The sequence below is a fragment of the Alteromonas sp. ISO5 genome (assembly GCF_058105165.1).
Window position 1 is genome coordinate 5,125,946 of the sequence record NZ_CM176572.1, and the last position, 57,671, is coordinate 5,183,616.

The 57,671-nt window shown below is 47.7% G+C and carries 48 protein-coding genes, 2 tRNA genes and 3 rRNA genes (2 of these 53 running past the window's edge); 18 read left to right on the forward strand and 35 right to left on the reverse strand.

Going from position 1 to position 57,671, the window contains the following annotated elements:
- From AC2T0J_RS23240 to AC2T0J_RS23275, 8 genes are all read right to left on the reverse strand, one after another.
- Positions 1-52, reverse strand: the 5' portion of a protein-coding gene (locus AC2T0J_RS23240; RefSeq protein WP_279318504.1) for a YbaB/EbfC family nucleoid-associated protein. The gene continues 275 nt to the left of window position 1, outside the view; the window shows 52 of its 327 coding nt (coding positions 1-52); the start codon lies at positions 50-52; its stop codon lies beyond the left edge, outside the window.
- Positions 53-100: 48 nt separating this feature from the next.
- On the reverse strand, positions 101-2,509 hold the full coding sequence (gene dnaX / locus AC2T0J_RS23245; protein ID WP_489808080.1) for a DNA polymerase III subunit gamma/tau: 2,409 nt from the start codon (positions 2,507-2,509) through the stop codon (positions 101-103).
- Between the two features lie 12 nt (positions 2,510-2,521).
- Positions 2,522-3,058: an adenine phosphoribosyltransferase gene (gene apt, locus AC2T0J_RS23250; protein ID WP_489808081.1), complete on the reverse strand. Its 537-nt coding sequence runs from the start codon at positions 3,056-3,058 to the stop codon at positions 2,522-2,524.
- Positions 3,059-3,091: 33 nt separating this feature from the next.
- Positions 3,092-3,217 carry a hypothetical protein gene (locus AC2T0J_RS23255; RefSeq protein ID WP_276309509.1) on the reverse strand — a complete coding sequence of 42 codons (126 nt, stop codon included), beginning with the start codon at positions 3,215-3,217 and terminating at the stop codon, positions 3,092-3,094.
- 112 nt (positions 3,218-3,329) lie between these two features.
- The gene (locus tag AC2T0J_RS23260) at positions 3,330-4,079 is read right to left on the reverse strand and encodes an HvfC family RiPP maturation protein (protein WP_489808082.1); all 750 of its coding nucleotides are present in this window, start codon (positions 4,077-4,079) and stop codon (positions 3,330-3,332) included.
- Positions 4,079-4,918 carry an HvfB family MNIO-type RiPP peptide maturase gene (locus AC2T0J_RS23265; protein ID WP_489808083.1) on the reverse strand — a complete coding sequence of 280 codons (840 nt, stop codon included), beginning with the start codon at positions 4,916-4,918 and terminating at the stop codon, positions 4,079-4,081. The genes AC2T0J_RS23260 and AC2T0J_RS23265 overlap by 1 nt, the downstream gene beginning before the upstream one ends.
- A gap of 23 nt (positions 4,919-4,941) precedes the next feature.
- Positions 4,942-5,481: an HvfA family oxazolone/thioamide-modified RiPP metallophore gene (locus tag AC2T0J_RS23270; protein ID WP_489808084.1), complete on the reverse strand. Its 540-nt coding sequence runs from the start codon at positions 5,479-5,481 to the stop codon at positions 4,942-4,944.
- Between the two features lie 135 nt (positions 5,482-5,616).
- Complete coding sequence (locus tag AC2T0J_RS23275) at positions 5,617-7,032, reverse strand: methyl-accepting chemotaxis protein (RefSeq protein ID WP_489808085.1); 1,416 nt, start codon at positions 7,030-7,032, stop codon at positions 5,617-5,619.
- 385 nt (positions 7,033-7,417) lie between these two features.
- Here AC2T0J_RS23275 and AC2T0J_RS23280 point away from each other — a divergent pair, with 385 nt between their 5' ends.
- The 7 genes from AC2T0J_RS23280 to AC2T0J_RS23310 all read left to right on the forward strand — a co-directional run bounded on the left by AC2T0J_RS23280 (position 7,418) and on the right by AC2T0J_RS23310 (position 15,685).
- Positions 7,418-7,981, forward strand: a complete 564-nt coding sequence (locus AC2T0J_RS23280) for an RNA polymerase sigma factor (protein ID WP_489808086.1) — start codon at positions 7,418-7,420, stop codon at positions 7,979-7,981.
- The gene (locus tag AC2T0J_RS23285) at positions 7,974-9,017 is read left to right on the forward strand and encodes a FecR family protein (RefSeq protein WP_489808087.1); all 1,044 of its coding nucleotides are present in this window, start codon (positions 7,974-7,976) and stop codon (positions 9,015-9,017) included. The genes AC2T0J_RS23280 and AC2T0J_RS23285 overlap by 8 nt, the downstream gene beginning before the upstream one ends.
- An 83-nt stretch (positions 9,018-9,100) precedes the next feature.
- Complete coding sequence (locus tag AC2T0J_RS23290) at positions 9,101-12,235, forward strand: TonB-dependent receptor (RefSeq protein WP_489808088.1); 3,135 nt, start codon at positions 9,101-9,103, stop codon at positions 12,233-12,235.
- An 84-nt stretch (positions 12,236-12,319) separates the two neighbouring features.
- Complete coding sequence (locus AC2T0J_RS23295) at positions 12,320-13,480, forward strand: M14 family metallopeptidase (protein WP_489808089.1); 1,161 nt, start codon at positions 12,320-12,322, stop codon at positions 13,478-13,480.
- A 2-nt stretch (positions 13,481-13,482) separates the two neighbouring features.
- The gene (locus AC2T0J_RS23300; protein WP_489808090.1) at positions 13,483-14,913 is read left to right on the forward strand and encodes an amidohydrolase; all 1,431 of its coding nucleotides are present in this window, start codon (positions 13,483-13,485) and stop codon (positions 14,911-14,913) included.
- A gap of 209 nt (positions 14,914-15,122) precedes the next feature.
- Positions 15,123-15,281, forward strand: a complete 159-nt coding sequence (locus AC2T0J_RS23305) for a winged helix-turn-helix domain-containing protein (protein ID WP_489810399.1) — start codon at positions 15,123-15,125, stop codon at positions 15,279-15,281.
- A 143-nt stretch (positions 15,282-15,424) separates the two neighbouring features.
- Complete coding sequence (locus AC2T0J_RS23310; RefSeq protein WP_489810400.1) at positions 15,425-15,685, forward strand: transposase; 261 nt, start codon at positions 15,425-15,427, stop codon at positions 15,683-15,685.
- Positions 15,686-16,232: 547 nt separating this feature from the next.
- On the opposite strand, the gene rrf is transcribed toward AC2T0J_RS23310, so the two are convergent.
- From rrf to pssA, 6 genes are all read right to left on the reverse strand, one after another.
- Positions 16,233-16,348 (reverse strand): 5S ribosomal RNA (rrf, locus tag AC2T0J_RS23315).
- Between the two features lie 129 nt (positions 16,349-16,477).
- Positions 16,478-19,346 (reverse strand): 23S ribosomal RNA (locus AC2T0J_RS23320).
- Between the two features lie 593 nt (positions 19,347-19,939).
- Positions 19,940-20,016 (reverse strand) — tRNA-Ile (locus AC2T0J_RS23325).
- A 150-nt stretch (positions 20,017-20,166) separates the two neighbouring features.
- Positions 20,167-20,242 (reverse strand) — tRNA-Ala (locus AC2T0J_RS23330).
- A gap of 96 nt (positions 20,243-20,338) precedes the next feature.
- Positions 20,339-21,872: ribosomal RNA gene (locus AC2T0J_RS23335) — 16S ribosomal RNA — on the reverse strand.
- Together the 16S, 23S and 5S rRNA genes with 2 tRNA genes alongside form the textbook arrangement of a ribosomal RNA operon.
- A 380-nt stretch (positions 21,873-22,252) precedes the next feature.
- Positions 22,253-23,104 (reverse strand): CDP-diacylglycerol--serine O-phosphatidyltransferase, encoded by an 852-nt coding sequence (gene pssA / locus AC2T0J_RS23340; RefSeq protein WP_489808091.1) that lies wholly within the window; start codon positions 23,102-23,104, stop codon positions 22,253-22,255.
- Between the two features lie 359 nt (positions 23,105-23,463).
- On the opposite strand from pssA, the gene xdp1 reads away from it, so the two are divergent.
- Both xdp1 and prsT read left to right on the forward strand, forming a co-directional pair.
- On the forward strand, positions 23,464-24,360 hold the full coding sequence (gene xdp1 / locus AC2T0J_RS23345) for an exosortase-dependent surface protein XDP1 (protein WP_489808092.1): 897 nt from the start codon (positions 23,464-23,466) through the stop codon (positions 24,358-24,360).
- Positions 24,361-27,234, forward strand: a complete 2,874-nt coding sequence (prsT, locus tag AC2T0J_RS23350; protein WP_489808093.1) for an XrtA/PEP-CTERM system TPR-repeat protein PrsT — start codon at positions 24,361-24,363, stop codon at positions 27,232-27,234. It abuts the gene before it with no gap.
- 51 nt (positions 27,235-27,285) lie between these two features.
- Here the strand turns inward: prsT and clpB are convergent, their stop codons facing one another.
- The 4 genes from clpB to rluD form a co-directional block, all read right to left on the reverse strand.
- The gene (clpB, locus tag AC2T0J_RS23355) at positions 27,286-29,856 is read right to left on the reverse strand and encodes an ATP-dependent chaperone ClpB (protein WP_489808094.1); all 2,571 of its coding nucleotides are present in this window, start codon (positions 29,854-29,856) and stop codon (positions 27,286-27,288) included.
- A 215-nt stretch (positions 29,857-30,071) separates the two neighbouring features.
- Positions 30,072-31,682, reverse strand: a complete 1,611-nt coding sequence (locus tag AC2T0J_RS23360) for a M28 family metallopeptidase (protein ID WP_489808095.1) — start codon at positions 31,680-31,682, stop codon at positions 30,072-30,074.
- An 89-nt stretch (positions 31,683-31,771) separates the two neighbouring features.
- The gene (gene pgeF, locus AC2T0J_RS23365; RefSeq protein WP_489808096.1) at positions 31,772-32,503 is read right to left on the reverse strand and encodes a peptidoglycan editing factor PgeF; all 732 of its coding nucleotides are present in this window, start codon (positions 32,501-32,503) and stop codon (positions 31,772-31,774) included.
- Positions 32,493-33,476: a 23S rRNA pseudouridine(1911/1915/1917) synthase RluD gene (gene rluD, locus AC2T0J_RS23370; RefSeq protein ID WP_489808097.1), complete on the reverse strand. Its 984-nt coding sequence runs from the start codon at positions 33,474-33,476 to the stop codon at positions 32,493-32,495. The genes pgeF and rluD overlap by 11 nt, the downstream gene beginning before the upstream one ends.
- Positions 33,477-33,646: 170 nt before the next feature.
- Between rluD and AC2T0J_RS23375 the strand changes: the two genes are divergently transcribed.
- The gene (locus AC2T0J_RS23375) at positions 33,647-34,411 is read left to right on the forward strand and encodes an outer membrane protein assembly factor BamD (protein ID WP_489808098.1); all 765 of its coding nucleotides are present in this window, start codon (positions 33,647-33,649) and stop codon (positions 34,409-34,411) included.
- An 84-nt stretch (positions 34,412-34,495) separates the two neighbouring features.
- On the opposite strand, the gene AC2T0J_RS23380 is transcribed toward AC2T0J_RS23375, so the two are convergent.
- The 4 genes from AC2T0J_RS23380 to AC2T0J_RS23395 form a co-directional block, all read right to left on the reverse strand.
- Positions 34,496-36,916, reverse strand: coding sequence for a putative bifunctional diguanylate cyclase/phosphodiesterase (locus AC2T0J_RS23380; protein WP_489808099.1), 2,421 nt, complete (start codon positions 36,914-36,916; stop codon positions 34,496-34,498).
- 173 nt (positions 36,917-37,089) lie between these two features.
- Positions 37,090-37,785 carry a ChrR family anti-sigma-E factor gene (locus AC2T0J_RS23385; protein WP_489808100.1) on the reverse strand — a complete coding sequence of 232 codons (696 nt, stop codon included), beginning with the start codon at positions 37,783-37,785 and terminating at the stop codon, positions 37,090-37,092.
- The gene (locus AC2T0J_RS23390) at positions 37,778-38,389 is read right to left on the reverse strand and encodes a sigma-70 family RNA polymerase sigma factor (RefSeq protein ID WP_489810401.1); all 612 of its coding nucleotides are present in this window, start codon (positions 38,387-38,389) and stop codon (positions 37,778-37,780) included. The genes AC2T0J_RS23385 and AC2T0J_RS23390 overlap by 8 nt, the downstream gene beginning before the upstream one ends.
- Before the next feature lie 70 nt (positions 38,390-38,459).
- On the reverse strand, positions 38,460-39,035 hold the full coding sequence (locus AC2T0J_RS23395) for an LON peptidase substrate-binding domain-containing protein (RefSeq protein ID WP_489808101.1): 576 nt from the start codon (positions 39,033-39,035) through the stop codon (positions 38,460-38,462).
- A gap of 184 nt (positions 39,036-39,219) precedes the next feature.
- Here AC2T0J_RS23395 and AC2T0J_RS23400 point away from each other — a divergent pair, with 184 nt between their 5' ends.
- From AC2T0J_RS23400 to AC2T0J_RS23420, 5 genes are read left to right on the forward strand one after another with little or no spacing between them, the layout of a single operon-like run.
- On the forward strand, positions 39,220-39,654 hold the full coding sequence (locus tag AC2T0J_RS23400) for a nuclear transport factor 2 family protein (protein WP_489808102.1): 435 nt from the start codon (positions 39,220-39,222) through the stop codon (positions 39,652-39,654).
- Complete coding sequence (locus AC2T0J_RS23405; RefSeq protein ID WP_489808103.1) at positions 39,651-40,361, forward strand: SDR family NAD(P)-dependent oxidoreductase; 711 nt, start codon at positions 39,651-39,653, stop codon at positions 40,359-40,361. The genes AC2T0J_RS23400 and AC2T0J_RS23405 overlap by 4 nt, the downstream gene beginning before the upstream one ends.
- Before the next feature lie 20 nt (positions 40,362-40,381).
- Complete coding sequence (locus AC2T0J_RS23410) at positions 40,382-41,644, forward strand: NAD(P)/FAD-dependent oxidoreductase (RefSeq protein WP_489808104.1); 1,263 nt, start codon at positions 40,382-40,384, stop codon at positions 41,642-41,644.
- The gene (locus tag AC2T0J_RS23415; RefSeq protein WP_489808105.1) at positions 41,644-42,381 is read left to right on the forward strand and encodes a DUF1365 domain-containing protein; all 738 of its coding nucleotides are present in this window, start codon (positions 41,644-41,646) and stop codon (positions 42,379-42,381) included. The genes AC2T0J_RS23410 and AC2T0J_RS23415 overlap by 1 nt, the downstream gene beginning before the upstream one ends.
- 3 nt (positions 42,382-42,384) lie before the next feature.
- Positions 42,385-43,638, forward strand: a complete 1,254-nt coding sequence (locus AC2T0J_RS23420) for a class I SAM-dependent methyltransferase (RefSeq protein WP_489808106.1) — start codon at positions 42,385-42,387, stop codon at positions 43,636-43,638.
- A gap of 27 nt (positions 43,639-43,665) precedes the next feature.
- Here AC2T0J_RS23420 and AC2T0J_RS23425 read toward each other — a convergent pair whose 3' ends face one another.
- Together AC2T0J_RS23425 and pomA are read right to left on the reverse strand one after the other, a co-directional pair.
- Positions 43,666-44,604: a flagellar motor protein MotB gene (locus AC2T0J_RS23425; RefSeq protein WP_489808107.1), complete on the reverse strand. Its 939-nt coding sequence runs from the start codon at positions 44,602-44,604 to the stop codon at positions 43,666-43,668.
- 5 nt (positions 44,605-44,609) lie between these two features.
- Positions 44,610-45,371 carry a flagellar motor protein PomA gene (pomA, locus tag AC2T0J_RS23430; protein WP_489808108.1) on the reverse strand — a complete coding sequence of 254 codons (762 nt, stop codon included), beginning with the start codon at positions 45,369-45,371 and terminating at the stop codon, positions 44,610-44,612.
- Positions 45,372-45,748: 377 nt separating this feature from the next.
- Here pomA and xseB point away from each other — a divergent pair, with 377 nt between their 5' ends.
- Genes xseB through dxs form a run of 3 tightly spaced genes read left to right on the forward strand, consistent with a single transcriptional unit; the run spans position 45,749 to position 48,792 of the window.
- Positions 45,749-45,997, forward strand: a complete 249-nt coding sequence (gene xseB / locus AC2T0J_RS23435; protein ID WP_489808109.1) for an exodeoxyribonuclease VII small subunit — start codon at positions 45,749-45,751, stop codon at positions 45,995-45,997.
- A 1-nt stretch (position 45,998) separates the two neighbouring features.
- Positions 45,999-46,889 carry a (2E,6E)-farnesyl diphosphate synthase gene (gene ispA, locus AC2T0J_RS23440; RefSeq protein WP_489808110.1) on the forward strand — a complete coding sequence of 297 codons (891 nt, stop codon included), beginning with the start codon at positions 45,999-46,001 and terminating at the stop codon, positions 46,887-46,889.
- Between the two features lie 40 nt (positions 46,890-46,929).
- Entirely contained in the window at positions 46,930-48,792 is a 1,863-nt protein-coding gene (dxs, locus tag AC2T0J_RS23445; RefSeq protein WP_489808111.1) for a 1-deoxy-D-xylulose-5-phosphate synthase, read from the forward strand.
- A 69-nt stretch (positions 48,793-48,861) separates the two neighbouring features.
- On the opposite strand, the gene AC2T0J_RS23450 is transcribed toward dxs, so the two are convergent.
- The 11 genes from AC2T0J_RS23450 to glyA all read right to left on the reverse strand — a co-directional run.
- Positions 48,862-50,100, reverse strand: coding sequence for an RNA polymerase sigma factor (locus AC2T0J_RS23450; RefSeq protein ID WP_489808112.1), 1,239 nt, complete (start codon positions 50,098-50,100; stop codon positions 48,862-48,864).
- 8 nt (positions 50,101-50,108) lie between these two features.
- On the reverse strand, positions 50,109-50,450 hold the full coding sequence (locus AC2T0J_RS23455; protein ID WP_489808113.1) for a YciI family protein: 342 nt from the start codon (positions 50,448-50,450) through the stop codon (positions 50,109-50,111).
- 191 nt (positions 50,451-50,641) lie between these two features.
- The gene (locus tag AC2T0J_RS23460) at positions 50,642-51,130 is read right to left on the reverse strand and encodes a phosphatidylglycerophosphatase A family protein (protein ID WP_489808114.1); all 489 of its coding nucleotides are present in this window, start codon (positions 51,128-51,130) and stop codon (positions 50,642-50,644) included.
- Positions 51,130-52,095: a thiamine-phosphate kinase gene (gene thiL, locus AC2T0J_RS23465; RefSeq protein ID WP_489808115.1), complete on the reverse strand. Its 966-nt coding sequence runs from the start codon at positions 52,093-52,095 to the stop codon at positions 51,130-51,132. Before thiL ends, AC2T0J_RS23460 begins: the two co-directional genes overlap by 1 nt.
- A 63-nt stretch (positions 52,096-52,158) precedes the next feature.
- Positions 52,159-52,581 (reverse strand): transcription antitermination factor NusB, encoded by a 423-nt coding sequence (gene nusB / locus AC2T0J_RS23470; protein WP_489808116.1) that lies wholly within the window; start codon positions 52,579-52,581, stop codon positions 52,159-52,161.
- A 10-nt stretch (positions 52,582-52,591) separates the two neighbouring features.
- Positions 52,592-53,068 carry a 6,7-dimethyl-8-ribityllumazine synthase gene (gene ribH / locus AC2T0J_RS23475; RefSeq protein ID WP_489808117.1) on the reverse strand — a complete coding sequence of 159 codons (477 nt, stop codon included), beginning with the start codon at positions 53,066-53,068 and terminating at the stop codon, positions 52,592-52,594.
- Between the two features lie 72 nt (positions 53,069-53,140).
- Complete coding sequence (ribBA, locus tag AC2T0J_RS23480) at positions 53,141-54,241, reverse strand: bifunctional 3,4-dihydroxy-2-butanone-4-phosphate synthase/GTP cyclohydrolase II (RefSeq protein ID WP_489808118.1); 1,101 nt, start codon at positions 54,239-54,241, stop codon at positions 53,141-53,143.
- A 20-nt stretch (positions 54,242-54,261) separates the two neighbouring features.
- Positions 54,262-54,921: a riboflavin synthase gene (locus tag AC2T0J_RS23485; RefSeq protein WP_489808119.1), complete on the reverse strand. Its 660-nt coding sequence runs from the start codon at positions 54,919-54,921 to the stop codon at positions 54,262-54,264.
- A gap of 21 nt (positions 54,922-54,942) precedes the next feature.
- Entirely contained in the window at positions 54,943-56,073 is a 1,131-nt protein-coding gene (gene ribD / locus AC2T0J_RS23490) for a bifunctional diaminohydroxyphosphoribosylaminopyrimidine deaminase/5-amino-6-(5-phosphoribosylamino)uracil reductase RibD (RefSeq protein WP_489808120.1), read from the reverse strand.
- 5 nt (positions 56,074-56,078) lie between these two features.
- On the reverse strand, positions 56,079-56,528 hold the full coding sequence (gene nrdR, locus AC2T0J_RS23495) for a transcriptional regulator NrdR (protein WP_489808121.1): 450 nt from the start codon (positions 56,526-56,528) through the stop codon (positions 56,079-56,081).
- A 58-nt stretch (positions 56,529-56,586) separates the two neighbouring features.
- Positions 56,587-57,671, reverse strand: partial view of a serine hydroxymethyltransferase gene (glyA, locus tag AC2T0J_RS23500; protein WP_489808122.1) — the 3' portion only. 172 nt of this gene lie beyond the right edge of the window; 1,085 of the gene's 1,257 nt are visible here — the last part of the coding sequence; the start codon falls outside the window, past its right edge — the gene reads right to left on this strand; the stop codon is at positions 56,587-56,589.

The window sequence follows — 57,671 nt, forward strand, 5'->3', positions numbered from 1 at the left end:
CCTGCATTTGCTGCGCCTGCTTCATAATGTTGCCCATTCCGCCTTTGAACATAATAGTATCTCTCTAATAGAAAAAATTGATAAGTTGCGACACCGCTACTCAGCGAGGCTGAATACTGTCTTCCAGTACTTCAGCATTGAACGCCCCCACCACAGAGCGGATGACATCATCAGACTGAATAACTTGTCGAGCATGTCGTTGTCGCATTGCATTAATTTGCTGTTGAATCTGAAAAGGTGTATCACTGACCTCTGCAAACTCTAACTGCACAGTTACCGGCGATTGTAGCACTTCTGACATGGCAGTCGACAACTGTGAAGCGGTAGTTTCGTTAACCAGGTGCTCCTGCGCCGGATCGAGTCTTAGCACTACCTTATCTTCAGTGCGCTCAAACAATGAGTGCAAAGCAACCTGTTTGAGTAATCCCGCAATAGGCATTGCCTCAATCAGAGCGCTCCACTTGTCGATTTGACTGGCAGCGAGCAGTTTGTCGCCGTTTTCAAGATAAGCAGGTAAATTACTGTACGTGTCAAACGACACGTTGGCAGCCTGATTTGGATCGAAGGTTGCCGGCGCTTCTGCCGCAGGTTGCAACGGGATATTATTGCTATCGGTTCGCTCAAATCGGGTATCAACGTTGGTATTGCTAATCTGAGCTTCATTTACCGGCTCAGCATTGTGACCTGGCTCATCAACCATACCCTGACTATTTTCTAACACCCAGGGCGGAGGCGAGTCTGCCTCCTCTTCCTGATGGCGATAAGGCTCATCCTCAGGCGCTACATTGGCGTTATTCGACGATGGTTGAGCTGCTTCAGTTGCCTCATTCTGAGGTTGTGATTCATCGCTCAGTGCGGCCTTAGCTGCCAGCGAGGGTCTAAACTCCCGGCTAGTCGTTGCTGGCTTTTTTGCAGCGTCAGCTTTGTCCTCCGCCGCCTGCTGTTTGAGTCGTTGACGCAACGCCAGCATGGCAGCGGTATTCGACACCGGAGCCTGTTCGTCCTGTGCGGCCGCTGCTGGCTGAGGATCCGCCGGTCCATCAAAGGCTGGTGGGTAGTCTGCTGGCGGCGGCATATCTTCATTCGGTAGATTATTGTCGTACTGCTGGTAAGCGCCGTAATCCTGCGGCGGCTCATCGTAATCCGGTGGTTGTGACGACTGTGTTAAAGTGTCACTTTGCTGACGAAAATCGTCAGCTTCATCCATCAACTGCTCTGCCTCACTGGCCAGCTGGTGTAATTCATCGGGGGCCTCATCCTGTACCGACGCTTCAGCGCTGAGTTCTTCTGTCTGAGGTACGGGATTAGACTGTTGTTCTGTTTCCGTAACGGGCGCAGAGGGAGCAGTGGCAGCCTGATTACCGGCATCCGGCACAGAAGGTGCCGGCGCTTGCTGAATAACGGTTTCCCGCTCGCCAACCGGCTCTGCCGGCGCAAAGGTCATCATGCGCAGTAAAGTCATTTCAAAAGCACTGCGCGCATCGTTGGCAAAGGGTAAATCTTTACGGCCCTGCAAAGCAATCTGGTACAGCAACTGGACTTGCTCCGGAGCAAAATGCCGGGCCAGCTGATAAATCGCTTTGGCGGTGTTGGTTTCGAGCTTACACGCTTCTGGTACCCACTGAGTAAGTGCTATCTGATGCAGCAAACTGGCCAGCTCAGCCAGTACAATACTGTAATCAGGGGCGAGCACGTCAATTTCTGCGGCCTGATGAAGAACTTCGGCGGCATCCTGTTGACCAATCGCAAACAGGATTTTCAGCAGTTGTTGACGATCCATCAGCCCCAGCATATCGGTGACTACCGCACTTGAAACCTGATTATTACCCTGTGCAATAGCTTGATCCGTAAGGCTCAGTGCATCACGCATACTGCCCTGGGCGGCTTTAGCCAATAATCCCAGCGCCGATTCTTCAAAGGCGAGCTGTTCCTGTTGCAAAATATGCTTTAATTGCTGACCAATCTGATCCCGGGACAATGCCTTGAGATTAAACTGCAGACAACGGGACAAAATCGTGATGGGTAATTTTTGCGGATCCGTGGTGGCCAGCAAAAACTTAACGTGAGGCGGTGGCTCTTCCAGGGTTTTCAGCAAGGCATTAAAACTGTGCTTGGACAGCATATGCACTTCGTCTATCAGATAAACCTTGTAGCGCCCGCGGGTTGGCCTGTACTGGACGTTGTCCAGCAGCTCGCGGGTGTCTTCAACCTTGGTGCGGGAAGCCGCATCGATTTCAAGCAAATCAACATAATTGCCCTGCTCGATTTCGACACAGGTACTACACTGCCCGCAAGGATTGGCACTTTGTCCCTGCTCGCAGTTAAGACTTTTCGAGAAAATACGCGCGATTGTAGTTTTACCTACCCCTCGCGTTCCCGTGAATAAGTAAGCATGATGCAAGCGATCGTTATCCAGCGCATTGGTGATCGCCGCAACTACGTGCTCCTGTCCAACCAGTTCAGCAAATCTGCCCGGCCGCCATTTTCTTGCCAGTACCTGATATGCCACCGTTAGTTGTCCCTATTCGCCATCAAATTCACAAATACAATAAGGTTCGAGTTCAAGCGCTTTAAGCTTCTCATAGCCGTGTAGTGCGGGCAAACCAATCACGAAACCAGCATGCTCTACCACACCACCGAGGTTGCGAATAAGCTTAGCCGTAGCTGAAATAGTGCCGCCAGTAGCTAACAGATCATCGATTAAAAGCACCTTATCGCCAGGATTAATGGCATCCCGGTGGATTTCCAGGGTGTCTTTGCCGTATTCGAGTTCATAGCTTTCGCTCAGTACGTCGCGGGGCAGTTTGTTAGGTTTGCGTACGGGAATAAAACCTACTCCCAGCTCCAGCGCCAAAGGAGCGCCAAATAAAAAGCCGCGGGCTTCGGTGCCAGCCACTTTATTAAATCCATAAGGTCGGTATTTGTCCAGCAACATAGAGATACACTGGCTAAATGCCTCATAATCTTCTAATACGCTTGTAACATCACGAAACTCAATGCCGGGCTTAGGGTAGTCCGGCACTGTTTTTACAACTGATTTTATATAATCTGCACTCATGCCTGTCCTTTATAATTATTTTTGAGCATGAATTTATTTGATCAGGTAGGTAAATATACCTGCTAGCGTAGGGAGCAATGGAAACGCTACTAACGCCACCACAATTGCCAGAAAATACCACCAGTTAAACACTTCTTTAAAATCTTCGTTACCAGCCATGAAAATTCTCAAATTTAATTAAGCTAAAAAAGGGGGGTAAATGGTAATCGAAAGCGGTCTGAATTGACAGTGCAAATATGACGCCCAATGAAAAACCGGACATTCATTTTATCTATATACCGTTAGGATCCGCCGGGATAACAGCGCCACAGGATAACCACTGGGTCAGCAACGGTTTCAGCCCCTGATGCAGTGTCTCAACAGAAAACTGTAGGGCCTGTTGGTGGATGGCTGCCACCAACGAGTCAAAACTATGGGCCTCATTACTGAGTAATTGTATTGCCAGTGCAGACAGTGCCGTAATATGCTGAAATTGCACCTGATGCTGCTCGTCACGATAGAGCAGGTAGTAATACAACGAATCGGCAGATTCGGGCCTGAAATCGGCGCAAATCTGATGAACCGGATAGTGATAAGCAGCCAGCTCAGTCAATGGTGAGAGGGTTAGCTGCGAAGGCAAGCCATTCTGGCGCCATAACGATATAGGTTGTTCAGTTTCCCTGACAGACAGTGCCAGCTCAAGCCATTCATAATGCGCGAGCTCCGCCATAAAGGGCGGATCGCTTTTAAGCGGCTGGTATTCATTACTCAGGTATTCAACGAACTCTTTACTGATATGGATAAAATAAGGAGACGAACACTGATGTTCGATAAAAAAGCGTCGAATTAACGCCTGCCAGTGCTCTTCACTATACAAGCTGTGTAGCACCGGAAATCCGTTTTGGATGAAGCCAGCTACATTGTTGAAAAACAAAGAGCGATAAATATCCATTCTGCGCTGAGTATCAGCCGACTCGCAGGTCGAATTATGTGGCGCCCGAATGCTATTAGCAAAAGATTGTAATTGCACCAGTAGTGTCATCAGGCTACACCCTGCTGCTCTGCGGTAACCGCTTGCTGGATCTGTTTGATGCGTTGTACCTCATCAAGCAATACTTCTAGCGCCGGGATGTTAAAATCACGTTCCAGTAAGGTAGGAAACACATGGTGCTTTCGGTAACTGTAAGCCAGTAAATCCCAGACTGGTTCAATTACATCACTACCGTGGGTATCGACCCGGAGATCTTCCGCTTCTTCATAATGTCCGGCAATGTGCCCATAAATTATTCGCTCCGACGGCAGGCCATCAATAAACGTATAGGGATCATACCGGTGATTTATCGAATTCACATACACGTTATTGACGTCGAGTAACATTTTACAGTTAGCTTCAGACAGCACCGCATTAATAAACTCTAGCTCAGAAAGTTGCAGGTTCGGCGCGATATAATAAGACACGTTCTCCAGTACCAAGGGGCGTTCAAGAATGTCCTGGACGACTTTCACCCGCTCAGCGATATAGCTTACCGCTTCTTCAGTAAACGGAACTGGCATCAGATCATATAAATGCCCGTCGGCGGAGCAATAACTTAAATGCTCGCTATACAGCTCAATATTATAGCGATCGAGAAAGTGTTTAAGTTCATGCAAAAACCGATGATCCAGTGGATCCGGACCACCAATAGATAAGGATAATCCATGAGTAGTAAACACAGCCTGCTCTAGGCAATGATTGAAATCCTCGCGGAACTTGCCCCCCAGAGGGATCCAGTTTTCAGGTGCAACCTCCCAGAAATCAACGTTTCCGGGAAGGTCAGGCATAACATCATCCAACATTTCCCTGCGTAAGCCGAGGCCGGCCCCCTGTAACTTAAAGGGCATGAACTGCTCCTGTGATTACTGGCTTAAGCTGCACCACCGCACTTGCCTTCACCACATTTACCTTCTTTTTTGGCTTTTTTGTCGGCACCGCACTTGCCTTCACCACATTTACCTTCTTTGTTGGCTTTTTTGTCGACACCGCACTTGCCTTCACCACATTTACCTTCTTTGTTGGCTTTTTTGTCGGCACCGCACTTGCCTTCGCCACACTTACCTTCTTTGTTGGCTTTTTTGTCGGCACCGCACTTGCCTTCGCCACATTTACCTTCTTTATTGGCTTTTTTATCGGCACCGCACTTGCCTTCGCCACATTTACCTTCTTTATTGGTTTTTTTATCGGCACCGCACTTGCCTTCGCCACACTTACCTTCTTTGTTGGCTTTTTTGCTTTCGCCGCATTTGCCTTCACCACACTTGCCTTCAGGCGCAAACTGCATGTAGCCAGACTCCAACTGTTGTGCGCCAAACGGATTAGCCGTATCAGCCATCGCCATAGTGGACATGGAGGTTAAAACCACTGCCCCCAAGGCGCTTGCAATACCATTTTTGTTTACTTGTTTCATTGTCTTGTTCCTATCGGGTCAAATAATTGTTTTCGCTTTCACTATAGACCGGGGGTTATAAAATTTTATTTCGTTTATCTAAAAAAAAACCACTTATACATCGTTAGTGGTCTTCATTACTCACACAATTACCTATCAGTCTGCTTTATAGCCAATCCTAAATCCCCCCCAGTGCCTATTGTTGACAAAAATGGGGGCGGACAGATCATGCATAACCTCGCCGGTATCCCGCTTATAAGTTTGCAATAGGAAACTCTCCGTATTACTGCCACAACGTGAACCGGTGTAATCATTAAAGATACGTTTGGTGCGACTCTTAGCAAGGTCTGTTTCATAATTGCCTGTCATTTTATGACTAAACTTTTTATTGTGGGTCGGAAAGTACCCATTCACATCCACGGCTCCAGCATAAATTATAAAGTCATTTTGTTCTAATATAGGCTCTTGCAGTAACGGGAGTTCCGCATCGGTGAATTTATCAAACCCGGTAGTAAACTTCTGCGGATTGGTGTTGGGCACCGGCTGGTAGTTGAAATCAAATAGCGCTTGCTGTGACAGCCGGCCCTGCTCGATGGCCTGTTCAAACAGTTTGCCGATTCGCTGGGCAGTTTCCTGGGCAATACGCTGCACCCTGGCATTACGGTTATGTAAATCGAACATTTGCAACTGGCGAAAAATATCTTCGGTCTGGTGGCTCAACGCCAGTACCTTCTCCGAAACTTCGCCCAATTCTGCTTCCAGGTGACGGGTATTTTCATGTAATTGCATTGCGTTGGCACTGATACCGCGATTTGCCTCACCATGTTCATCAATAGTACTTTTCATCTCCGTCATCGAGTTTGCAGCTGCGCTTGATGCTTCACTAGCGGCTTTAATTAAATCAGATGACTCTGTGATCATCTGGCTCATTTCGTCACCTGCATTAGCCACCTTTTCGATGGCCATGACAGAATTCTGGCTACACTGATTGATTTCACTCAACACTTCATCAATACCCTGAGTCGCATCAGTCGTTTTCTTAGCCAAATCCCTAACTTCATCTGCCACAACTGCAAAGCCACGTCCCTGCTCCCCTGCACGAGCGGCTTCTATAGCGGCGTTAAGCGCAAGCATATTGGTCTGGTCGGCGAGCTGATTAATGGTAGTGGTAATGCTTCCTATGGATTCTGCACTACTCCGAAGAGTCTGTAACATGGCCTTAGAGTCATTAATCTGACTAATCAAGGTAGCTTGCTGCTCAAGAAGATTATTAAGCAACTGGCGACTGCGCTGGGTCATTTCGTCTGAAGTCTGTATCTTATTTTCCGCCATCACGGCATGTTCTACGAGCTGCTGGTTGCCGGACTCTATATTTTCGATGCGCAGAGCAATCTCCTTAATGCTGTCGACCTGCTGATTAAACATTGAGGTTAACTTGTCTAAAAAATGCGAAACACTTGCCCCGCCGATAGCAATACGGCTTGCCGATTGGCTTATTTTTTCACCTTTTTGGTAGTAATGCTCTGAGCTGGAACTAACCTGCTCAGCAGGCTTTATTTGATTTCTTGCCATGTATGTAAACACGCAAGAGACTATCCCAATGGTAAATGATATTCCGCCCCAGGATAATTGAAAAATACCGAGCACCACACTAGCAATACAGATAATAACCAGCTGACTTATAATTAATTTCACGGTAAGCAACTTCTTTATTAATGTGATTACAAACCTTTAACAACTATAGCTTATGTTTTTGTAAGTTACCGTAAATATAGACAAAAGTATTAGATAAATGACCTAAAGTATCAACAGCTCGCGTAAAATCTCTAACATCCTGTTATATTGTGACTTTACAAAAGCTTCATACACAGCAGTGTATTTTATTTTCAAATAACGGTGAGGATATTTATTTGCCATGCGTATAGTAGGGTGAAGAATCCACCTCGAGTGAAAAGAATTGAAAGTTATTTACCTCAAAAAGAATGCCAGACCAGAAAACGAGAATGGAGCCCTGGTTGAAAGCTTGCTGGATGAGCATGGCAGCGCACTACGGCGTTTTATTCGCGTGCGCTCAAATCTGCCCCATGAAGACTGTGAAGATGTCATGCAGTTGGTTAGTGAACGGCTGTTAAAGGTTGACGATCTAGACAAGGTATTGGAAGGCAAACTCGATACCGTACGAAATTACCTTTTTCAGATTGCAGTTAACCTGTTGATTGATAAAAAACGCCGGGATGATGTACGTCAACGCCAGCAACACATAGGAGAGCAGGACGTCACGATCTTAACGAGTTTGTATTCGCCTGAACGAGAACTTGAAGGTAAGTATCGATTACGTCGGATTCAGGAAATATTGAACGAATTGAAGCTCCCCTACAAACAAGCATTTCTGCTAAGTCGGGTAGATGGTAAAAGTTACCGTGAGATCAGTGATATTTTAGGTGTTTCCGTTAGTACCGTAGAAAAATATATTGCCAAAGCATTGTTAGCCGTCAGGAAAGGAGTAGGCGAGCATGGATAAAAATAACGTGCAAGAACAAGTTCAGCAACAGGCGGCTAAATATGTAGCTCGTCTGTATTCCGGTGATTTAAGCGCGAAAGAAGAAAATCAAATACTGGCCTGGTGTGCCGAAGCCCCGGAGCATCAACGTGAGTTCGACAACATGATTGCAATCTGGGACAGCAGTCGAGAGTTATACGCAACGACGGATGATAGCCAACAGGTACGCGGATATAAAGTTGCATTAGGTATTGCCGCCACAGTGATTATTGCACTAATGGTTGGCTTGTTAACCATGCTACCAGAACCGGTAATAATGGAACAGCACCAGGCTACTCATGAGGTTGCGGCAAATAAAGCATCACATATCCCCAAACCAGTTAATGCAAGCGTGAACAGTTATGTCACCGAAGTTGGCGAAGTGAGAGATATTACCCTGCCCGATGGCTCTAAAGTAACACTAAATACTGATACGGAGATTGCTTTTGATTTTAGCGGTACCGTGCGCAAAGTCGCTCTGGTGCGAGGAGAAGCTTTTTTTGCCGTTGCAAAAGATCCATCTAAGGTATTTATCATCGACACCGGCGAACGTAGCATTCGTGTTATCGGTACACAATTTAATGTGCGTAAAAACGCACAGTCGCTACAAATAGCTGTAAAAGAAGGTTTGGTCGCCGTACATAAGTCAAAGAGCCAACATCATGGGTTTGAACATAAACCTGATGATACCCTTTTATCAGCCGGAACTATCGGCGCGTTTTCAGGTGCTGGTCAGATTGTTTCAACCGACCAAAAAGAAAAGATCGACCGCCTGCAAAGCTGGCGTTTTGGTCTTTTCCGTTTTGACAACGAGCCATTAGAAGCGGTGGTTTCAGAGTTAAACCGTTATCAATCCAAGCACATCATCCTTTTAGACGACGACGTTAAACGGCTACGTATTAGTGGCGTCTATTCACTGGATAACCACACCAGGATATTTGAAGCCATGGAACATGTTTTACCTATCCGGGTAAGCCATGAATCACAGCGAGTCGTCATTGAACTGAAAAAAAGCTGAACTTTTTAGGAGGGATTTAAAATCGTCTGCGTATACCTCTATGGGAAATACATCCAGATAATAAAATAGAAAGGTAAAAATATATGATGCGCAAAAGACGATTCACACTCAGTCTTCTAACACTCAGCTTGTCGCTGGCTATGGGCGGGCAGGTTGCCCTGGCTCAGGAAACAGAAGTGACATCCATTGATGTGCCGGCCCAACCCCTGCAGCAGGCATTGCTTGAATTAGCGGAAGAAAATAAGGTTCAAATTCTGTTTGCGCCACAAGATTTACCAAATACAACCAGTGTTGCGCTAAAGCAAACATCTACCGTAGAGGATGCAATAGAAGCACTGATTAGTGGCACAGGACTCAGCCTGATCAAGCAGGACGAGAAGACCTTTATTGTAAAGCCATCTGTAAAAAAGCCAGGGGCCGCTAATACTGGCGCGGCGGATAGCTCTAAAGCGGTAACAGACAAAGAAGCGTCTATCGAAAAAATTCAGGTAGTAGGTTCAAACATTCGGGGTCAACAGGATCGCGGCACTCTGCCGGTTACAGTCATGTCTGCGGAAGATTTTGAGGATATCGGTATTACCAGCGGCGCAGAACTTCTGGCAGAGCTGCCCCAACAAGGTGCGGTAAGCTTTAACAGTGAACGGGTTGTTGGTGGTGTAAATGATGCCCGTGGTGACGTTTCATCTATTAACTTACGTGGCCTAGGTACTGGTTATTCCCTCACTTTATTAAATGGCCGCCGCTTGGTACTCCACCCAGGAACTCAGGCAGAAGACTTAGTGCCGGTGACCACTGTAAACTCAAATACGCTGCCGGTTAGCGGGTTGAAACGCGTTGAGGTTTTACGCGATGGTGCCGCAGCTATTTACGGCACCGATGCTATTGCCGGCGTAATCAATTACGTCTTGAAAGATGAAAACGATGGCGGCGTAATTAACGCCCAATATGGCGTGACTGACGGCACTGACCGCGACATTATTAACATTTCTGGTTCTGGCGGTTGGTTTCTGAATGACGATAAAACCCATGTTACCCTAAGCGCTTCAATTTATGATCGCGATATGCTGATGACATCAGAGCGTGATTATGCGGCAAGCTCCGATAATCGTAATTTCCACGCAGTGCCCGAAGGTTTTATCGGTGACACCCAACTGGATGGCCGTACAACGTCCACTCCCTGGGGTGAGTTTAGTTCTGGCTCGCTTGGCACCTTTCACCTGCAACCAGGCACCGACAGTGGTTGTGTAATTGACTTAGAAGGTGACATCTGTGCAGATGCGGGAAGTAACTCCCGGGATTTACGCTTTGACTCTAATTCCCAACGTTCATTAAGCTCAGCAGTTAGCCGTTATAACTTTTATACGCTGGTAACACATGCCTTATCACCTGAGCTGGAATTATACGGGGAAGCACTCTATTACCAGGCCGAAGCTGACCGTGTTCGCGAACAAAGCGGCAATTTAACCGCTCAACGCTTTAATATTGCAGCCGATGCGTTTTATAACCCCTTCAATGAAGATTTAACGATGCGTCGCTATCGCCCCATTGACTCTGGTTTACGCAAAATTAACGTAAAGGATTATTCTTACCGTCTGCTCGGTGGCCTGCGCGGCTATTTTGGTGACTGGGATTGGGACAGTGCCCTGCTCTACTCTAAAGCAAACACCCTGGATAAAGCTAACCGGGTTGATACCACATTGTTCCAGCAAGCGGTGAATAGTACCGATCAGGCCACGGCTTATAATATTTTTAGCGGTGGCAATCTGAGCACACCATCAATCGGTGATGATACGGTTAACAGTCAGTCGGTTATCGACAGCTTTATGGTGAACATTGAACGTGAATCAGAAACCGAGCTGGCCCTGTGGGATTTTAAACTGTCTAACGCTGCATTATTCTCGCTGCCAGCTGGCGATGTCGGCTTTGCAACGGGTGTAGAGTATCGCTACGAGAGTTTTTTCGACAAGCGTAGTGATTTGCTCAACGGTACCGATAACTTTGTTGATTACGTTACAGGTGAAGAAAACGAGCTGGCGAGCCGGGTATTAGGCAGTAGCCCCACCCCAGATTCGATGGGGAGTCGTAATGTCTTCTCAGCCTATGCGGAATTTGCCGTACCACTACTGGCTGATCTACCGATGGTTGAGCGACTCGATATGCAACTGGCTGCCCGTTACGAAAAATTTTCGGATGTTGGGGATGTTCTAAAGCCTAAAGTAGCGCTTTCATGGCAGGTCAATCCGCTAGTTAAAGTGCGCGCTGCCTATTCAAAAGGCTTTAAGGCGCCTGGCCTGCCTCAGATTAATGCTGTTGACGTAGCGCGCTCTAATACACGCTCCGATCCTGTTTTTGGTGTTAGACAAGGTACCCTGGAATTACGTAATGGCAGTGAAAGCTTAAAACCAGAAAAAAGTACGAATAAATCTATTGGCTTAGTCCTCACACCTCTAGATAGTTTGGTACTGACTGTCGATTACTGGCGAATTGATCAAACTGATATTGTTGGTATTCAGAGTAGCCAAACACAAATTTTGTATGATGCCTTATTACGTGCTGAAGGTTCTTACAATGAAAATGTCGTTCGCGATGACAGCGGTGAAATTCTCTACGTAGCGAATGACTACACTAACCTGTTACCGCGGCAGATAGCCGGTATTGACTACAGTGCTACTTATAACCTGGACACCAGTATTGGTAAGTTTACCTTTGATGTTGATGCCTCTAACTTACGTAAGTTTGATCAAGGGGTAGACTGGATGTCACAACTGGTTACCGAAGCTCAGGATAATGGCAATGAAGCGCTATTATACAACGGCGAACAAGTTGAGCTGTGGGGTAGTGACGGCAGCCTGATTCGCCAGGGAGGTCACCCTGAGTGGCGTGGGACTGCTGGTATAAAATGGCAGCTTGCGTCCTGGGGTGCCGGAGTGAAGTATAAATATATCAGCTCAGTCGTTGATACTGGTTTGTACTACACCGGAGATGACGGTGATACTGTTTATTACACCATCGACAGTTGGTCAACCATAGACGCATTTGTTAATTATCGCTTTGATAGCAGCGCCCAAGGACTGTTAAATAAAACAAAAATTACCGCAGGGGTACGTAACCTGGAAGATAAAGATCCACCTTTCAGCAGCGGTACCTTTGGTTATGAAAGTTCGCTTCACTTGTCCGGTGGCCGCTATTTGTACGTAACTCTCTCCAAACGTTTCTAAATCAGTACATTTCAACTTTAATAGCAACAATACCTTACGCCCCCTAATTGGGGGGTAAGGTATTATTTGGGATCCCCACATTTTATGTTTCGAATATATATATTAGCAGCCAGCCTGTTACTCACTCTCAATGCCAACGCCTGTAACTTCGCACAGTTGAGTTTTTCAGATGAATTGCCGACCGGCCGGATGGGAAGTTGCGAGTTAAAAGATGATGGCCGTATTCTCATAACCCTGAGTCCAGAAAATACGCCAATTAATCCAAGCCCCTGGTATCACTTTAGTGTTACGGCAAAATTCACCGGCAAGGTTGCTTTAGCACTAACCGCAAAAGAATTCAATCCACGGTATATGCCCAAATTCAGTACCGATGACAAACATTGGCAACCGCTAGCTTTTGATACCGATAATAATCAGGTGTTGTTTGAAGTGCCAGTCGCAGCGGGAAAGCCAACTTACATCGCAGCACAGCCCCCAATCTCTAACCAGGACTATAAAGAATGGCTGAGCGATTTAGCTACGCGTCATCCGACGCTAGCAGTGTCGGTGTTAGGTCAAACTAAACAAGGCCGCGATATCCTAGCCGTAACGAAAGAAAATCCTGATAACAATGAATGGCTGGTAATCATGGGTCGTCAGCACCCACCGGAAATCACCGGCGCACTGGCATTGATTGACTTCACAGAACAAATGTTGGGCACCGGTCAGTTATCGGCGCGCTTTTTTGAACGGTTTAATGTACTGTGGCTGCCCAATGTTAACCCCGATGGCGTCGCTGCAGGCAACTGGCGTCATACCACGGAAAATCAGGATTTAAACCGTGATTGGGTAAAGTTCAGCCAACCAGAAAGTCGTCTTGTTCGCGACAAGCTCAACGCTATTACGGCAGCTGGTGGCAAAATTGCATTTTCAGTGGATTTTCATTCAACCCATTATGATGTTTTCTACACCATGCCCGAAGACTATCCGTTAGCTCCTAAGAACTTTACTAAAGACTGGTTAAGCAATATGCAAGATTACACCAAGGGCTTTTTTAAAGTGACCGTAAAACCCGGCTCTAATCCAAACAATGGTGTGTACAAACAGTTTATCGCCGATACCTATAAAGTGCCTGCCGTTACTTACGAAATGGGCGACAATACACCGCGCGAAAAAATCCGTTATATAGCAAAAGCCGCGGCGAAAACGTTGATGGAAGAGATGCTTAAGCATTCACCAGAGGATTACGTGCTTCACGAGGAGTAAAGATGAAACGACTTTTTTTAATCTTCATTACTTGCTTATTGTTTACCTTGTCAGGCTTAGCTAACGAGCTAACATCGCAAGCGAAATTACAAGTATCAAGCCTTAATCCCGTAGCTAAGGACATTGCGCATAAACTATGGCAGTGGGCAGAGCTGGGTTATCTAGAGCAACAAAGTAGCCAGCTAATGCAAAGCCATCTGCATGAACATGGCTTTACCATTAAAACCAATGTAGGCGGATTACCGACAGCGTTTATTGCTTCTTATGGTAAATCTGGTCCAGTCATTGGTTTGTTGGCAGAAATGGATGCCCTACCAGGCATGGCACAGTCGCCGTCAGCAGTAAAAGAGAGCGGCTCTGGTGCCGGTCACGCTTGCGGTCATAACTTATTTGCAGGGGGTGCCGTTGCTGCCGCCATAGCCATTAAAAATTGGCTGGCTGAAACCGGTACGCCGGGACAAATTCGATTATATGGTACGCCTGCAGAAGAGGGAGGGTCTGGCAAAGTGTACATGACGCGTGCCGGATTGTTCGAAGACCTTGACGTTGTTTTACACTGGCACCCGGGTGATAGCAACAATGCAGCGCCCTACACCACTTTAGCAAACAAAAGTGCTAAATTTCGTTTTTATGGGGTCGCATCACACGCCGCGATTGCCCCAGAGGCTGGTCGCTCCGCTTTAGATGCCGTCGAAGCGATGAATTATATGATCAATATGATGCGAGAACATATGCCTGATACAGCTCGGATACACTATGTTATAACCGATGGTGGTAAAGCACCTAACGTAGTGCCTGATTTTGCCGAAGTTTATTATTATGTACGCGCTCCAGAAGCCGATACCGTTATGGATTTGTGGCAACGTATAACACAAGCCGCCGAAGGTGCAGCTATGGGAACGGGCACTAAAGTAGATTGGGAAGTGGTTGGCGGTGTTTGGAATATCCTGCCGAATGTGACCCTGGCAAAAATTATGGATGGCGCAATGCAGCAAATGGGCGGTATTAGCTACAGTGCAAAGGAGAAAGAGTTTGGTACTAACATCGAAGCGACATTAACTAAAGCTAACCCCAATTTCGCTATTCAAGCCAGGCAAATTCAACCATTTACAGAAACTATCGGAAAGTCATCGGCGTCAACCGATGTTGGTGATGTGAGTTGGGCAGTACCGACCGCAGGTATCACTACTGCAACCTGGTATAGCGGCGTATGGCCGCACACCTGGCAGGCCTCAGCAATTAGTGGCACCAGTACCGGATATAAAGGCATGAATAAGGCAGCAGAGGTAATTACCTTGACCGCACTAGAGCTTTACAGCAACCCTGAATTATTCGAGCAGGTAAAAAGTGAATTTGAACAGCGAAAAGCCGAAACAGAGTATAAAGCGTTAATTGGCGATCGTCTCCCTCCCCTGGACTACCGCAAAAAATAGATAGTCACCATTCTGTCTTCTGTAATTATAATCCCGGATAAGTTCTATATACTATCCGGGGTTTTATTACCTCTCATTTTCAGGAGCATTAAGAAAGAGCCGCCTTCGTAAGCGGATTTTAGCCAAATGGGAGCTCTTTAGTCTTAATTCTGCTTCCCTCTGGACATCCTAAAGGTGGACGACTTACCGGGGCGGATATACATGCCTATATCCAACGTGAGTTCAATCAGCACTATCATCCTGATCCAATCTATCACCTTCTCAATCACATGAGTTTCTCCTGGAGAACCGCTCGCTCCATACACCCGAAACAATCTCAACAAATCCAAGACGATTTTAAAAAAACTGGAAATAGAAACGATCAGTAGGCTCCCTGGCCATTTATCGCTAAAGAACGTCGGTATCAGGTTTCAGGGCGAAGCCCGTTTGGTCAGCAAAATACCACTACGCGGTGTAAGCAGAGCACGGCACCCGCCCACGGGCAATCAAACAACAGTTCGAATACGCTTATCTGTACGGCTCTGTATGCCCTAATAGAAGTATAGCAGGTACAGGACAAGCACTGGTTGTACCCTTTGTCAGTAAGGACATCGTGAAAAAGCACTTAGCGCAGATTTCAGCCGTTACCGAACCAGGCCAACATGCCATCATCATTATGAATGGGGCCAGTTGGCATACGGATGACATCGCAGATGAATTGTGCAACATCAGTATCATTAAATTGCCGCCTTACTCACCAGAGCTAAATCCGATAGAGCAAGTGTGGAGCTGATTGAGACAGCACTATTTGGCTAATCAGAGTTCTATCGACTATGACAACATTGTCGATAAAGTTTGCCTGGCATGGAGCAAGTTTCTCGAATGTTCAAACAGGGTCGTAGAATGAGCAACAGAACATGGGCCAATCTGACCAGTTAATTTTCCAGAATGGTATTATGAATTGAATGTGGGGATTACCGGACGGATACGTTTCTTTTATCCAATGTCGCAGGTGTAGAAACAAAAAAGCCACTCTACTAAGTAGGCTTTCTTCTTAATTAGGAGCCCCGTAGCCGGCGCGGGCGGTGTTCTACTTGACATGGGGCTGGGCCGGTCACCGGCGGAGGTTGACCGAATATCCTGTGGACATTCGCAGCGACCGGAGCGACGCGCATGAATGCGCGCATGGATGCCCGCTACAGGGATGTATCATTAGCGGACGACGCTGTTCGGGTGGATATGACCTTCGATGGTTGGGTCTTCATGGCGTGGTAGGTGAGTACCAGTCCTAAACGCAAAAAACCCAGCTTTCGCTGGGTTCTTTGTTTTTTAAATTGGGAGCCTGGCGGTGTTCTACTCTCACATGGGGAGACCCCACACTACCATCGACGCTAACGTGTTTCACTTCTGAGTTCGGAATGGAGTCAGGTGGGACCACGTCGCTATTGCCGCCAGGCAAAACTTGTATTAACAATTTAGGAAAATCTGATACGTATTCAATCTGTTGAGTAACGTCACTACTCTCTTTGACTTAATTAGTCAGCCATTCCATCAACTTCTAAATGTAAAGCCATTTAGGCGTTGTATGGTTAAGCCTCTCGGGCAATTAGTACAGGTTAGCTTAACGCCTTGCAACGCTTCCACACCCTGCCTATCAACGTCATAGTCTATAACAACCCTTCCAGCACTTACGTGCAGGGATGACTCATCTTGGGGCTCGCTTCCCGCTTAGATGCTTTCAGCGGTTATCGATTCCGAACTTGGCTACCGGGCAATGCCTTTGGCAAAACAACCCGAACACCAGCGGTTCGTCCACTCCGGTCCTCTCGTACTAGGAGCAGCTCCCCTCAATCATCCAACGCCCACACCAGATAGGGACCGAACTGTCTCACGACGTTCTAAACCCAGCTCGCGTACCACTTTAAATGGCGAACAGCCATACCCTTGGGACCGACTTCAGCCCCAGGATGTGATGAGCCGACATCGAGGTGCCAAACACCGCCGTCGATATGAACTCTTGGGCGGTATCAGCCTGTTATCCCCGGAGTACCTTTTATCCGTTGAGCGATGGCCCTTCCATACAGAACCACCGGATCACTATGACCTACTTTCGTACCTGCTCGACGTGTCTGTCTCGCAGTTAAGCTAGCTTATGCCATTGCACTAACCTCACGATGTCCGACCGTGATTAGCTAACCTTCGTGCTCCTCCGTTACTATTTGGGAGGAGACCGCCCCAGTCAAACTACCCACCAGACACTGTCCTCAATCCCGATAAGGGACCTAAGTTAGAACATCAAACATACCAGGGTGGTATTTCAAGGACGGCTCCACAGAAACTAGCGTCTCTGCTTCGAAGCCTCCCACCTATCCTACACAAGTAGGTTCAATGTTCAGTGCCAAGCTGTAGTAAAGGTTCACGGGGTCTTTCCGTCTAGGTGCGGGTACACAGCATCTTCACTGCGATTTCAATTTCACTGAGTCTCGGGTAGAGACAGCGTGGCCATGGTTACACCATTCGTGCAGGTCGGAACTTACCCGACAAGGAATTTCGCTACCTTAGGACCGTTATAGTTACGGCCGCCGTTTACCGGGGCTTCGATCAAGAGCTTCGCCTAAGCTAACCCCATCAATTAACCTTCCGGCACCGGGCAGGTGTCACACCCTATACGTCCTCTTTCGAGTTTGCAGAGTGCTGTGTTTTTAATAAACAGTCCCAGCCACCTGGTCACTGCGGCCCCCGACCGCTTAAGGAGCAAGTCCTATCACAATCAGGGGCGTACCTTCTCCCGAAGTTACGGTACAATTTTGCCGAGTTCCTTTACCCGAGTTCTCTCAAGCGCCTTAGTATTCTCTACCTGACCACCTGTGTCGGTTTGGGGTACGGTTTACATAATCATACGTTTAGAAGCTTTTCCTGGAAGCAGGGCATCAACAACTTCACCACCTTGGTGGCTCGTCTCGCGTCTCAGCCTTAGAATTCCGGATTTACCTAAAATTCCAGCCTACTCGCTTTCACTTGGACAACCAACGCCAAGCTTGCTTAGCCTTCTCCGTCCCTCCATCACTGATTATATAAGTACGGGAATATTAACCCGTTTCCCATCGACTACGCATCTCTGCCTCGCCTTAGGGGCCGACTTACCCTGCCCTGATTAGCATGGGACAGGAAACCTTGGTCTTCCGGCGTGCGGGTTTTTCACCCGCATTATCGTTACTCATGTCAGCATTCGCACTTCTGATACCTCCAGCAAACTTCACAGTTCACCTTCAACGGCTTACAGAACGCTCCCCTACCCAGCATGTAAACATGCTGCCGCAGCTTCGGTATATTGCTTAGCCCCGTTACATCTTCCGCGCAGGCCGACTCGACTAGTGAGCTATTACGCTTTCTTTAAAGGGTGGCTGCTTCTAAGCCAACCTCCTAGCTGTCTGGGCCTTCCCACATCGTTTCCCACTTAGCAATATTTTGGGACCTTAGCTGGCGGTCTGGGTTGTTTCCCTCTTCACGACGGACGTTAGCACCCGCCGTGTGTCTCCCGGATAGTTCTCATTGGTATTCGGAGTTTGCAAAGGGTTGGTAAGTCGGGATGACCCCCTAGCCTTAACAGTGCTCTACCCCCAATGGAATTCGTCCGAGGCTCTACCTAAATAGATTTCGGGGAGAACCAGCTATCTCCCGGTTTGATTGGCCTTTCACCCCCAGCCACAAGTCATCCCCTAACTTTTCAACGTTAGTGGGTTCGGTCCTCCAGTTGATGTTACTCAACCTTCAACCTGCCCATGGCTAGATCACCGGGTTTCGGGTCTATACCTAGCAACTAGACGCGCAGTTAACACTCGCTTTCGCTACGGCTCCCCTACATGGTTAACCTTGCTACTAAATATAAGTCGCTGACCCATTATACAAAAGGTACGCAGTCACCCCTAAAGGCTCCCACTGCTTGTACGTATACGGTTTCAGGTTCTATTTCACTCCCCTCACAGGGGTTCTTTTCGCCTTTCCCTCGCGGTACTGGTTCACTATCGGTCAAATAGGAGTATTTAGCCTTGGAGGATGGTCCCCCCATCTTCAGTCAGAATAACACGTGTTCCGACCTACTTAATATGTAAACAAAGCCGCTTCATGTACGGGACTATCACCCTGTACCGTCCAACTTTCCAGAAGGTTCCACTACAACTTTATTTATCGGCTGCTCCCCGTTCGCTCGCCGCTACTAAGGGAATCTCGGTTGATTTCTTTTCCTAAGGGTACTTAGATGTTTCAGTTCCCCTCGTTTGCCTCTACAACCTATGTATTCAGTTGCAGATACCTGTAAACAGGTGGGTTTCCCCATTCGGACATCTGTGGCTCAAATGCGTTTTGTCAGCTCACCACAGCTTTTCGCAGACTTACACGTCCTTCATCGCCTCTATTTGCCAAGGCATCCACCGTATACGCTTAGTCACTTAACCATACAACCCTAAATAGCTTCCGCTTGAGAACCTGTGTTGCGCGTTACGTCCTCGTTCGCTCAGTTATGTGTTATTCACACACGCCTTCGCTCACTCGTCGTAGCCGCTTACCCAGAACCTCAATCGTCGCTATTTCCACTTATTGACATGACTCATAAGTGTCCATAGCCGTTACAACTCAACCCAAAGCGTGCGACACGCTAAAAGGATGGACTGCGTTGCGCCTACCTCCGCCTTTTTATCCGGAGTCAGGTGAGAATTGAATCTCTGTTGTATGCATGACTGTCTAATCAAATTACATTGCTGTTTTCACAGCGCCGTATGTCAAGTAGAGAGTAGTCTTGAAAGAACATCTTTCGATATTCTCAGTTACTCAATATTGATTGATTACTAATATCAGCTTTCCAAATTGTTAAAGAACATTCTTAGAGTAAAAAACCCTAATCAATGCTTACTCAATGAGTAAATATTCATTAGGATTTGATTCCTTCCTTCGACCAGGTACTAGCGTATTTCTTGCTTAATCAAGGCGAATGAAACCGTAGTGTGCGCGCAGCACATGAGGTTTTATTCAACGCCGAGTAAGCGAGAAATGGTAGGCTTGGGCAGACTTGAACTGCCGACCTCACCCTTATCAGGGGTGCGCTCTAACCAGCTGAGCTACAAGCCTCCAGCTTACTGCGCATTTAAGCGTTGCGCTGCGGCTTTGTTCGGCGCTCATTCAGTTGCATACCTCTGTATGCGCCTTCACTCACTTCTCAGTCGCCTTGCTCTAACACTTAACTGCTTGCAACCTGATAGTTATCAGCTTACTAGAGTTTGGTGGAGCTAAGCAGGATCGAACTGCTGACCTCCTGAATGCAAATCAGGCGCTCTCCCAGCTGAGCTATAGCCCCAGTGATTTCCCTTACGAGTAAATCTTGGTCGTTCTTTACTTTCTATAACAAAACAATCTGTGTAGGCACTACATCAAGTCGTCCAACGACTTTACGTAAGGAGGTGATCCAACCCCAGGTTCCCCTAGGGTTACCTTGTTACGACTTCACCCCAGTCATGAAACACAAAGTGGTAATCGTCCTCCCGAAGGTTAGACTAACTACTTCTTTTGCATCCCACTCCCATGGTGTGACGGGCGGTGTGTACAAGGCCCGGGAACGTATTCACCGCAGTATGCTGACCTGCGATTACTAGCGATTCCGACTTCATGGAGTCGAGTTGCAGACTCCAATCCGGACTACGACAAGCTTTAAGGGGTCCGCTCCACATCACTGTCTCGCTTCCCTCTGTACTTGCCATTGTAGCACGTGTGTAGCCCTACACGTAAGGGCCATGATGACTTGACGTCGTCCCCACCTTCCTCCGGTTTGTCACCGGCAGTCTCCTTAAAGTGCCCAACTAAATGCTGGCAACTAAGGACAAGGGTTGCGCTCGTTGCGGGACTTAACCCAACATCTCACGACACGAGCTGACGACAGCCATGCAGCACCTGTGTCAGAGTTCCCGAAGGCACCAATCCATCTCTGGAAAGTTCTCTGCATGTCAAGTGTAGGTAAGGTTCTTCGCGTTGCATCGAATTAAACCACATGCTCCACCGCTTGTGCGGGCCCCCGTCAATTCATTTGAGTTTTAACCTTGCGGCCGTACTCCCCAGGCGGTCTACTTAGCGCGTTAGCTTCGCTACTCACGGATTAAATCCACAAACAGCTAGTAGACAGCGTTTACGGTGTGGACTACCAGGGTATCTAATCCTGTTCGCTACCCACACTTTCGCACATGAGCGTCAGTCTTTGGCCAGGGAGCCGCCTTCGCCACTGATGTTCCTCCAGATATCTACGCATTTCACCGCTACACCTGGAATTCCACTCCCCTCTCCAAGACTCTAGTCTGCCAGTTCTAAATGACCATCCCAGGTTGAGCCCGGGGCTTTCACATCTAGCTTAACAAACCGCCTGCGTGCGCTTTACGCCCAGTAATTCCGATTAACGCTCGCACCCTCCGTATTACCGCGGCTGCTGGCACGGAGTTAGCCGGTGCTTCTTCTGTTGTTAACGTCACAGCTGGCAGGTATTAACTACCAACCTTTCCTCACAACTGAAAGTGCTTTACAACCCGAAGGCCTTCTTCACACACGCGGCATGGCTGCATCAGGGTTTCCCCCATTGTGCAATATTCCCCACTGCTGCCTCCCGTAGGAGTCTGGGCCGTGTCTCAGTCCCAGTGTGGCTGATCTTCCTCTCAGAACAGCTAGAGATCGTTGCCTTGGTAAGCCTTTACCTTACCAACTAGCTAATCTCACTTGGGCCTCTCTTCAGGTGCGAGCTAAAAGCCCGCTTTGGTCCGGAGACATTATGCGGTATTAGCAGTCGTTTCCAACTGTTATCCCCCTCCTGAAGGCAAGTTCCCAAGCATTACTCACCCGTCCGCCACTCGTCAGCGATTAGCAAGCTAATCCTGTTACCGTTCGACTTGCATGTGTTAGGCCTGCCGCCAGCGTTCAATCTGAGCCATGATCAAACTCTTCAATTAAATATCGAAATTTTGAATTGTCGTTGTTGACACTCTTAATGAGTGCCCACACAGATTGTCTTGTTATAAATTGTTAAAGAACAGTACAAGCTCTGCTTGCTGCTTCAGCGTTCTTTTAGAACCTGCCGAAGCGGGATGCGTATAATACGCTTTTGGTTTTCTGCGTCAACACTTTTTTGAAAATTTATTTTCGAAGCATTGTCGCTGTATACCGCTTCACATAAGGCTTTCGCGTTATGTGGGTTGGCCTGTTGAGGCGTTCCCCGTTGAAGAGCCGCGCATTTTACGCATCCCCCGGAAGAGATCAACAGTTATTTAAAAAAAACTATAAAAAACGCGACCGTTTGGTCGCGTTTTAAACAATCGGGTTATTAACTACACTATTTTGGTGTTTTTTCGTCTTTATCTACTCTGGTTTCTTCGTCGGTCCGGCTTTTTGCCTGCTCAGCTTCTTTTTCTTCGGTTGCGACTGCTGACATAAAATCGGCATCTTCTACCTGATCGCCGACGACATCGCTCAAAGTGACTTTATCCACAGTTCTGAAAGTGTTTATCGGCCCCGCCAACGCATAAAGCGCGAAAACAATGAACAATACCAGCGCAGGCTCAGTGGCGACGATAATAAAGATAAGTAATATTACCAGCAGTGCAACAAATGGTACTTTGCCATTCCAGTTGACTTCTTTAAAGCTGTTATATTTAAAGTTGCTGACCATTAATAAGCCAGACAATCCGGTAACTAGTGCCACAATCAGGCCTATATCGTTACCATTGATGTCATACTCAACACCTAACCATACAAATCCACAGACTACGGCAGCCGCTGCCGGACTGGCTAAGCCCTGGAAAAAGCGCTTGTCAGCCACGCCAACCTGAGTGTTAAAGCGAGCCAACCTTAATGCAGCACCAGCCACATAAATAAAGGCAGCGAACCAGCCAAGCTTACCCAGATCGCTTAATCCCCAATTATAAGCAACCAACGCCGGTGCCATACCAAACGATACCATATCGGCCATCGAATCATATTCAGCGCCAAAATCACTTTGAGTGTTGGTGATTCGGGCAACCCGTCCATCCAGTCCATCAAATATCATGGCCACGAATACTGCCACCGCTGCAGCTTCAAAGCGCCCGTTCATAGAAGACACCACGGCAAAAAAGCCTGAGAACAGCCCGGCAGTGGTTAGAAGATTCGGCAACAGATAGATACCTTTATGTTTACTTTCTGACATGATTTTCTCTATAGCTACAAACGGCGATCATTATTTCATACTCTCAATGGACATGCTTAACGATTTTAAGTTTCAAAGCATTTCTGCTTTTGTTTACCCGAATTCGTACGTGAGATAACTACTTATCAGATCATATACATAACCCGTTACTTTTTTTTATAAAGTGTAAGTTAAAGGATTATGAAACTGCCATGTTGAAGCACTTTCCTCATCCATACCTATGTCAGGATAATTTACAAAAAACGTAAACTTTCCTGACACAAAACGCTATACCATTGAAATTAAAATACTTTATATTTTGGATCATTTTTTGCTTGAAAAAATTTCGCAAGAATGCGTAGTTAATGAGGAAGTGAAGTATGCGGTTTAACTGTAAAAAGACAGTTCTTGTTCTGAGCACCATTGGTTTATTTGCCTCAGGCATAGCATCAGCGACAAGCAACAATAATTGTAACATGACCACTGGCTGTGACTCATGGGGCAATGCAAAAATTTATAATATGTATGACGATCTGGGTCACAATTACAGTACAGGAATTAACCTGAACGGCATTACCGTTAATGTGTCGGCTTGGTCGGATGTCGGCAATTATAACGGTAATCAAAATCGGTATGGCACAGATAGGGATGGCTCAGGTTGGTGGGGCGAAGAAGACGATACCGTCCAGTCAGCAAATTTTGCGGGTCCTTGGAGCTCAGGTTCACAAATAGGCTATGGTATGTATAGTGGCGACGCTGGTGAAAGCCATACCATTGATAACTATTCGCACGAATATGGAGGCACTGATTATGACATGGTATTGTTGTCCTTCTCTGAAGAAGTCTCTCTGGTCGGCGCAACTTTCAGTTATTTAGATGGTTATGCGAGCAAAAACCAGGTAACAGTTGCCGGGTTATCCGATACAGGCCTTGGCCAGCTAACCAGTGGAAATGCGACTTGGCAGCAAATTGCTGATAATATTGGTGGCTCATTGAAAAACAGCTTCCAGATAGGTGCTGACAATGGTACCTACTACTCGGACTTTACCTTCACTGAAACGTCGAAATACTGGTTAGTTGGGGCATACAATACAGCCTTTGGTTATGTCGATAGGTTTAGCAAGCACAATGATGGCTTCAAATTATCATCGATTGGCTTCAACAAGCTCGAGGCAGATCCGAATAACTCACCTGACCCAGTGAATGCACCGAGTTCATTTGCACTGCTTCTGCTTGCTGGTGGCTTTGCAGCCTGGCGCAAACAGAAAGTAAAATAATTGCAACATCATTCTTGTTCAAAGGTGGCATTTGCCACCTTTTTTGTACACAATCACACCATCGACATAAAACTAACAACAAACATTATGCGACTAACTTCAGCATTATTGATTACACTGAGTTTATTAGGCACACCTACTGCGTTCGCCAGTTCAGAAGATGACTATGAAAAAGCCCTGACCGCCTACTCTCAATCACGTTTTGATGAAGCGTTCATTCATTTAAAAAACAGTTTGCAACAGGATCCAGAAAACCTCGCCGCTAAAATTTTGATGGGAAAACTTCTGCTGGTTAATGGTTATTTGCAGGCTGCTGAAGTTGAATTCTACGAAGCCTTAGATCAGGGAGCTGACATCAACCTAGTGGCAGAATCGCTCGGTAATACCTTGTTATTTCAAAATAAATATCAAAGAGTGATCAGCTTTAGTGATATTGATAAGTTATCCATAGAAGAGAAAGTTAAATGGTTGCAAATTCGCGCTACAGCCTGCGTTCGTCTGAAGCAGACAGATTGTGCAATAGACGCTTATAAACAAAGTCTCAAACTAAATTCAGACTATATTGCAGCTTATAACGGCCTGGCAGCAGTAGCCATTACATCAGAACATTTTGCTGAAGCAAGTCAGTATCTGCAACGAGCCATTAACATAGAGCAAGATAATCCTGTTACATGGCGATTAAAAGGACAACTGGCCCACCAACAAGGTAAATACGACAACGCTATTGATTACCTCCAAAAAGCACTGGAGCTCTCTCCTGAAGATCCGCTGACTCTGCGCAAACTTGCTGACGTATACTTAGAAAGTAATGATTTTGAAAAAGCCCAGGCATTTGTTGATGAAATCGTTGAGAAAACCCCTAATGATCCATTGGCGATATTGCTAAGCAGTTGGTTAGAAAGTAAAGATCAGGAGAAGCTGGTTAATAATGAACGCCTGGAGCAATTAAATGAAATAATGAGCAGTTTGTCTCCTGAACTGATAGCCGATCAGCCCGTGCTTTATTACATAAGTGGTTTAACTGCTTTTTTTCATGGTAACACCGAACAAGCTGCACGCGACTTTAATCAATACTTGCAACACAATCCTAATGATCCTCAGGCAATTGTACTGCTTGCAAGAACGTATTTAATGACCCAGCAGAATCGCCAGGCCCTTACTTTACTGGAGAAACACGAAGATAAACTTCTGGACAATGTTGATTGGGCACTGTTGCTTGGTGATTTATATTTGAAACAAAATCGAGCATTTAAAGCACAGAAACTAAGCGAAGATTTATCAGAACGTTACCCTGACAATGCCATCGTCAATCTATTCCGTATTCGCTTGATGGCCAGTCGGGGAAAAACTGAAGAAGCCATTAAAATTCTTGATACCAATTACGAGAAGAATCAGGGGAATATTTCGTTTTTGTTCACTTACAGTATGATGAAACTCCAAGCAGGATTCGAACAGGATGCCTTGAAAGGCGCAAACGCTATACTTGGGCAATATCCCGACAATGTGGATTTCTTGAATCTTAAAGGCGGTATTTTAATCCGCTTAAAAAAATACAACGAAGCGCTTAAGCTGATAAACGACACTCTGGAAAAGAAACCAAGCTTTTTTGCTGCAAAATTTAATAAAGCTGCAATTTTAAGCAGATTGCGCCAATTCACCGAATCCAACCTGATAGTTGATGAACTGCTGGCGGTATCGCCTAAACATCCTCAGTCGTTATTGCTAAAAGCGCATAACCTGGTTGAAGAGAATGCTATTGAAGAGGCTCTGGCGGTGTACAGCGATATCCTGGTCCTCAACAATGATTTTAATTATGCGCGTTTTGAACTGGCAAAACTCTACCAGGTATTAAAAGATTATGACCAGGCCATCTATCATATCGATCGACTGTTAGTGAACGATTTTGATAATCCGGAATATCTGTTATTCAAAGCATCTGTATACATTCAAAAGCGAAATATTCTGGAAGCTCGGAAAACCCTATCTGTAACCGAACACTTCACCAAAGAATCCGTAGAGCAACTTATTAGACAAAGCGAGTTGCAACAAGCTATTGACGACGTACCTGCCGCCATTTCATCAGTGAATAGTGCGCTTCAGCTTGAGCCGCAAAATACCCGTTTGAAAATGATTAAGGCTCGACTTCTAATCCAAATCAATGAGCTAAGTGAAGCTGGTGACTTACTAGATGCACTTCGGGCAGATAACACTGAAAATGCTAACTTTTGGTTAACTCAGGCTTTGTTCAATAAGGCCAAAGAAGAGCAAGATAAAGCGACAAAAAATCTCATCAAAGCTCTAGAAGTTGACCCTTATTTTTCTCAAGCTTTAATTTTACTTTACAAAGACGCTGTTCGAGGTGAAAACAAAGAGGCCTTTATCGCACAAGCTGAAAGCATTGTTAGAGACCATCCCAAAAACGTTCTGGCAAAAAATATCCTTGCTCAGTTTTACTATATTCAACATGATTTTCGCCGAGCTAAAGCACTTTACCAATCACTGTTAGAAGAAGACAAGAGTATAAATCGGGCGATAGTGCTAAACACCCTTGCAATTATGGCGTTGGAGGAAGATTTAACTACTGCGCAAGAATATATCGTCCAAGCTTTTGAATTAAACAGTACCCATCCAGAGATTCTCGACACCATGGGCTGGATACTGGTACAAAAAGGACAACTTGAAGATGGACTTGGTCACCTGCGAAGAGCCTTTGCCCGGGATTCCAATAACCCGGAAATTCGTTATCACATTGGCTATGCCCTGGCGAAGTTAAACCGCAATCAGGAAGCGAAGGAAGAGCTGAGGAAAGCAGTAGCCGTAGATCGCCCTTTCTATAATCGCAGTAAAGCGCAAGCATTGCTAGATAGTCTGTAAGCAACAAAAAAGCCGGCAAATTTGCCGGCTTTTTTAGTTCTGTATATCCAATCAAATAATGATCAGCCGTTCGCCATCTACGTCGATACGTATGGTCGACTCGGGCAAGATAGCTCCCGACAACAACTGCTGTGCCAGTGGGTTTTCCACCTGTGTCTGAATCGCCCGTTTGAGCGGACGAGCTCCGAATACCGGGTCGAAACCAGCGTCGGCCAGTTTGTCCATGGCCGCAGCAGAAAGTTCAAGCTTGTAGCCTTTATCTGCAAGACGAGCCCGTAAAGCAGCCAACTGAATTTTCGCAATCGATTTTATCTGCTCTTTACCCAACGGATGGAAGACCACTATGTCATCTACCCGGTTGATAAATTCCGGGCGGAAATGCTGGCCGACCACGTTCATTACCATGGCTTTCATTTCCTCATACTGACTTTCCTGATGCTTATCCTGGATAATGTCAGAGCCCAGATTAGACGTCATGATCACCACGGTATTTTTAAAATCTACGGTACGGCCCTGGCCGTCGGTCAGCCGACCATCGTCAAGCACCTGTAGTAGAATATTAAATACATCCGGATGGGCTTTCTCTACCTCGTCGAGCAGGATTACAGAATAAGGCTTACGGCGTACCGCTTCGGTTAAATAACCGCCCTCTTCGTATCCTACATAACCCGGAGGCGCCCCCACCAGACGAGCCACGCTGTGTTTTTCCATAAACTCCGACATATCTATACGGATCATGGCTTCTTCGGTATCAAACATAAACCCAGCGAGTGATTTACACAGCTCTGTTTTACCTACCCCAGTTGGCCCTAAGAACAGGAACGAACCAATCGGCCGATTCGGATCGGCAAGCCCGGCCCGGGTGCGGCGAATAGCATTAGACACAGCATTCACCGCTTCGTGCTGACCGACCACTCGCTTATGCAGCACATCTTCCATACGCAATAACTTTTCGCGTTCACCCTCGAGCATTCTGGATACTGGGATGCCGGTCCAGCGTGAGAGCACATCGGCAATTTCAGCATCCGTTACCCGATTTTTCATTAACAGGGTTTCTTTGTTCTCGTTTTCAGCCGCTTTTTCCAGCTTCATCTCGAGCTCAGGAATACGGCCATACTGAAGCTCTGACATCCTGTTTAAGTCCGATGCACGGCGAGCAATCTCTAAATCCAGCTTAGCTTGTTCAAGCTCGGATTTTATAGACTGGGTACCCTGCATCGCTTCTTTTTCTTCTTTCCAGATTTTCTCCAGATCGGTGAATTTAATTTCTGCCTGCTCACGCTCCAGCTCGATCATTTCAAGCCGTTTGTGACTGGCATCATCAGTTTCTTTCGCCAGTGCCTGCTCTTCCAACTTGAGCTGGATGATACGGCGCTCCAGACGATCCATTTCTTCCGGCTTAGAATCAATCTGTAAACGAATGCTCGAGGCCGCCTCATCAATCAAATCGATAGCTTTATCGGGTAATTGCCGGTCGCTGATGTAACGGTGCGACAATGTCGCGGCCGCAACAATGGCCGGATCGGTGATATCTACCGAATGGTGCAGCTCGTAACGCTCCTTTAAGCCCCGCAAAATCGCAATAGTGTCTTCTACGCTTGGCTCATTCACGAGTACCTTTTGGAATCGGCGCTCTAAAGCAGCATCTTTCTCGATATACTGACGATACTCATCCAGTGTGGTCGCGCCCACGCAGTGCAGCTCCCCCCTGGCAAGCGCCGGTTTGAGCATATTGCCGGCGTCCATTGCGCCGTCTGATTTACCAGCCCCGACCATGGTGTGTAATTCATCGATAAACAGAATGACCCGGCCTTCTTCTTTGGCAAGTTCATTGAGCACCGCTTTCAGGCGCTCTTCAAACTCACCACGATATTTAGCCCCTGCCACCAGCGCGCCCATATCCAGCGACAATACGCGCTTGTCTTTAAGGCCTTCTGGCACTTCGCCATTAATGATGCGCTGAGCCAGACCTTCGACAATGGCGGTTTTACCCACACCCGGCTCACCGATTAATACCGGGTTATTTTTCGTCCGGCGTTGCAGAACCTGAACGGTACGGCGAATCTCATCGTCACGACCAATTACCGGATCCAGCTTACCCTGCTCTGCACGTTCGGTGAGATCGGTGGTGTACTTTTCCAGTGCCTGACGCACGTCTTCAGCGTTAGGGTCGGTGACTTTCTGCCCGCCACGCATATCATCAATGGCTTTTTCGATGGCTTCTTTGGTCACACCCAGTTCGCGGAAAATATCGCCTAAGCGGCCTTTATCCTGGATACCGGCCAACACAAATATTTCAGATGTGATGTAGTCATCTTTTCGTTGCTGCGCGATTTTGTCACACAGATTGAGTAATACAACGCTGTCTTTGCCTAACTGTACGTCACCGCCAATACCTTCTACCCGAGGCAGTCGTTCGATGGCCTGGGAAAGTGCGGAGCGTAGCGCATTTACATTTACGCCAGCCTGATCCAGCATGGAACGAACGGTGCCGCCCTGCTGATTTAACAATGCTGTCATTAAATGCACGGGCTCGATAAACTGATGATCTCTGCCCAAAGCAAGAGACTGCGCATCAGAGATCGCAATCTGGAACTTGCTGGTAAATCTATCTAAACGCATGGAAACCTCTTTTAACCGTGCTAATAACCTTGCTCTCTTTATGGGTATGAATAAACGCAGATTCAAGTAACCTGTTTAAAAAATATGCACAAATAGACACTTAATTTGCGCCAAGTCAGTTGTCTGACTGAATTAAAGTATGGCTTATTTTTTACCGGATTAAAGGAAGAATAAATGGCCACCTGCGAACGCAGGCGACCAGCCAAAACAAGTAGTTAATCTTTGCCTAAGGTAGAAAAGAAGCTATCGCTGTTCCACGAGGGACGTTCAGGCAAGTTCGCCAAATCCCGGGCAATGGCGTAATTAATTTCAACAAACTGGGCGGCCCACTCGTAATCAATAGGTAAATTTAAATCATCCGAGGGCATGTGATAATGCTTAGCCAGAAAGGTCTGTGGCGACACAGCAAGGGCATCTTTCACGTCAGTCGCCAGACTTGGCACTAAGAAGACCGCCGGCACGCCCTTTTTCACAAAACTGTACTGGTCACTTCGAACAAATATCGCCTGCTCGGGCATGGGATCGTCAATCAGCTTCATTTCATTTTTGAGTAAAGTACTGCTTACCGTGTCTTCCAGCGAGCTATGAGTGGCACCAAACGCAATAATCTCGTTGGTACGGTAAGTCAGAATCGGCATATCCAGGTTTACATTGGCAACAATATTCTCAATGGGCACCGTAGGGTAAGTTGCATAGTATTCTGAGCCTAACAGTCCCTTCTCCTCGCCGGTCACAAAAGCGAAAATTACCGAGCGCTTCGGCTTCTCTTTGGCATGATGAAACTCATGGGCTATTTCCAGAAGTGTGGAAACACCGCTGGCGTTATCCATTGCACCATTGTTAATTTTATCTTTTAACACTGAATTTTTGCTGATTCCGATATGATCAGAGTGAGCACTTAAAATGACAAATTCATTTTTAAGCTCGGGATCGGAACCTTCGAGCACGCCAATTACGTTAGGACTGGTGGTTTCGCTATGCACCGATTTTTTCTCAAGCGTGGCTGTCAGTCCCATTGGCCGCGGTTCCAGCGACTCATTATTTTCTATTTTGTCAAAGATCGCCTGTAGATCAATACCTGCCAGGTCGAACAGGGCCTTGCCAGCATCAATACTCAGGGTCGCGCCACCTTTTAACTCAGGATAGCCGTTATTAACCTGACCATCTTTGGTTAACCAGCGGGTGGATGGCGTTTTTACATACAGTTTCCGTTTCTCAAAAGGCGAGACTTTCTCAGAGCTCGGCGTGCTTACCACTATCGTCCCTATCGCACCGCTTTTTACCAGGCTGTCTGCAATCAGGCGGCGAAAATGAGAACCCTCTTCACTCGGGAAATTATGTGGTCTGCCAGACAAAATCACGGAAATTTTTCCTTTCAAATCAATATCTTCATAATCGCTATAATTAAGGTAAGGCGCATCGATACCAAACCCTGCAAAGACCAACTCGCCTGAGACACTGGATGTTTCGTTGTTGATATCGGCACTCATCAGCATATTTTGCATAAACTCAAACTCAATGGTGCTGTCACCATCAGACACCACCATTTTAGACGATGACATGTCCAGTGTTGCCTGCTTAAACGGCACCATCTGATAGTAACTGCCATTTTCGCCAGCCGGTGCAACACCCATTTTTTGCAACTCGCTGGCGATATACAATGAAGCAAAGTCATGGCCAATACTGCCGGTATCCCGTCCGGCCAGTAAATCATCAGCCAGTAACATCATATGGCCTTTAAACCATTCTGGTGAAGCTGCGTTTACTGCCGCGGTGCATAGCAATGACGCGGTTATGCCAACCAAACAAGAGATTATTTGTTTCAACTGTCGTTTCCTTAACCTTATTTATTGTTTAATAAGCTGTTGTGCGTTTCATAGTGGGAAATAGGCTCTGAGGTGTACAGCAAATACCGCTATGCGCCACGCAGGCCCACCACACTCACCATTCGACCGGTTTGCTGCTGTTGCAGGTGAGTTGCCTGTCGATGGGAAAAGAAGCGCTTATCTGAATACGTGCAAAGTGCAGAGAGAGTCACTTGATATACGCCAAGTTTCGCTAGCTGAGAGTGCGCTATCATGGGTAGATCAAGTAGGTATTTATCGGCATTTTCCGAGCGAATAATAGCCCCCGGATACTGACTGAAATGGTAGGCCTCCTGTTCAGACACTTCATAACACGCTTGAGAAATGGCAGGTCCTATCCAGGCTAACAGCGTATTAGCTGGCGACCGCATCGCTGCAATCGTGTGCTCAATAATCTTAAGGTGTAACCCTTTCCAGCCCGCATGGATGGCTGCCACTTCCGAGCCCGCCTGATTACAAAGGAGGACCGGTACACAATCGGCAGTCATCACTGCACAAAAATGTCCGGCGGAACGACTCACCGATGCATCGGCTTCAGTTTCCACCGTGGGTAATTGTACTACCCGATGACCATGCAGCTGATTTAACCAGTGCAGTTTTTTATGATTGGGAAGCAAACTGCGGTTGCGACTAACTTGCTCAGCACAGTCGCCCACATGATTGCCTACGTTCAGGCTTGCATAATTGCCATCACTGAAACCACCCAGGCGGGTAGTAGTGTAGGCAACAACGTTTGCCGGCGCTTCCCAGGCAGGTAAAATCAGCGGAATATCAAAGCTCATCCAGTCCAAATTGCTTAGTGTCTTCGCGGGTACTTTCGATCAGGCTAACCATATCCTCTGGTAGCGGCGCCTGCCAGGTCATCCACTCATCGGTTTGGGGATGGAACAGAGATAACTGAGCAGCGTGCAGCGCCTGACGCTTGAAGTTTCTCAGGGTATCGGCAAATTCTTCGCTGGCCCCTTTTGGCAAACGCCAGCGGCCACCGTAAACTGGATCGCCAACTAACGGATGTTTAATATACGCCATATGAACGCGGATCTGATGGGTCCGACCGGTTTCCAGCTTCAAACGCAGATGTGTATGCGCGCGAAACTTTTCGATTACCCGATAGTGAGTTACCGCAGGCTTACCAAACTCCCGGACTGCCATGTGCGTGCGCTTCGTGGCATGACGGCCAATTGGCGCATCCACAATGCCCCCGGCAACCATGGTGCCAAAGGCCAGAGCTTCGTACTCACGACTCATTACCCTGGACTGTAACTGTTCCACCAGGTGAGTTTGTGCCGGTAAGGTTTTGGCCACAACCATAAGACCGGTAGTATCTTTATCGAGACGATGGACAATCCCTGCTCTGGGTACTTTATCAATGCCCGGTACATGGGCCAGCAGAGCATTAAGCAATGTGCCGTCCTGATTGCCGGCACCGGGATGCACAACCAGATCGGCCGGTTTATTGATTACGAGGATTTGATCATCCTCGTAAACGATGTTCAGCTCAATTTTTTGCGGCACATTGGCAACCTGCTGGGTAATCTCGGCCTCAATTTCGATTGCCTCATCGCCGGTCATTTTTTGACGCGGAACTTTGCACACTTCGCCATTTACCGTTACATTACCTGCCAAAATCCATTCTTTTAACTTTGAACGGGAATAATCGGGGAACAAATCTGCAATTACCTGATCTAACCTCAATCCAAAGTGTTCGAATTCGGTGTGCGCTGCTAATGAAATCTGTGAACTTTGTTGTACCATAACCGCCTAAAGAGAGAACACAAAAGGCAGATTATAACAGGTTTGGCAGCTGTGGCTGTTTTCTTTTGGAGTTTATGTGGTGTTTGCGTTTAAGAGTACGTTAAAATGCCAGACAGAGAACTGTTTACCCTTGCAGTAAAATTAATTGTGTACCAGGAACCAGTAGTACTATGAAAATAAACCGTTGCATTGCCCCCCTGCTGATTAGCGTTTTGTTAGCCGTGACAGGTTGTTCGTCCTCAAGCAAAGAAGATCAGGTGATGAATGCAAATCTGGGTGCCCAGGCACTATACGACAAAGCACGTCAAAGCATGGCGAATGGCAACTTTGCCGCAGCTGCCGACTCACTGAGTGCGCTGGATTCACGCTTCCCATTCGGTCCATTGTCTCACCAGGTGCAACTGGATTTGGTTTACAGCTATTATAAATCCGGCAAAATAGACCAGACGCTGGCCACCATCGACCGTTTTATTCGCTTGAACCCTAACCATGCTGATGTGGATTATGCGTTTTATATGCGCGGCTTAACCAACATGGAAGCCGATAACAATTTGTTCCAAGAGTTGGTTGGCATTGATACAACCGATCGTGATCCGAGCAAATCCAAGCAGGCTTTTGAAGATTTCAGACGTTTAATTCAGCAGTACCCGGACAGTAAATATGCCGCAGACGCCCGCCAGCGTATGGTGTTTATTAAAAACCGTCTGGCCAGTTACGAAATCTCCATTGCGCGCTTCTATATGCGTCGTGAAGCTTTCATCGCAGCTGCCAACCGTGGCCGTTACGTACTGGAATACTACCCTGACTCCGATCAGGTACAGCAGGCACTGGAGATTATGGTGTCATGCTATGAGCAGTTAGAGCTTACCGAATTGCGTGACAACGCTATGAAAACGCTGAAACTGAACTTTCCGGACAGCGAATTCATCAGTTAGTCACGGCTAGCCAATAGAAATCAAAAAAGCAGCTTTTAAGCTGCTTTTTTTGTATAAACGGTTTTTATCAGACTTTCCAGCGTTTCAGCTTTTAATAAACGCCACAAACTCAACCAACGGTAAAGGCTTGCTGTACAGGTAACCTTGGGCTAACTCGCAGTTTTCGTTTTCCAGAAAGGCGTGCTGCTCAGCGTTTTCAACGCCTTCAGCGACCACCTGACAATTCATATCCCGTGCAATAGAAATAATACTGCGGGTTAGATTACTGCTTGAGTCATCCGCTGAAATGTTAGCAATGAAGCTACGATCTATTTTTAAGGTATCGATGGGCAGACGGTTTAAGTAAGACAACGAAGAATAACCGGTCCCAAAATCATCCAGTGCGAGAGTAAACCCCTCCTCTCTCAGAGTCACCAGGGTACTAATATCAACATCAATCAACGCTGTTTCGGTGAGCTCAATTTCAAAGCGGTCAGCGGTTAAGTCAAATTCACTTAATACCCGACGAAGCGATTTAAGTAAGTCCTCATCGGCTAATTCACCCGCGGAGATATTCACCGCTAGTCGGAACGATGGTGGCACAAGCGGGCATATCCGGCTAAACGCATCACAGGCTTTTATCATAATGCAGTGAGTCAGACGGCTCATTAGCCCTGCCTGTTCAGCGAGAGGAATAAAGACATCCGGCGCAATCCGCTCATTATCGCCGGTAGTCCAGCGAGCCAGTACTTCTGCACCTGCCACTGCACCGCTGCTAAGGTTAATTTTGGGCTGTAAAAATACATCGAGCTGTCGGTTATCAATCGCTTCTCTGAGCATACTTTCCAGGGTCAGTGAAGAAAGTCGAGTTTCGGTCATGGACTCCTGATAAACCTTTACCGTGCCTTTGCCAATTCCTTTTGCCCAGTACAAAGCCGTATCTGCCTGTTGATAGAGTTCCGTAAGCGTTGTGGCAAAGGTCGGAAACAAGCTAACCCCAATACAACAATCAACATAAACCGGTACTGAAGAGTCAATATCGCAGGGATAGCTAACCTGCAGTCGCATCGCATTGGCCAGTTGCAACGCTTCCCTGGCGCTGCTGATGTTTTCACAAAAAACTGAAAACTCATCGCCACCTATGCGAAACAATTGTGCGCCCTCAAGGAGCACCTGAGATAGTCTGCGACCAACCTGCATAAGTAGTTTATCACCTTTAAAATGGCCCAGACTGTCATTTACCTGCTTAAAATTATCGAGGTCTATGAGCAACAGCGCAGCTTGCGAAAAGTCAGGGGTAACCTGACTGGTGTTTTCAGCCAGTAAACGCTGTAACGCCCGGCGGTTAGGCAAACCGGTCAAAACATCATGGTGGGCCATATGGCGCAGTTCCTCGCGTACATTAACCAATTCAGAAATATCGGTTAATGAAACCGTGTAATTGCAGACCTGCTGATCACGGTCCAACACTGCCACCAAAGTGAGCAACCCAAAATGAGCCTTGTCATTGAGGTGCCAGGAGACCTCAGCCGACCAGGACTCCGTTTGACTAAGCTGCGTCTGTATTTGTGAAAAATTGACAGGCATTGAGAATAAATCAAACAACCTTTTGTGGAGTAACTCGTCTGAGCCAGACGTTAAAAACAATTGTTCCAGCGCCGGATTTGTTGTCACCACCTGAAAGTCTACGTCCAGCACGGCCATTCCTTCCCGGCTGTGTTCAACAACCGTTCGGGCCTGCAACAATTGCTGCTCATTTTGCTCGATCTTACGCACGATATTTGCAGAACTCGACAATAACATTCGCCAATCGAGCAAAGGATCGGTAAGGGCTTTTTCCATGCGGTTTTTGTTAGTTAACATGAACAAAAACAAGTAGCTGCCAAAGGTACCGGCAATAATGGCTTTACCGCTTAAATTACCGATAATCAGACCGAACACCGCACTGGATCCCCCCATTGCCAATACCGGAAACAGCACGCCATCGATTAAAATGACACTGACAAAGCCCAGACTAAACGCCAGGCTAAACAGGAAGTGGTTAGTCAAAACTCTCTTTAAGCGGTCGAAAACAAACACCAGAAAATACAGTTCAGCAATTATCAGCAAGGCACCAAGAATAATTAGCGGGAGCGATAACTCAAATAGCCCGACCGGGACGTTGAGTGGGTTGAGCACTTCTGGCACGTTGAGCGTTTCGGCAACGCTGGCAAATAACAACACTTTAAAAATGGCGACCATGACCACCAGGCGCATGATGTTTTGCAATATAAACGGGTCGTTCTCTATAAATGCCATCATGATGCAAGCCATCATAAAGCCGCCATAAGCGATAGTTCCGCCGGATAAACTGATATCTCCGGGTAGCAGCACGGAGTAAACGGCGCCGAGGAATCCGCCCATGATAAGCACCAGACTGACATAGATATACAATGATACCCGTCGGGTTTGCGGATTTTTTTCAAATGTCAGGAACAACGGGAACAGGCAGTAAATACTAACCTGAACTAACAGCTGTGCAAGCATTCAGACGCCACATTATCTACTTAGCATGGCAAACAGAATACCAATGAACCAAAGCAAGCACCACAGAGGATTAATAAAGCCTAGACATGTTTCCCAATGGGATTGATTCAGCGCAATAGTGGAAGGAGATATTAGCCGCCCAGAGACAGAAACAGGCCTGGCGGCCTGTTTAGTTATCTAAAAAATAAATGGCTGAACGGATTGAGTAGCCGGGCTATCCCCGACGTAAAATGGAGCGGTTTATCCACAATGCTGAATACCAGACAGCCTTCTGCAGCGTTTGATGCGGGAGCATGCGTATGCTCACCGTTCAGGTAGATAAAATCACCTGAGTCATATTCGTTCATTCCGTCGGAAAACTCGCCATTGATGACCAGCGTCATCTCTGAGCCGCGATGGGTATGCTCAGGCACTGACCCCCCTTTTTCCATGTAAATGAAGTTAGCCACACCGTCGTAACCCATATCTACCGGCGCCTGCCAGAGCTTACCCACCAGCGAAGACCAATTACCTTTCTTCTGAATCAAACGATGCAGCGTTTTTGGTAGTTCGAAGATTTTACCGTCCAATTCAATCGATGTGCTCTGCGCGGCAACTCCTGATGATTTTCTAAGCGCCACATCAGGCGCTTCAGCCGCTGGCTGTTGCGTAATGTTGGCCAGCATCAGGTCAAACTGAGGATCGTAGCTTTCCACCGCGCTCTCAAGCTCCAGATGATCCATAGCGAACTCGGCCGTTTTATCATCAACCAGTTCCTGGCAGTATTTACACATATCGCAGTGGGCAGACACCATCAAAGCTTCCGCTGGTGCCAAAGTTCCCGTCACAAACTGCTCAATGAGATCCGGGGTTGGGTGGAACTTAATCATAATCGCTTAACATACCTTTGAGACGCTGCAACGCAAGCCGGGTTCTGGATTTAACCGTACCTAGAGGGATATCCAATTCGTCAGCAATTTCCTGCTGTGACTTCCCATCTATATAAATCGCCTCTAATACTACTTTTTGTTTCTCGGGCAAATCTTCAAACAAGTGTCCGATTTGCTCTAAGGTAACCTGATCGTCGAGCGCCTTTTCGTTTGCATCCGGCGTTTGCTCGCACAATACTGGCCACAAATCATCGGCGCAGATATCTTCTTTACGATTCTGAACCTTGCGCAGCATATCGAAGCGAATGTTTCTGGCAATAGTAAATATCCAGGTGGACGGGGAGCCTTTTTCGGAGTTGAAGAGATGCGCTTTTTGCCACACGTTTGACATGGTGTCCTGAACAAGCTCCATGGCCAACGCTTCATTCCCGAGCTGCTTGAGAGCATATGAACGAAGCCTGGGCGCGAAAAAACCGAATACTCTGGCGAAAGACGCCTTGCATCTGTCCTGAGCTACCTTCACAAGGTATTCAGACATTTCAACTTTACACTCTTTCGGTTCTACAGCGCTGTTTTCGTGTTCCAATGGTATTCCAACAAGCATAGTTTTCGGTCCGATTTGTTCCATATGTGTTAATGCATACGCAACAAAGTATGATCTGGATCAAAAGTTTTTATCGCACCAATTCATTAATGTAGCTTAGCACCTTATCGCAGTTTTGTTCGCTTAAAAATGCCTGCTTATTGGCCGCATCTACCGGCAGCAGTTCCAACCAGCGATAAATAACCCATAGCGGTTCAGAGAACTTAAGCTCCGGATAGAGCCTGGCAATCTCCGGGTATTTATCATAAATAATTTGCAGTTTATCACGCAGTGGCTCTATAACGCCCTCGTCAATTTCGGCCTTCCAATCAGTAATTCGCGCTACTGCCCCGGTTCGTAAACCATCGTCTTCCGTAGTAATAGAATCTACCCTTACGCAATACTGACCTTCAACCTTGATGCCCAACAGGCCGTCTTCAAGCAAGTCGAAGTCGATAATTTTACACACCGTGCCGATAGGAAAAATGTGTTCATTTTTACTCAGGTCGCCACGGGAATTAAGCATGCATAGCACAAAACATCCGTCACCGGCACAGGCTTCCTTAACCATCCGAACATAGCGAGGCTCGAATATCCGCAGCGCCATGTGGCCGCCCGGCAACAAATGAGCAGATAACGGAAACAAGGGCAAAACGACATCTTGCATAATATATATCTTTGTCAAAGTGGTTAACGGATTCACTGTCGAATACGGCATTGTTTCTGTTTTGGATCTTAAAAACGAGGGGAGATTGTTGCAGTGGCGAAAATAAATGTATCAATGATGATCTAAGCCTTCTCTCTGTCGGTATTATCAAGCATAAACCCCAGTTATTACGGATTTTTTTGCAGTGACATTTGAGGAACGCTTCAGACAGCTATACGCCGATCTTGCAAAGGTCGACATCGATGACCTTTCCCTGGTTTATCATCAGGACATTAAGTTTGTCGATCCGGTGACGACTCACCATGGTATTGAGGCGGTTAAAAACTACTTTGAAAACTTGTTGGAATCGGTCGACTCATGTCAATTCAACATTCATTGTTTGCTTAATGCAGAGACCACCGGGCAGCGCAGTTACAGTCATATCGTTGAGTGGACCATGTTACTGCAGTTAAATAACAAACCAAACACTATTTCGGTAGATGGCGTTTCGCTGCTTAAAGTTCGTGATGATAAAATCCACTACCACCGCGACTATTACGACCTCGGGGAAATGGTCTACGAGCATGTCCCCCTACTCAAGTCAGTCATCGGTTTTATTAAAAAGAAGCTCGACTCATGAAAACGATTCTAGTTACCGGCGCAACCTCCGGCATTGGTGAGGCTCTGGCAAAACACGCTGTTTCACGAGGTTACCAGGTCATCGCCTGTGGTCGCAATCAGGAAAAGCTCGACAAGCTTGCAAGACACCAGAATATTCAGTCACTGCGATTCGATGTCACCGACGAGCAAGCCACTCAGTCGGCGCTGGCCGAAGTGCGCTTTGACATTGCCGTGCTCAATGCCGGCACCTGTGAATATGTGGATCTACCGGTCTTTGAGCCGGACATGTTCAGACGGGTACTGGAAGTGAATTTTTTTGGCATCATTAACTGCGTGAGTGCTCTGTTGCCAAATTGTCAGGCCGGTAATCAACTGGTTATTATCGACTCTATGGCAAGATTATTGCCTTTCACCCGCAGTCAGGCGTACGGCGCCAGCAAGGCAGCCGTACATTATTTTACCCAAAGTATGAAAATTGACCTCAAATCGAAGGGAGTCATTGTTCAGTCGGTGTCGCCTGGTTTTGTCGAAACCCCACTAACTGACAAAAATGATTTTGAAATGCCAATGAAAATCACCGCCCAGGAGGCGGCTGAATCTTTGTTAAAAGGCATTATTAAACAACAGAGCAATATATACTTCCCAATGGGGTTCGGGCTTATACTAAGAACGTTGTTCCGCTTACCTGGCCGTCTCCAGGTGTGGCTTTCATCAAAATTACAATAAGGGATCTGGCGGATTTCTACATGAATAAAAATATTGCCATCATTGGCTCAGGGATTTCAGGATTAACCTGTGCCCACCTGCTGCATAAACAGCACAACATTACTTTATACGAAGCCAACGATTATATTGGTGGCCATACCGCAACCAAAGACATCAAGGTAGACGGGCGGTCCTTTGCTATTGATACCGGGTTTATTGTTTTTAACGACTGGACCTACCCCAATTTTATTAAATTGCTGACCAGGCTCGGTGTCGACTACCAGCCTACCGAAATGAGCTTTTCGGTGCGCCACGAAAGTACTAATATTGAATACAACGGGCACAATCTGAACACTCTGTTTGCACAACGTCGTAACTTGTTCAGACCAAGATTCTGGAAAATAGTTAAGGATATTGTGCGCTTTAATACCCTGTGTAAAGACACCATTGAGCAAGGGCAGGATACGAGTGCTCAAACGCTGTCGTCCTTCATCACAGAACATGGCTTCAGCGAAGAATTTAGTGAACATTACATCTACCCAATGTGTGCAGCCATCTGGTCTGCCAGTCTGGAGCAAACCAAGGCGTTTCCGCTGACCTTCTTTTTACAGTTTTTCAATAATCATGGCTTGCTCAACATTACTGATCGGCCGCAGTGGTACACTATCAAAGGCGGTTCCAGAGAATACGTAGCGCCATTGGTCAAGCCGTTCAGCGACCACATTCGACTAAATACCCCGGTAAAACGGGTGGAACATAGCAATGGTGGCGTCGCGGTTACCTCGGTGGCGGGTCAGACAGACCAGTATGATGAGGTCATATTTGCCTGCCACAGCGACCAGGCGCTGGCTATGCTGGCCTCACCCACCGACGATCAACAACGTATACTCAGTGCCATTGGCTATGCTGAAAACGATGTCGTACTGCACTACGACATCAGACAACTACCACAACGTAAGACGGCGTGGGCGAGCTGGAACTATCGTTTAACCGGCGACCCGCAGGAGCAACAACGCCCAGCAGCAGTAACCTATGATATGAATATTCTGCAACGGCTGAATGCCGATGAAACATTTTGTGTAAGCCTCAATACCAAGGGGATACAAGCAGACAAAGTGCTGGGCACTTACCGCTATGCACATCCTCAGTTCAGCCCAACAATGGTTAGCGCTCAACAGCAACGGAAGACCATTTGCGGTGTCGATGGTGTACACTTCTGTGGCGCTTACTGGTACAACGGTTTCCACGAAGACGGTGTGCGCTCTGCACTGGATGTTTGTGAGCGATTTGGAGCCAGCCTATAATGGAAAGCGCGATCTGCACCGGAGTAGTAGCCCACGAGCGGTTTAAACCCACTCAGCACGCCTTTGAGTATGGCATTGCGATGATGTGGCTCAATCTTGATGAGGTTAATCAACTGGCGCATACCGTAAAGGGCTTTTCAAACACCGGAAAAGCCGCTTTCGAGTTTCGTCGCAGCGATTACCTTGGCGACCCGGCACTACCTCTTAAACAAGCGGTGATTGCCAGAATGAACACGCTCAATGAATCCCACATGCCTCTTTCGGGTGATATTTTCCTGCTCGGCCAGGCCCGGCACTATGGACTGTACTTCAGCCCGGTCAATTTTTACTTTTTACGTAATAAAGTGTCCGGGCAGTTTACCCATATGCTTGCTGAAGTTAGCAATACGCCCTGGAATGAAAGACATCATTACCTGGTTGATTTAAACAAGCAGGAAAATACCCCCAAAGCTTTTCACGTATCGCCTTTCAACCCCGTGGATATGGTGTATAAATGGCACATCCAGCAACCGTCTGATGTCTTCTCCGTGGGCCTGAGTTGTTATAAAGAAAACAAACACTTCACCGCGATAATGCATTTAAAGCAAAAACCTTTAAACTCAAATACAGTTAGAAACGTAATTAAATCAATACCGAATATGGCACTAAGAACTGTCATCGGAATTTACTGGCAGGCGGTCAAATTATGGATAAAACGCACGCCGGTGTATCCACATCCGATAAATAGTCAGGAATAACTCATGGCAAATAGTGAAACTGCGCTTGTTGCGCCCCTTACGTTTTCTTATACCGAGCGATACAGTCGCCAAATTTTTATCAGTCTGATGCAATCTCTGCCCGAAGGGCATCTGGTAATTAAAGAAAATGGCCAACTGGTAGCTCATTGTGGTAACCCTGCAAGCGATCTGCACGCTGAAGTCGATATGCATTGTCCAACAGTTTACAAAAAATTGTTGCTTGGCGGCAGTGTGGCCTCAGGGGAAACTTACACCGAAGGATTGTGGACCAGCCCGGAGCTGACCAATGTTATCCGTATTTTTGCCCGCAATCTGTCCACGCTGGATCGCTGGGAGTCTCGCTTTAAGTGGCTCAGTTTCCCGTTTGATAAATTGCAGCACTTTATGCGCCGCAACACGCACGACCAGGCCAAGAAAAACATTGCCGCCCACTACGATTTAGGCAATACCCTGTACACACACTTTCTTGATGAAAGTATGATGTATTCTTCCGCAATTTATCCAGATGTGAATGCGTCACTGGCCGATGCTCAGTTTCACAAACTCCACACTATCTGCAAAAAATTACGTCTCACCGCCGATGACCATCTCATTGAGATTGGCACTGGCTGGGGAGGCCTTGCAATCCATGCTGCCAAACATTTTGGCTGTAAGGTGACCACCACGACTATTTCTGAAGAGCAATTTGCATACGCCAATGAGTGGGTAAAACGAGAAGGCCTTGAAGACAAAATAACCCTGCTGAAAAAAGACTACCGGTTGCTGGAAGGGACCTACACCAAACTGGTTTCTATCGAAATGATTGAAGCGGTGGGTAAGCCATACCTTAATCAGTTCTTCAGTAAATGTGCGAGCCTGCTGACAACCAATGGTTTGATGCTGCTGCAGTCAATTACTATCGATGACCGCCGTTACGACAGTTATCATAAAGGCGTCGATTTTATTCAAAAGCACATTTTCCCTGGCGGCTTTCTGCCCTCACAGTTAGTGCTTAATCAGCATATTAAGCAGGCCAGCGATCTGTCAATTCGCGATATGCAGGATATTGGCCTAGACTATGCCCGCACCCTCAGAGATTGGTTTGACGCCTTTGTTGCAGCGAAAGAAAAGCTGGCACTACACGGTTATGATGAGCGCTTTGCCAGAATGTGGGAATATTACCTTAAATATTGCGAGGGCGGCTTCTTAGAGCGTTCCATCAGCACTGTACAGTTAGTGCTGAGCAAACCGCGTTATGTGGATGAGCTTACCCGTTAATGGGGTAAGCGCCTGCGTCTGGCCTGATTACTGGCCTTCCTCCAGCACCGAAATAGGTTTTGAGCGAATTGGCTCACCCTGATTAATGTTAATTTCTACCCGCCGATTGCTCGCCAGTTCTTCCGGCGTTTGCGGGTCCTCAATCAGGGGCTCGTTAGACGCTTTGCCAACCACCGACATCCGTGCTTCATCAAAGCCCGGCGCAGAACGTAGAGCCTCAGCTACCGCTACTGCCCGCTGTGCGGACAAATCCCAGTTAGAACTATACAGTTCATTGGAAATTTGTTGCTTATCACTGTGACCAGACACTTCTATCTGGCCCGGCATATCTGCCAGGATTTCACCTATCTTACGAATAACCGGGCGAAACTGAGGCTGTAAAAATGCCGATCCAGCAGAAAATGAGCCATTCTCACGGATCCGAATGGTGATCTGCTGGCCAAGGGATTCCATTTCAATGGAGCCATCAAGAATTTGTTTCTGCAACTGCTGCGCGACTTTCTTCATCATCTCAGCCACCTGTTCCTGATTAGCCGCCTGCTGGGTAGAAGCCGACTGCTCGGTTGAGGTTTGTTGAGATTGCCCACCACGCTGGGTACCACGCTGTTTCTGGCGACCACCGGCCGAGTCTTCGTCACCGGCCTGAAATTCCAGCATTTGCTGGGTCATATCGATGGTTTGCTGCTGAATGGTATCAATCGGGGTTGGGTCGGGGCGGCCCGGGCGAAACTCCATGGCTATCACGCTTGTTCCTTTCGGAATGTCTTTCACTTCAATTTTGTTTTGCACGCCAAAGGCAAACTTCATGGAGCCGGCGATCTGCTTAAATTTAAGCACGTCCATTTCGGAGAAAGCCAACAGCAGTACGAAAAAGCACATCAGCAACGACATCAGATCCGCAAAGGTTCCCATCCACGCAGGGAGACCTTCGGGGGGGCATTTGGGGCACTCTTCTTCCTGCGCCATACTCGTTACTCTTCTTCCGCCACACCACGCTTACTGGCGGCGAGATAGTTTTTCAGGATCCCTTCAATGACCCGCGGGTTCTGACCATCGGCAATACCGACAATCCCGTCGAGAATCAATGACTGGTTGAGTTTTTCCTCATTCAGGCGATTGCTCAATTTAGCAGCAATAGGCAAACAGATAACGTTAGCCAGAAAGGCCCCGTACAAAGTGGTTAACAAAGCCACCGCCATAGCAGGACCGATGGCTTTGGGGTCATCCATATTTGATAGCATGGCCACCAGACCGATGAGCGTACCAATCATACCCATTGCCGGCGCGACGTCACCGAGGCCTTTAAAAATAGAAACACCAAACTCGTGGCGTTCGGTTGTCATGGAGATGTCTTTTGCCAGGGTTTCCCGCACCACGTCAATATCGTGACCATCCACCAGCATATCCACCCCTTTCTGCATAAAAGGATTAGCAATTTCAGCTTCTTCGAGTGCCAGAAAGCCCCCTTTACGGGCCGCATCCGCCATCTCTACTACTTTTTCGATGAGATCCTCAGGCGTGTCAATTTTAAACATGAACGCCTTACCGGCGATTTTACCTGCACCAAAAAACTGGCCAAGCGTGAACTGCGACATAACAACGAAAAGACTACCGCAAAATACGATCAGGACCGAAGGAACGTCGACAAACATGCTGAGATCCCCACCGAGGATCATGGCCATTACAATAAAGCCAATGCCGCCTAACATTCCAACCAGGGTTGCTAAATCCACTTATTTCCCTCACTTCATCACTTATTCAGGGCGAAACTGAACACATGGTGTTAAATATAGCTGCGAATTTTTCACAATGCAGTGCTGAGTCTGACAACGTCATTCATACCAGCGAAGTTGTTATCATATTGAGTTGGCAAAGATTACTAACCATTACCCGACATCCTAGCACTCAATACACTGTAGTCATTCTATCGGCAGTTATTTTTTTTTCTACACTGATATCGTTATAGATTTTATAACCGGTTATCAAAAATCACTGCATTACACTGCCAGACAGCGCAAAACCTCGTTCACAGCGGCTAAACTATTTGACCCTCGCCCAGGCCTCGGTTAATGTGCCTTCACTACGCAAAATGAGACCAGAAGAGGGATCCGTGAGCGATAAAGCCACTCCAGCCAGTCCGTCATTTGAACAAACCATCAGCGAACTGGAAACCATTGTCAATGAAATGGAACAGGGCGATCTGCCTCTCCATGAAGCACTGAAAAAATTTGAACGCGGAATCGAGTTATCCCGCCTGAGCCAGAAAACCCTGGTAGAAGCTGAGCAAAAAGTCAGAATACTTACCGAACAAAACGGCGAAGCAACATTACAGGACTTCGCGGCAGATAACGAGGACTAACATGCAACTTGCTTCATTGCATCAGCACATCAAGCAACGCCTTGATGCCAGCTTGCAAGACCTCATCAATGATTTGCCGGATACCGCACCGCGCCTTAAAGAGTCCATGCTTTATGCCTTAACCAACGGCGGCAAACGGATGCGTCCGTTACTGGTTCATCTGGTGGGTAATATGCTTGACATTCCGGACAACGATCAGCGGGCTATCAGTATGGCCATCGAATGTATTCATGCCTACTCCCTGGTTCACGACGATCTGCCTGCAATGGATGATGACGAACTTCGCCGGGGTAATCCAACCTGCCATGTCGCATTTGACGAAGCTACCGCCATCCTCGCCGGTGACGCATTACAAACCCTGGCCTTCAGTATTGTTGCCGAACAGCCTATGAGCGCGTTTGCCAACCATCGCCGCGCGCAACTGGTTGCTGCACTGGCTCGCGCTGCCGGCTATTCAGGAATGTGTGGCGGCCAGGCAATTGATTTAGCCGCCACCGGCAAACAAATCTCACTGGTTGAACTACAACGTCTGCATCAGCTAAAAACCGGTGCGTTACTCACGGCCTGTGTGGAGATGGTATGCCTGGTAACTGAACAACTTGATAGTAACCACCAACAATTGCTTTGCCGCTTCGCCAATCGTATTGGCCTGGCATTTCAGGTGCAGGATGACATCCTGGACGTTACGGCCAGTACCGAGACGCTGGGAAAACCAAAGGGTTCAGATGAAGCCCAGGGTAAAAATACGTTTCCTTCTCTGCTGGGCGTGGACGGTGCGCGTCAGGAGTTGGCAAAATTACATCAAGAGGCGCTTCAAGCCTTGGACGGTTTGCCCTACAATACCGATTACTTAGTTGCATTTACCGATTTAATGGTGAGTCGCAGTCATTGACAGCGCGGCACACCCGCATAACGTATCAGAATAATAAATAATGACTCTAGATTTAGCGCACTATCCTACTCTTGCTCTGGCCCGTTCTCCCGAAGCGTTACGCGAGCTTCCTCAGGACAAATTGCGGGCCCTGGCTGACGAACTTCGCCAGTACCTGCTTACCTGTGTCAGCCAGAGCAGTGGTCATTTTGCCTCCGGTCTTGGCACCGTTGAGCTTACCGTGGCGCTGCATTATATCTACAACACGCCGTTTGATAGGCTGATCTGGGATGTGGGACACCAGGCATACCCGCATAAAATACTCACCGGCCGCGCCGAACAAATGTCGACTATCCGTCAAAAAGACGGGTTACACCCTTTCCCATGGCCACCGGAAAGTGAATTCGACACTTTCGCGGTGGGCCATTCCTCCACGTCAATCAGTGCGGCACTGGGCATGGCTATTGCGGCCGACAAAGAGCAACAAGGCCGTAAGGTTGTAGCCGTTATTGGCGACGGTGCAATGACCGCCGGTATGGCCTTTGAGGCCATGAACCACGCCGGCGATATCAGCAAAGATTTAGTCGTGGTACTGAACGATAATGAAATGTCGATTTCCGAGAATGTCGGGGCATTGAATAGCCACCTGGCTCGTTTGTTAACCGGCAACCTGTTTAACAGTATTCGCGATGGTGGTAAAAAACTGCTGAGTAATGTACCACCTATCAAAGAGTTTGCCAGCCGCGCCGAAGAGCATCTTAAAGGCATGGTAGTACCGGGTACCATTTTTGAAGAACTGGGCTTTAATTACATTGGCCCTATCGATGGCCATGATATCAACGGTGTGGTCGACACCTTACGTAATATGCGTAAATTCAAGGGCCCGCAGTTGCTGCATGTAGTAACCCGCAAAGGTAAAGGGTACCCCGAGGCTGAAAAAGACCCGATTAAATTCCATGCCGTGCCGAAGTTTAATCCGGCTGACCAGACCCTGCCAAAAGCCAAGGCTTCCAAGCCCACTTTTTCAGCTATCTTTGGCAACTGGTTGTGCGATATGGCTAAGCAGGATCCCAGACTGATGGCCATTACACCGGCAATGCGTGAAGGCTCGGGTATGGTTGCCTTTTCCCAGCAGTTTCCACAGCAGTATTTCGATGTAGCGATTGCCGAGCAACACGCGGTAACCTTAGCCGCAGGGATGGCCAAAGATGGCCTGAACGCGGTAGTCGCCATCTACTCAACATTTTTACAGCGTGCTTATGACCAGCTCATTCACGACGTAGCCTTACAGAATCTGCCGGTGTTATTTGCCATCGACCGGGCGGGTATTGTTGGCGCGGACGGCCCAACTCACCAAGGCGCCTTCGATATCGCTTTCCTGCGCTGTATTCCAAATATGATTGTCATGACCCCGTCGGATGAAAACGAGTGTCGTCAGATGCTTTATACCGGTCATATGGCCAATGCCCCGGCGGCGGTGAGATACCCGCGCGGAGCCGGCAAAGGCATTACTCCGGATGAAACCATGGCAGCACTGCCGCTTGGCGAAAGCCGGACACTACGAACCGGTAAAAAGGTAGCGCTGTTAAACTTTGGTACGTTACTGCCGTTTGCCGAAGCTGCAGCTGAAGCACTGGATGCCACACTGGTGGATATGCGTTTTGTGAAACCCCTGGACACCAACGTGCTTAACGCCCTGAAAGCCGATCATGAATGCTTCGTCACACTGGAAGATGGCTGCATTATGGGTGGTGCAGGCAGCGCGGTAAGCGAATACGTAATGCAAAACCGGTTAAAAACCGATGTGCTGACCCTTGGCCTGCCTGATAGCTTTATTCTGCAAGGAACCCAGGAAGAAATGTACGCCGAACTCGGACTGGATAGCGCGGGTATTATAAGCAAAGTTAACGCTTACCTGGCTTGATCGCCTGTCAGGTACCTGTTTTAGGTGCCTGATCTCTGCAAACCTGCACCAGTCATTCGCTATACCTGCTTATACTGAACAGAAATGGCGGACGAGGTTACATTTACTCACTAAATAGTCTCGCTCAACCTGATTGGTACTCATATCAATAGCCTGTTGATAGGCGCTAATGGCTTCATTGTATTTGCCCAGTCGTTGAGCTAATTCGGCTTTGGCGGCGAAAAATGGCTGATACTGTGTGAGTGCCATTTCAAGTTCGAGGAGTTGTTCGTAAGCCTCTTTAGTGTTTCCGCTAAATGCTAGCGCTACACATTTATTTAAAGATGTTACCGGCCCGGGTTGTACCTTGCATAAAAGTTGGTAAAGCGCATGAATCTGTTGCCAGTCGGTTTGTTCCCATGTTAGAGACTGCGCGTGCAAACCGGAGATAGCAGCCTGCAACTGGTACGGTCCGACCGCACCTTGCTTAAGGTTATACGATAATAGCGTATGCGCCTGATGTATCTGTTCCGTATTCCACAGGGACCTGTCCTGCTCACTTAATGCAATGAATGCTAACTGTTGGCCTTGCCGCGCCGAACTACGGGCGTCATGGAATAACATCAAAGCCAAAAGCCCTCCGGCTTCCGGATCTAAGGTCGCGCTGTAAAGTATTTTCGCCAAACGCATTGATTCATCGAACATATCTTCTCTTATTAGACGACAGCCAGCCGATGCCGTATGAGATTCGTTGAACATCAGATAAATAACTTCCAGTACGCCTGGCAGTCTTTCTGTTATCTGTTGCTCACTAGGGATGACAAAAGGGATACCTGCGCGGGCAATTTTACGTTTTGCACGGGTTATTCGTTGTAGCACGGTTGACTCAGACGTGAGAAATGCTCTGGCAATCTCATTCGCAGATAAGCCACCAAACAGCTTTAAGGTTAACGCGATCCTTGATTCACGCGCAATGGCCGGATGACAACAAGTGAAAATGAGTTTTAGCTGTAAGTCGTTGAGTTTATGACTATCAATTTCAACTTCTTCGTCAGATTCGGCAATTTCAATAATCGACTGGCCATAGGGATGTTTGTGCTGATACTCATAGCTACGCAGGCGGTCTATGAGTCGTCGCTTGGTAACGGTAATCAACCAGGCTGTGAGGTTATCAGGTTGCTGATCAGCAGGCCATTGCTGTAAGGCTTGCAAACAGGCATCCTGCAATGCATCTTCAATCAAATCCAGATCAGTGGTAAAACACAACATGGCCGCAACAATGCGGCCATGCTCACCTCGCAATACGCGGTCAATCGTTTTACTTATCACCGCTATGGTTACTGCTGATGTTGCGCGACAGGCCGCACTTCCACCGTACCATATCTGGCCGAGGGAATTTTAGCGGCCCAGCTGATCGCCTCATCCAGATTGTCACAATCCAGTATGTAATATCCTCCCAGCGCTTCTTTGGTTTCGGCAAAAGGGCCATCAGTAATAGATGTCTGTCCATTTCTGACGCGCACAGAGGTCGCTGTGGCTAGCGGTGCCAACTCTTCGCCACCGACAAGAACGCCCGCTTCCGCAACTTCGTTGGAAAAGGCAAAATACTGCTCCATCAGGGTATCCATATCCACATCGTCAGCCCCTTCCTGACCATAAATGAGTAACATATATTGCATCGTCTATTATCTCCCTTTAAAACGTTAATCGTATGACAAGCATTATCGCCTGTTTTCTATTGTCGAATGAACATAGCAATATTCGACAACTAACACGAAAAAAATTAAAGGTGCGATCGATATAAAGGGGGACACGAGAGGTGGTAGCAGTCTCAGGCAATCATCCTGACTTCGCACAAAACAGGGGCCGGTTATGCAAGCCCAGTGATGAACAATACTGCATGTAGACTGATACACGACATAATTCCAGCCACAATATCGTCCAGCATAATACCCAGTCCACCGGCCAGATACTTATCGATAGGTTTAATTGGCCAGGGTTTTAAAATATCGAAAAAGCGGAATAACACAAAGCCCAATAACACCGTGATTGGAGTCAGAGGTACCCATAAGAAGGTAAGTAAGATGCCAGCCACTTCATCCCAGACAATGGAGCCATGGTCATGCACCTGCATGTCATCAGCAGTTTTACCACACAGATAAATTCCTATAACACTGGCCAGCACCGCTGCAATCAGCAGTGCATAAGGTGAAAGCCAGATAAACGGGATCAACAGTGGCAATGCGGCCAGCGAACCAAAGGTACCTGGCATCAGTGGGATTAGTCCACTGCCAAACCCTAGTGCCAGAAAATGCACCGGATTTTTCATTGATACCCGCTTGCGCAGCGCTTTATCCATTAAAACTCGTGCTCATAACCGGTGCTTTCACTGAGCACGTATTTTTCATCGTACAATCTGAGGTCCAGTTGACCGGCATAACCATTTACCTGACCAATACAGGTTGCTTTCACATTAGCGTTAGTCAGTGAGGTTTCCAGATTGCCACGTTGCTCTTCATTAACGGTAAAGACCAGTTCGTAATCATCTCCGGCTGCCAGGGCATACCGGTAAGCCTGCTGGGCCCCTACGGTCTCAAAAAGAGCCGATGACACGGGTAGACGGTCAACATGAACAGTCGCCCCGCAGCCAGACATCTTGAGAATATGACCCAGATCAGACACCAGCCCGTCAGACACGTCAATACAGGCATTAGCTGTACGACGCAGGGATGTCCCGGCCATCACCCTTGGGGTCGGATAATAATGACGGTTAATCAGGTAATCACGGTGCTCGCCGACGGCTTCGATTTCGCCTTTAAGGATGTCCAGTCCAGCACCGGCATCACCCAGATTACCGGTTACGTAAACCCAGTCGCCGGGCTTGGCGTTGCTGCGGCGTAACTCGGTGTCTGGTGGAACAAAGCCCTGGGCGGTAATCGTTAATGCCAGTGGTCCGGTGACCGTATCACCACCGATCAGCTGCACCGAGTAATATTCAGTTAATTCGTACAGGCCGTTAACGAATTCATCTATCCAGTTTTCATCATAAGACGGCAACGACAGCGACAAACTTATCCACGCAGGCTCTGCACCTGAGGACGCCAGATCACTCAGGTTTACCGCGACCGCCTTATAAGCGACGGAACGCGCCGGTGCATCAGCAAGGAAATGTACACCGCTGATAAGCGTGTCAGTAGTGATGGCGAGGTGTTGGTTATCGGGTACTTTGGTCACAGCACAGTCATCGCCTATTCCAAGGATCACGTCCTTTCTGACGTGACCACGTTGGGCAAAGTACTGTTTTATCAGATCAAACTCTTTCACAGTAGTCCGGAAAGTTGAGAATTTAAAAGAAGAGCATCCTGCTCTGGTTTCAACGTAGCAGGTTTAGCCGCGCTCGTGAGGACGCAGGGTTTTAACCGCTTTATCCAGTGCGCCATTGACAAATTTATGGCTGTCTTCGGCGCCGAAAGATTTAGCCAGTTCAATGGCTTCGTTGATAATTACCTTGTATGGGACATCGACTTGTTCGGTTAGTTCATAAGTGGCTAACCGTATAATCGCTTTTTCGATAGGATCCAGCTCTTCGGGCAAACGACCAAGGTAGGGTTTAATCGTACTGTCTAACTGAGACGCACTGCGAACAACCCCGCGTAACAATAACTGAAAATAGTTCATATCTACTTTTTTCATGTCGTTGCTAGTCGCCAGGGCGAGTTCAATCTGGTCGATCTGGTTATGGGTCATTTGCCAGGAGTAAACGCCTTGCAGCGCTATTTCACGGGCCCGACGGCGAGGAGAAACTTTCACGGTAGTTTCCTTATGCCAGGTCGTCTAGGGCAGACATTACATTCACCATTTCAAGTGCGCCCAGAGCAGCTTCAGCGCCTTTGTTACCGGCTTTGGTACCAGAGCGCTCAATGGCTTGTTCGATAGAGTCAGTGGTGATCACACCAAAAGAAACCGGTAAACCGTATTCCAGTGAAACCTGTGCCAGACCCTTGTTGCACTCACCGGCAACAAAATCGAAATGCGGTGTACCACCACGGATGACGGCACCCAGGGCAATAATGGCATCGAACTTCTTAGATTCAGCTAATTTTTTTGCTGCGACTGGCAGCTCATAAGCACCAGGCACGCGAACCAGCGTGACATCTTCATCACTGACTTCACCATGACGCTCCAGAGTGTCCAGCGCACCTTCCAACAAACTTTCAACCACAAAGCTGTTAAAACGTGAAACAACAATGGCAAATTTCTTACCTGTTGCGCGAATATTACCTTCGATAACCTGCATAGCCCAAATCCCGTATGAATCCCGTGTCAAAAACGGCGCGAAGTATACCACAACAGCGCCAAAACCCAATCGTTAGTCGTGAATATACTCAACAACTTCCAGGCCAAAACCGGAAAGGGCGTGATATTTAATGGGTTTACTTAATAATCGCATTTTCTGCACGCCCATGGCGGCCAGAATCTGACTTCCCACGCCTACTGTGCGCGAAGAGCCCTGCCAGTTTTTACCTACCGGCTGCTCACCGCGGTCTTCAGCTGCGAACCGTTGGAGCTGAGATTCCAGATCTTCTTCTTTACCCAGCAACACCAGTACACCACCCTCTTCGGCGATTTGTTGCATTGCATCGGGCAGGCTCATTGAGCGAGAAATTCCCCGGGTGGAGCCAAGTAAATCGCTCAGTGTGTTATGCAGATGCACCCGCACGAGGGTTGGCTCCTCAGCCTGAATATCACCGTTCTTCAGGGCAAAGTGCAACTGGTTGTCGATAACATCTTTAAAGGTATGCAGTTCAAATTCGCCGTACTGGGTGGGTAGCTGACAACTGGATACCTTCTTAATCGTGGTTTCGTTCAGGTTGCGGTATTCAATCAGATCGGCAATGGTGCCAATTTTAATATCATGTTCTGCTGCGAAGGCCTCGAGCTGTGGACGGCGAGCCATGCTGCCATCGTCATTTAATACTTCAACAATAACCGCCGCGGGTTCACAACCAGCTAGCCGCGCCAGATCTACACCAGCCTCAGTATGACCGGCCCGGTTAAGTACGCCCCCTTCTTTGGCGATGAGGGGGAAAATGTGTCCCGGCTGAACGATGTCTTTTGCCTGCGCATCCTTAGCTACCGCCGCCAAAATCGTGGTAGCCCGGTCGGCAGCAGAAATGCCGGTGGTGACCCCTTCAGCTGCTTCAATGGAAACCGTAAAGTTGGTCGAGAACTGGGCTTTATTGCGGTCTACCATCAATGGCAGGTTTAAACGCTGACAGCGCTCTGCGGTCATGGGTAAACACACCAGGCCCCGGGCGTGTTTTACCATAAAGTTAATGGCTTCAGGGGTGACATGCTCGGCGGCTATGATGATATCGCCTTCGTTTTCGCGATCTTCGTCATCCATCAGGATGACCATCTTGCCTTGCTTGATATCTTCGATTATTTCAGCGGTGCTATTAAGTGCCATAAATATTGTGTCTTGTAGGGTTATTTTTTTAGATAGCCGTGTTCGGCGAGAAATTCCAGACTGATATCATTTTTTTTGCTGGCGGCTTTGTCGCCCAACATCAGTCGCTCCAGATAGCGGGCGATAACGTCCACTTCCAAATTCACTCTGGTACCGGTTTTATAGGTGCCCAGCACCGTTTCCTGCAGCGTATGGGGAATGATCCACAGCATAAACTCGCTGCCGTTCACTTTATTTACTGTAAGACTAACGCCATCAACTGTAATACTCCCCTTGTGGGCAATATACCTGGCCAGATCATCCGGCGCGTCGATCCAGATTTCAACATAGTCACTGTGTTTTATGATGCGCGAAACTGCGCCCACTCCGTCAACGTGCCCGGAGACAATATGCCCACCGAAGCGGGAGCTTACCTGCATGGCTTTTTCCAGATTAACCTGGGTGCCCGGTTTATACTGAGCAAAACCGGTCAGGCGGATAGTCTCAGCAGAAACGTCCGCACTATAATGATGCGGGCTATAGTCGACAACAGTAAGACAAACGCCATTGGTGGCAATGCTGTCTCCGAGTGCCACATCGGACATATCCAACTTGCCAACGCCTACTTTAAGGCGGATGGACTCACCCTGATCAACCATAGATTCGATGGTTCCGAGCGCTTCAATAATTCCAGTGAACATAATGTCTTCTCGTGTTCTGTATTATGACTTGTCGACAGCTAATTGGTAGGTCAACCGGATGTCTTCTGCTATATGTCTGATGTCGGTTAATTTCAAGTGCACCGCTGCACTTACCTGCGTATATTGCGGTAACGTCAGCATGGATACGCCTTTATCTCCCAACAGTTTAGGCGCCTGATAAACAATCAGCTCATCCACCAGGTTGTTATCCATAAACGCGCCGGCAAGTCCTGCACCCGACTCCACTAACACCTCGTTAATACCGCGTTCAGCCAATTCAACGAGCAACAGGTGTAGATCAATTTTCCCTTCTGCGGACAACGGTAACTGACACTGTTCAACGTCCTGACTGAACCCCGCTCGGAAATGCCGATTAATAAGCAGTACCGGATGTCCATCATTAAACATCAGCCAGTTTGGTGTGAGCTTTTCCTGTGAATCAATCACCACCCGTAATGGTTGTCGTACCGCAGATAGCGGATAATGCCCAAACTCGGCCTGTTCCGGCCGTACCAGCATACTCGGGTTGTCGGCAATCACCGTACCACTACCGGTAATTATGGCACAACTTTGCGCCCGCAGTCGCTGCACGTCACGCCGGGCGGCGGGTCCGGTGATCCATTTACTCTCTCCATTGGCCAGCGCTATTTTGCCATCCAGACTTACGCCCAGCTTGACCCTCACCCACGGCAGGCCCTGTTGCATCCGTTTGATAAATCCTGGATTAAGCGCCCTGGCCTGCTTAGCTAACACATCCTGCGTGACGGTAATTCCCGCAGCTTTAATACGTTCAATTCCGTTGCCGCTCACCTGTGGATTCGGATCGGTCATACCCACAACGACTCTCGCCACACCGGCTTTGATCAGCGCATCAGCGCAAGGCGGTGTGCGGCCAGTATGACTGCAGGGTTCCAGGGTAACATAGGCAGTTGCGCCGCGGGCGTTGTCACCCGCGGCAACCAGCGCATGCACTTCGGCATGCGGCGTGCCTGCCTGAATATGATACCCCTGCCCGATACAGATTTTATCCTTGACGATTACACAGCCAACACGGGGATTGGGAGAGGTGGTATAGCGTCCCCTGGCAGCCAGTTGAATGGCTTTTGCCATCCAGTATTCATCGGAGGCAGGGGTAGGGTTGAGGCATTGCATGGGATTTAATCCCCCAGTCTGGCTATCTCTTCACCAAACTCTTTAATATCTTCGAAAGAACGATACACCGAGGCAAACCGAACATAAGCCACTTTATCCAGTTCCTTTAGAGCGTCCATAATAAGGTTGCCCAGAAACTCGCTTTCAACTTCACGCTCGCCGGTTGCCCGTAGTGTGGATTTTAGCTGCAAAACACACTGCTCGATTTTTTCAGTGCTTACCGGGCGTTTTTCCAGTGCCCGTTGTAAACCTGCGCGCAGTTTGTCTTCGTTGAAAGGCTCGCGGGTACCATCGCGTTTGATTACCCGCGGCATCACCAGTTCGGCGCTCTCAAAAGTAGTAAAGCGTTCATGACATTCAGCGCACTCCCGGCGCCGGCGCACCTGATGTCCTTCAGCGACTAACCTGGAATCAATAACCTTGGTTTCTTCGGCAGAACAAAAGGGGCAATGCATAAACGCTCCTGCTTAGTAACCGGCTCAGCCAGTAACCACTGAGCCGCAATTCCTCGGATTAGGCGTATACCGGGAAGCGTGAGCACAACTCAACCACTTCTTTCTGAACGCGTTCAACCACGCTCTCGTCGCCCATGTTATCCAGTACGTCACAAATCCAGCCGGCAACCTGCTTGGCTTCGTTTTCGCCAAAACCACGACGGGTAATCGCTGGTGTACCAATACGCAAACCACTGGTCACAAACGGTGAACGTGGATCATTCGGTACAGAGTTCTTGTTAACAGTAATGTTAGCATGGCCAAGGGCTGCATCGGCATCTTTACCGGTAATATCTTTATCAATCAGATCTAACAGGAACAGGTGGTTATCGGTGCCGTTGGAAACGATTTTATAACCGCGCTCCTGCATCACGCTTACCATGGCTTTGGCGTTAGCAACAACCTGCTGTTGATAAGCTTTAAAATCTGGCTGCAGAGCTTCTTTAAACGCAACCGCTTTAGCAGCAATAACGTGACACAGGGGACCACCCTGATTACCCGGGAAGACTGAGCTGTTAAGCTTTTTGTAGATGGTTTCATCACCACAGGCAGACAGGATAAGGCCACCACGTGGACCAGCCAGAGTTTTATGCGTAGTAGTGGTTACTACGTGTGCATGTGGCAGTGGGTTAGGATATACCCCTGCAGCAACCAGACCCGCTACGTGAGCCATATCCACCAGCAGGAAAGCACCCACTTTATCGGCAATGGCACGGAAACGCTGCCAGTCAACAATCCCCGAGTAGGCAGAAAATCCACCAATAATCATCTTTGGCTTGTGCTCTTCAGCCAGCGCTTCAACCTGGTCGTAATCGATTTCGCCGGTTTCTTCGTTTAAACCATACTGCACTGCATTGTAGGTTTTACCAGAAAAGTTAACGCTGGCGCCGTGAGTTAAGTGCCCACCTTCAGACAGGCTCATCCCCAGTACCGTATCACCGGCGTTAAGCAACGCCATAAAGACTGCAGAGTTTGCCTGCGAACCAGAGTGCGGTTGCACGTTGGCATATTCCGCACCAAACAGTTGCTTGGCACGCTCAATGGCCAGGTCTTCAACAACGTCTACATGTTCGCAGCCACCATAGTAACGCTTACCAGGATAAC

Bases quoted from the DNA above. Each gene is read 5' to 3' on its own strand.
- pgeF (WP_489808096.1), bottom strand. From the start codon at position 32,503: ATGAGCTTTGATATTCCGCTGATTTTACCTGCCTGGGAAGCGCCGGCA.
- AC2T0J_RS23485 (WP_489808119.1), bottom strand. From the start codon at position 54,921: ATGTTCACTGGAATTATTGAAGCGCTCGGAACCATCGAATCTATGGTT.
- apt (WP_489808081.1), bottom strand. From the start codon at position 3,058: ATGAGTGCAGATTATATAAAATCAGTTGTAAAAACAGTGCCGGACTAC.
- AC2T0J_RS23275 (WP_489808085.1), bottom strand. From the start codon at position 7,032: ATGGCAAGAAATCAAATAAAGCCTGCTGAGCAGGTTAGTTCCAGCTCA.
- nrdR (WP_489808121.1), bottom strand. From the start codon at position 56,528: ATGCATTGCCCCTTTTGTTCTGCCGAAGAAACCAAGGTTATTGATTCC.
- ribH (WP_489808117.1), bottom strand. From the start codon at position 53,068: ATGCAGGTTATCGAAGGTAATATTCGCGCAACAGGTAAGAAATTTGCC.
- AC2T0J_RS23410 (WP_489808104.1), top strand. From the start codon at position 40,382: ATGAATAAAAATATTGCCATCATTGGCTCAGGGATTTCAGGATTAACC.
- AC2T0J_RS23415 (WP_489808105.1), top strand. From the start codon at position 41,644: ATGGAAAGCGCGATCTGCACCGGAGTAGTAGCCCACGAGCGGTTTAAA.
- AC2T0J_RS23255 (WP_276309509.1), bottom strand. From the start codon at position 3,217: ATGGCTGGTAACGAAGATTTTAAAGAAGTGTTTAACTGGTGGTATTTT.
- AC2T0J_RS23285 (WP_489808087.1), top strand. From the start codon at position 7,974: ATGGATAAAAATAACGTGCAAGAACAAGTTCAGCAACAGGCGGCTAAA.
- dxs (WP_489808111.1), top strand. From the start codon at position 46,930: ATGACTCTAGATTTAGCGCACTATCCTACTCTTGCTCTGGCCCGTTCT.
- AC2T0J_RS23395 (WP_489808101.1), bottom strand. From the start codon at position 39,035: ATGCAAGATGTCGTTTTGCCCTTGTTTCCGTTATCTGCTCATTTGTTG.
- AC2T0J_RS23375 (WP_489808098.1), top strand. From the start codon at position 33,647: ATGAAAATAAACCGTTGCATTGCCCCCCTGCTGATTAGCGTTTTGTTA.
- AC2T0J_RS23270 (WP_489808084.1), bottom strand. From the start codon at position 5,481: ATGAAACAAGTAAACAAAAATGGTATTGCAAGCGCCTTGGGGGCAGTG.
- AC2T0J_RS23455 (WP_489808113.1), bottom strand. From the start codon at position 50,450: ATGCAATATATGTTACTCATTTATGGTCAGGAAGGGGCTGACGATGTG.
- AC2T0J_RS23380 (WP_489808099.1), bottom strand. From the start codon at position 36,916: ATGCTTGCACAGCTGTTAGTTCAGGTTAGTATTTACTGCCTGTTCCCG.
- clpB (WP_489808094.1), bottom strand. From the start codon at position 29,856: ATGCGTTTAGATAGATTTACCAGCAAGTTCCAGATTGCGATCTCTGAT.
- ribD (WP_489808120.1), bottom strand. From the start codon at position 56,073: ATGCAATGCCTCAACCCTACCCCTGCCTCCGATGAATACTGGATGGCA.
- AC2T0J_RS23290 (WP_489808088.1), top strand. From the start codon at position 9,101: ATGATGCGCAAAAGACGATTCACACTCAGTCTTCTAACACTCAGCTTG.
- AC2T0J_RS23390 (WP_489810401.1), bottom strand. From the start codon at position 38,389: ATGCTTGTTGGAATACCATTGGAACACGAAAACAGCGCTGTAGAACCG.
- rluD (WP_489808097.1), bottom strand. From the start codon at position 33,476: ATGGTACAACAAAGTTCACAGATTTCATTAGCAGCGCACACCGAATTC.
- ispA (WP_489808110.1), top strand. From the start codon at position 45,999: ATGCAACTTGCTTCATTGCATCAGCACATCAAGCAACGCCTTGATGCC.
- AC2T0J_RS23405 (WP_489808103.1), top strand. From the start codon at position 39,651: ATGAAAACGATTCTAGTTACCGGCGCAACCTCCGGCATTGGTGAGGCT.
- xdp1 (WP_489808092.1), top strand. From the start codon at position 23,464: ATGCGGTTTAACTGTAAAAAGACAGTTCTTGTTCTGAGCACCATTGGT.
- AC2T0J_RS23295 (WP_489808089.1), top strand. From the start codon at position 12,320: ATGTTTCGAATATATATATTAGCAGCCAGCCTGTTACTCACTCTCAAT.
- AC2T0J_RS23265 (WP_489808083.1), bottom strand. From the start codon at position 4,918: ATGCCCTTTAAGTTACAGGGGGCCGGCCTCGGCTTACGCAGGGAAATG.
- AC2T0J_RS23385 (WP_489808100.1), bottom strand. From the start codon at position 37,785: ATGATTAAGTTCCACCCAACCCCGGATCTCATTGAGCAGTTTGTGACG.
- ribBA (WP_489808118.1), bottom strand. From the start codon at position 54,241: ATGGCACTTAATAGCACCGCTGAAATAATCGAAGATATCAAGCAAGGC.
- AC2T0J_RS23420 (WP_489808106.1), top strand. From the start codon at position 42,385: ATGGCAAATAGTGAAACTGCGCTTGTTGCGCCCCTTACGTTTTCTTAT.
- pssA (WP_489808091.1), bottom strand. From the start codon at position 23,104: ATGTCAGAAAGTAAACATAAAGGTATCTATCTGTTGCCGAATCTTCTA.
- AC2T0J_RS23300 (WP_489808090.1), top strand. From the start codon at position 13,483: ATGAAACGACTTTTTTTAATCTTCATTACTTGCTTATTGTTTACCTTG.
- AC2T0J_RS23460 (WP_489808114.1), bottom strand. From the start codon at position 51,130: ATGGATAAAGCGCTGCGCAAGCGGGTATCAATGAAAAATCCGGTGCAT.
- AC2T0J_RS23260 (WP_489808082.1), bottom strand. From the start codon at position 4,079: ATGACACTACTGGTGCAATTACAATCTTTTGCTAATAGCATTCGGGCG.
- AC2T0J_RS23425 (WP_489808107.1), bottom strand. From the start codon at position 44,604: ATGGCGCAGGAAGAAGAGTGCCCCAAATGCCCCCCCGAAGGTCTCCCT.